Raw genomic sequence first — 50,175 nt, forward strand, 5'->3', positions numbered from 1 at the left:
AGCCCGATGCCGCAGCGCTGAGCTTGGCACTCCACTTTGTAGGGTGGGTCTAGACCCACCACTCAAAGCCCGATGCCACAGCGCTGAGCTTGGCGCGCCACTTTGTAGGGTGGGTCTAGACCCACCACTCAAAGCCCGATGCCACAGCGCTCAGCTTGGCACGCCACTTTGAAGGGTGGGTCTAGACCCACCCTATGCCACGCGCGCGGAGTGTGGTTTTCTGCGTGCTTTAAAGCTCACCGTCTGCCGGCAGCCAACTGACAAAGCGGCTGATAAAGCGCCGGCTGAAGCCCGCATCCGGATCGTTGCTCCAGGTCCTGGTTTGGCCTTTATCATCCGTCGCAGTCCAGATCAGCGCGCTCTTGGCGCTGATGTTGCCGTCGGCATCGGGTTTCAAGGTGACGTGATAGCTGTACTGCGGTTCGGTGGCCTTGTCATACAGCGCCGCCACTTGCCCGGCCAGTTGCGGGCTGTTGATCAGCACGGCTTGTTCGGTATTCAGATTCACCGAGCGCGGGTCCAGATTGAAGGAACCGATCATCAAATACTTGCGATCGACCACATAAGCCTTGGTATGCAGGCTGGCGCGTGACGAGCCTTTGCTGAAACCGGCACCAGCGGGTTCGCCACCCACCGGTTTGAACTCATGGATCTCCACGCCGCTGGCCAGCAAGGCGTTGCGGTAGTGGCGATAGCCCGCGTGCACCGCCGCCACATCGGTGGAGGCCAGAGAATTAGTCAGCACTTTGACTTTGACGCCTTGCTGCGACATCTGGTTGAGCTTGGCCGTGCCGCCATCCTGCGGCACAAAATAGGCCGAGATAATGATGAATTCTTTATGCGCCCGGTCCAGCATCGTCGCCAGGCCTTTACCCGGTTTGCTCGGTGTGTCGGGCTCATCCGGGTCGACTTTGCTTGGGTTATCTACCGCCAGCCACGCATGAGCCCAGATCAGCTGCTGGCTGGCGCGCGCCAACAGGGCATTTGAACTGGCGGCATCGGGGATGGGCAGCGCGCCTTTTTCTTCGGCCTTGTCTTGCTGTGGGTCTTCGGCGGCGTAAGTCGCTTGCGGATTGCTTTTCCATGCTTTGAGCACTTCAGGCGTAGGCGGGCGACTGCTGAGTGCGGCGACGGGGTAAGACTCTTTGCTGTTCCAGTAATGGTCAAAACTGCGCGAGGCGTGATCCGGTAATTCACCGGCAATCAGAATATCCAGATCGCGGAAATTGACGTCGGTGTTAACGCCAAAATACTGATCCGCCAGGTTGCGCCCGCCCAGGATGGCGAAGGCGTTATCGGCGATCAGCGATTTGTTATGCATGCGCCGTTCCAGATGATCGTAGTCGCTGAGCATGGCCGAAGCCCGTGCCAGCATCGAGCGCCCGCCGGTGGTCACCGGATTGAACACGCGCGCCTCAAAGTTCGGCTCGGTTGCAGCCAGGGCCACGACGTTGTCCGGATTCTTGATATTCATATCGTCCAACAGCAAACGCACTCGCACGCCGCGCCGGGCTGCTGCCACCAGTGCATCAAGAATCGCATGGCCGGTGCGGTCTTCCATTGCTGCGTAATACTGCAGATCCAGCGATTTCTGCGCCTGCTGGATCAGCGCCATACGCGCCTCGAACGCCTCTTTGCCTGACACCAGCAAATAGAAACCCGACTGGCCCGGATGCGCTGTTACTTGCGGCGCCACGCTTTGCGCCAGCGCGCTGGCAGCGGGCGTCGGCAGATAGGTGCTGGGCGGACGGGGGTATTGCGTAATGTCGGCGCGGGTGGCGCAGGCACTCAGCAGCACGCTGGTGAGCAGAATCACAACAGATGATTGCGCTGAAACGGAAATGCGGCGGCGAGGGGGCATAAGAATTCCGCTTTAAAAATATAGTTTTTGATGGCGAGAGTAGGGGCTCTGGCGGCTTCCATGACGCTATCGCGCAAGCTGCTCAAGGTCTGTCGGCGCGCCTGGCTGCGCGTTGTAAGACCCCTTCCGATAAAGGGTCTTGCCCGAGGCAGGAAGCTTTGGTTACATGACAAGGCCCCAGCCGATTCTTACCGGTAGCACTCCTGGTGTCAGGAATCAGACTCGGCTCGCATAATCCAGCACAGATGCACATTTCATTTTATTCAGCACCCCCGCCGCTGGAGTCACTTTAGTGAAGAAGCCCGTTGTTCGCCTTGCCTCGCTCGCCTTGTTCAGCGCCCTGTCGGCCCATAGTTTTGCCGAGGGCCAGGGCCATGTGCGTGTGGTTTGGGAAAAGCACGAAGTGGTCATTAATGCCGACCACACTTACACCGATACGGTCGACCTTAAATTTCAGGCTGTCGATCAAGGCGGTGCCTCGTCGTTGGGGCAGCAATACCTGAGCTACCAGCGCGGCCGCCAGGCGCTCGATATTCTGGCTGCCGAAACCGTGCATGCCGACGGCAGCGTGGTCGCTGTGCCAGAACAAGGTTTCAAGACGCAGGACGGCATGCTCGGTGGCGTATCGATGCCCGAGAACCAACTGATCCAGATTACTTTTCCGCGCGTCAGCCCCGGCGACGCGGTGCATTACCGCTATCGCTTCACCCGCAAAGAAACTGATCTGCCCAATGGCATGAGCATGCAACTGGGCTTTGACGACGCCGTGGTCCATGACGCCGTCAGCGTGCAGATTGATTACCCGGCCGAAATGGCGCTGCAGACCGATGTGGTGGCGATGCAGCCGCATACCGAATCGGCTGAGCCTGGCCGCAAGCGCGTCAGCTACACCTATGCCAACAAGAACACTGTGACCCGCGAAGGCGGCGAGGTGGATGGTTGGCAACAAACCCCGCACGTTTACCTGACGACCTTTGCGGACTGGAAAGCCGTCGCCGACGCCTATCAATCGCGCGCCGCCGCCAAAGCCGTGGTCACGCCCGAAGTGCAGAAACTGGCCGATGAAGTCACCAGCGGTATCAGCGGGCAGCGTCAACAAGCCAGCGCGCTATATGACTGGGTGCGCCGCAATATTCGCTATATCGCCGTGTATGTGGGCGCCGGTGGCATGGTGCCGCATGACACCGCCACCATCCTGGCCAACCATTACGGCGATTGCAAAGACCACGCCACCTTGCTGGAAGCGCTGTTGCGCGCCAAGGGCATCGAGTCGTCGCAAGTGCTGATCACGGCCGACACGCGCACCTACAAGTTGCCGTCGGTGCCGGTGGCGGGCTGGTTTAATCACGACATCAACTATGTGCCGTCGCTGGGCATGTTCCTGGATTCGACGGCCGATCTGGCGCCGTTTGGCGTGTTGCCGGAGACTGATTTGTCCAAGCCGGTGTTGATTACGCGCGATTTTAACGGCGTGCGTAATACCCCGGTCGGCTCGCCGCTGCGTGATCGCGTGGTGCGCCGGACCAGCATCAAGATTGCCGAAGACGGCTCGGCGACCCGTGCCACTGATATCGTCGGCTTTGGCATTGCCGGCATGACCAACCGGCAGTTTCTCGACAGCATCGGCGCCGACAAGATGCACGAATGGGCCAGCCGCAATCTGGCAGAGAGCGGCATGGAAGGCGATGCCAGCCTGGAATTGTTGCCGCAAACCCATGCGGACGAGAGCGGCTACCGCCTGACCCAACATATCGCCAACTACGTGGATCAGCCCGAAGCGGGCACGCTGGGTTTTGTCAGCGCGCGAGAAGGCCCGATTTCGCTGGGCAATATCCTGACGCGCTTTCAGTTGCCGCAGCGCACGCGCGACTTTGCCTGCTCCGGTTTTGGCGTGGATGACGAAGTGCAGATTGAATTGCCGGCCTCGATGCACGTGGTGTATTTGCCGCGTGATGTTGAAATCCAGCGTGATGCGGTGTCGATGAGCGCGCGTTATACCCAGAGCGGCAACACCGTCAAACTGGTGCGCCACTTTGCCCTCGATACCCAGGGCGCCTCGTGCTCGCCGGCCCAGTTTGCGGCGCTTAAGCCGGTGATGAAAGATGTGGAACGTGCCACCCACGGCCGCCTGGTGTATGTCAGCGGTGATGCCGCCGCAGCCGCCGCCATGCGCAGTGGCAAGGCAGCCGTTGCTACGCGCTGAAGTGGCGCGCTGTTCTGCATCCCCACGCGGGCGGACCTGGTTCCGCCCGTTTTTGTTACAGCCGTATTTATCGCGCGACAACGTCGCGGCAGCAAACGTATCGGCAGCGGCTTTGGGCTACGATAGAGCGAATTACTGTTCGGGACGCTCACGTGCATAGCATTCGGTCTCGTCTCAACCTGCTGGTGTTGGCCATCGTCACCACCGTGCTGAGTATTTCTGGCGTCGTGTCGTGGTTTCAGAGCCGCGATAACGCCGATCAGCAATTTGGCCTGATGGCGCAGTCGCTGCAAAGCCGGCTGCAAACCGTGCTGCCTGGCATCTTGTGGAATTTTGATGAAGCGCAATTGCAGCGCGTGCTGGATGCCGAAATGCAATCCACCGATCTGGCCTATGTGGGCGTCCAGACCGCCGAGGGCCTGCAAGCGGTACGCCGCCGCGATGGCAGCATGGTGGTTACCCACGGGCTGCCTGATGACAGCGACGGCATCACGCGCGACTTCAAACTCAACTATCACAGCAACGACGGCGATCATCCCATCGGCAATGTGCACGTAGTGCTGAGCCGACAACGCATTACCGAACGGCTGGACCGGCTGATCGTGACCAAGGTCATCGAAATTCTGGTGCTTGATACCATCATGGTGCTGGCGCTGATGACCAGTTACAGCCGCGTGTTGCTGCGACCCTTGTCGGCCCTGCGCAATGCGCTGGACCGCGCTGCCGATACCCCGACCTTCTCGCTCAATGATCTGCGCTTGCCCGGGCGGCGTGATGATGAAGTAGGCCAGGTGGCGGATGGGGTCGAGCGGATCGCGCGCCGTTTGCTGACCGAACTGGAAGAGCGCAAAGCGGCCGAAATTGCCATCCGCCAGGCCAAAGAGCGCACCGACGAAGCCTATCGCGTGCTCAAAGACACCCAGGCCAGCCTGGTGCAGGCCGAGAAAATGGCGTCGCTGGGCGGCCTGGTGGCGGGGGTAGCGCATGAAATCAATACGCCGGTGGGGGTGATTCTGACCAGCGCCTCGGTGCTGGCCGAAGAGACGCTGGCCTTTAATGCCAATGTAGACAGCGGTGGCGTGCGCAAATCTGACTTGCTGCGTTATACCGAGACGGCGGGACAATCAGCGCAACTGATTTTGTCCAACGCCAGCCGCGCGGCTGAACTGATCCACAGCTTTAAACAAGTGGCGGTGGACCAGACCTCGGAAGCCCGCCGGGCCTTTGGCCTGTGTGAATACCTGCACGAAGTCATCACCAGCCTCAGCCCCAAACTCAAACGCACCGCCATTGAAGTCAAACTGGAATGTCCCACGCATATCCGCATGGACGGTTATCCGGGGGCGTTGTCGCAGGTGTTTACCAACTTTGTCACCAACGCCTTGACCCACGCGTTTGATGAAGGCGCGGAAGGCCTGATCAGCATCGACGTCCATACCGATGGCCCGGACCATGCCTTGCTGCGCTTTAGCGATAACGGCAAGGGGATTGCGCCGGAACATCTGGGGCGTATCTTTGACCCGTTCTACACCACGCGGCGTGGCAGTGGCGGCAGCGGGCTGGGGCTGAATGTGGTGTACAACCTGGTCACGCAAACGCTGGGTGGTGTGATCGATGTGCAAAGCACGCTGGGGCAGGGCACCACATTTACACTGCGCTTGCCCCTCACCGTGGCATAAGCGCAAACAAGAATGAGCCATACGGTGGGTCCAGGCTCACCATCCAAAGCTGCGTAGAAGAGCGCAACCGGTCGCGTGCGGGTACAAAGCTTTGAATGGTGGGTCTGGACCCACCCTATGCAGTGCGTGCCATTACTCCACGCTTCAAAAAAAAAACCGCGCCGTTAAACGGGCGCGGTTTTTTTGCAAACATACAGTCGCTTATTTGACCCGCATGCCCGGCTTGGCACCCAGATCCGGCGTCAGCACATACAAACCGCCATCGCCACCCGCCGCCAGCACCATGCCTTCCGACATGCCGAACTTCATCTTGCGCGGCGCCAGATTGGCCACCATCACGGTGTGGCGGCCGATCAGATCTTCCGGCTTGTATGCGGATTTGATGCCGGCAAACACATTGCGCGTTTCGGTGCCGATATCCAGCGTCAGCTGCAATAGCTTTTCCGCGCCCTCCACATGCTTGGCATCGACGATCTTTGCCACGCGCAGATCAATCTTCATAAAGTCGTCGATGCTGATGGTCGGCTCGATTTCGGGGATCTCGTAATCCGGCTTGGCGACTTCGGCCACCGGGGCCAGGCTTTGTTTGTTTTCTTCGATCATGGCTTCGATATTCTTACCGTCTACCCGCGTCATCAGATGCTGATAGGTGTTGATGGAATGGTTGGTCAGCAGCGTGCTGGCGTCTTGCCAGGTCAGCGGGCCCACGTTGAGGAAGGCCTCGACATCGGCCGCCAGCTTGGGCAGCACCGGCTTCAGATAAATCGTCAGGATGCGGAAGGCGTTAATCAACACCGAGCACACGCGTTGCAGTTCTGCGTCCTGGCCTTCCTGCTTGGCGATTTCCCACGGCTTGTGCGCGTCGACGTACTGGTTGACCAGATCAGTCAACGCCATGATGTCGCGCACCGCCCGGCTGTATTCGCGGTTTTCCCACTGCGCGGCGATGCCTTCAGCCGCGTTCTGCAGTTCGGCCAGCGGGCCAGCATCACCCAGATCGGCCGCCAGCGTGTTATTGAAACGCTTGCTGATAAAACCGGCTGCGCGGCTGGCGATATTGATGTATTTGCCGATCAGATCGCTATTTACCCGCGCGACAAAGTCATCCAGATTCAGATCCAGATCTTCGATGGCGCTATTGAGCTTGGCGGCAAAGTAATAACGCAGCCATTCCGGGTTCAGATGGCGCAGATAAGATTCAGCCGTAATAAAAGTACCGCGGCTCTTGGACATCTTCTGGCCATCCACCGTCAAGAAACCGTGCGCATTGATACCGGTCGGGGTGCGATAACCGGCATATTCCAGCATTGCCGGCCAGAACAGCGCGTGGAAATACAGAATATCTTTGCCGATATGGTGGTACAGCTCGGCGTCGCTATCCTTGTTCCAGTAGCTGTCAAAATCCAGGCCCAGGCGTTGGCATAATTGCTTGTGGCTGGCCATATAGCCCACCGGCGCATCCAGCCAGACATAGAAATACTTGCCCGGTGCATCGGGAATTTCAAAACCGAAATAGGGCGCGTCGCGGCTGATATCCCAGTCGTTCAGGCCTGCTTCAAACCATTCGTTCAGTTTGTTGGCCGCCCCTTCTTGCAGGCGCGGACGGTCCGCGCCATTGACCGGGGCAGTGCCGGTGGTCCAGCCGCGCAAAAATGCTTCGCAATCGCCCAGCTTGAAAAAATAATGCTCGGAATCACGCAATTCCGGCGTCGCGCCAGAAACCGCCGAATACGGATTGATCAGATCGGTGGGCGAATAAGTGGTGCCACAGACTTCACAGTTATCACCGTACTGGTCTTTGGAATGGCACTTGGGGCATTCGCCTTTGACAAAACGATCCGGCAAAAACATGTTTTTTTGCGGATCATATAACTGGCTGATGGTGCGATTGGCGATCTTGCCATTGGCCTTCAGCGCGTTATAGATGCGATAAGAGAACTCGCGATTCTCTTCCGAATGCGTGCTGCCGTAATTGTCGTAATTGACGTAAAAGCCTTCAAAATCGCGCTGGTGTTCTTTGGCCACGCCCGCAATCAATTGCTCCGGCGTAATGCCTTCTTTCTCAGCGCGCAGCATGATGGGCGTGCCATGGGTATCATCCGCACACACGCTATGGCATTCATGGCCCCGCATCTTTTGAAAGCGCACCCAGATGTCGGTCTGGATATGCTCCACCATATGCCCAAGGTGGATGGCACCGTTGGCATAGGGCAGGGCGGAGGTTACGAGTATCTTGCGCTTCATGGGGGCGGGGATCCGTAGGGTGATCAGAACTGCGGATTATACCGCACATGCCCAGTCCCGCGTTTTACGCCCCCAATCTATCCCTTAAGACCCGCCAGCCCGGCTTTGCGCCGGTTCTGGCCTATATAAAACAAGATGAATACGCTGCTGCACTTTGAATGGATCTACAACATCGGCACGGTGGCCTTTACGGTCGCGGGCTATCTGGTGGGCGTGCGCAAGCGGCTCGATCTGCTCGGCATTGTGATCGTGGCGCTGCTCACCGCCATCGGCGGCGGCATCATCCGCGATGTGCTGCTCAGCCGCACGCCGCGCGTGTTTATCGACGCCACGCCAATCTTTTTGATCATTGCCGCGCTGCTGGCCTCGCTGCTGCTCAAATTGCATACCCGCAATACCGGCATGCTTAACCGCTTGTTTATCGTGGCCGATTCCATCGGGCTGGTTGCGTTCAGCCTGGCGGGGGCGCAAGTCGGCATAGACGCTCATCTCAACCTGTTTGGCGTGGCGTTTCTGGGCTTTGTGACGGCGGTGGGCGGTGGCCTGGTACGCGACATGATGGTCAACGAAGTGCCGTTTATCCTGCATGAAGATTTCTACGGCACGGTGGCGCTGATAGTCGCCGTGGCGCTGTATGGTGCGCGCACCGCTGGCGTGGTGGGCGAAGGCGTGGGCTGGGCTTTGCTGGTGGTCGGCCTGTTATTAAGATTGATCGCGCATACGCGCGAATTCCGTTTACCCCGAGTCAAAGAATGAATCCGCGTCCGCCCGTGCAATGGCCCGCTATGGGCGATATCAACGCCTGGCATGCCTGGCTGCAACAGCGGCTGGCCCAGGCACAACAACAAGCGGCGGGCGATATGTCTGACCACCATGGTCAACGCCCAGCCGCAGTCTTGATTGCGCTGGTGCCATATCCCGACGGCACCCGCATCATCCTGACCGAGCGCTCGCACGCGCTATCCAACCACGCCGGGCAGATCAGTTTTCCCGGCGGCCGCATTGATCCGGAAGACGCCGATGCCGCTGCCGCTGCCATCCGCGAAGCCTGGGAAGAAATTGCACTGCCGCCCGCCAGCGTGCAGGTGGTGGGCCAGCTCGGCCGGTATCACACGATTACCGGCTTTGTGATCACCCCCATCGTGGCCGTGGTCACGCCCGGCGCCGCCCTTGCCGCCGCGCCCTCCGAAGTTGCCGCCATCTTTGAACTGCCGGTACAAACCCTGCTCGACCCGACGCGGTTTCAGCGCCGCTGGATAGAACGCCGCGGCGTGCGCGGCCGCACCTTGTTTATCGAGAGCGAAGGCGTAGTGGTGTGGGGCGCCACCGCCGGCATGCTGATGCTGCTGGCGCGCGCGCTGGGCGTGGGCGGCGAGCCGCAGGATCAGACCGCCAGCTAGCCGGCCTTGCGCAGGACCCGGACGCAACAACGCCCCGGCGGGCGGGGCGTTTGCATCAGGACTGCGCGGGCAGTTTCAGTGCGTGTTGGTGGCGGGGCCGTTCAGATTTACCGCGATCAGCAGCGAGGGATCGGCCGAGTGCTGGCTGCTGGTTGAGCTATCCAGAATCAGCAGCAAACCTTCTGCGGAAATTGCCAGCTTGCCGGCGATAGGCAGGGTCCACACCGTTTGCATCGTGGTCCGATCAATAAAGTAAGTACGTTGCCACGTACTGACGATGATCAGGTTGGCGGTCAGGACCGGGTAACTCTGGAATCGCGAGGTATCCGAAGACGGCAGTAGCCACTGTGACAGCAGATTGCCCGTCGCGATGTCTCTCACTTCCACGCGACGTACCGGCGTATTGCCGTAATCAATATTGGCCGACACCACAACACCGTCACCCACGGCCGAGCCACTGATATAGCCGCTGGTGTGCCAACGTATGGCACCGGTCTGCGGATTCATCGCGTACAAGCCCAGATCCACGGTGTCGTTACTGGATGCTGAGTTCAGCAGCAGCGTGTGGTCATCCAGCGGAATCAGCGGCGGCAATTCGTAGTCCGGAAACAAGCTGTTGGGCGAGATATCCAGCGGCAAAACCACGGCAACGGCTCCCGTGTTGCGATCCAGACTCAGCAATTCAGTTTTTTCGCCAGTGACCGGATGCCAAAGATAGGCATATTGGCTATCCACCGTGGGTATCCAGTTTGAGTACAAACCGGTTAGCGGCGTCTGAAACTGCAGCGCGCCCGAGCTTGCGTCATACCCTTGCATGCCGCTGTATCTTTCTTCGATGACCTGACCGCGATCATAAACGGGTGCATTCAGCAGTTGCGGTCCGCCGCTTGCATATTCGGTGCGAAAACGCACGGCTCCGGTTGCTGCATCCAGCCCGTAGAAAAAAGTATTGGCCGGATTGCTCTCATTTGAATAAGACGTGTAGATGGTGCCCTGACCCAACGCAGGCGGCTGCGCGCCAATAAAGGGTTGGCTCCACACGGTATGACCATCGTCCTGGGACAGCGCGAGAAAATGGTATGTGCCATTGGTATATACCAGCCCGCCGTGAGTCACCACGCTGGTCACACTGCTGTAGCGCTGTCCGACTTCGGTAGTCCAGCGCACGCTGAAACGATCCGCAGAAAACGCATGGGGTACATACGCCGAGTGAGCCGCGTTGCCGGCATAAGTGGCCCAGTCAGGCATGTCACTGAGCAGTCCCACCTGATTTGCAGGGTCGCGCGGCAAGACCTTGCGATTGACAATGATGTAAACAGGTAGCGCCACCGGATCGCTGCACGAGGCTGCCGGGCAGGCCAGCACGCGGAACACGTTGCGGTAAACCCCGGGTGCAGCGTTGTCCCAGATGCCGTCTATCGTGATTGATTTACCATCAGGTGCCAGCTCAACCACAGGCGCGGCGGCGAGGGCGAAGTCTTCGTCGTAGACCCAGATGCCTTTGTATTGGTTGAGAGGCAGCAGCAAATCGACCTTGAGATCAAGCGGCTGCATCGCGCCGACGGCGTAGGTCAGATTGAGGGTGCTGATCTGCGGCCGCACGATTGCGCTTTGGGTCGGTGCGCCGACAGTGATCATGTAATGCGCTTCAACATTCGATTGCGCGTAATCGTTGCTGCAGAGTGCGCTGCTGCACAAATGCAGCGCGATGGTGCCTTGGTAACGTCCTGCTGCCAGTGTATTTGAGGTGTTGATGGCGATCACCGCACTTGAACCATCAGCGCTAGCCGTGATTGTGCCGGTCGAGGCAAATCGGTCCTGGCTGTTATCGACTTTGACATAGGTGCCGGCAGCCAGCTTTGCGGTCAACGTGACTGTGGCGGTGGCAGATAATGTATCGCCCAGGCCGCCATTTGCGCCGAGTGTTTGCCCGGCGAAATCGATTTGTGCCGATTTGTCCTGCACTGGCACGGCAACACCAGACGAGGCATCACCGCCCCCTCCGCCCCCACCACCGCCGCATCCCGCCAGAATGGCCAGCAGCCCCAAGCTGCATAGCGCGCGCATCCATTGTTTGTCCATTTGTTATCGCCCCGGAACTCATGATTGTTTTATTTGCGTCGCAGATGCTAAACCGGGGTGTCAGGGCTTTGTTGCGGCGTTGTGTCGTAAGTTGTCGGTAAATATCAAAGTATCTGAATGCATTACTAAAAGACATGTTGTGGATGAGCGACAAGTCGGAAAAATCAGGCGGCGGCGCGGCTGCCCATAAAAAATGCCCCGGCACACGGGGCATCAACGGTACTGGCACGGCCTGGGGCCGATGGCTGATCACTCAGAGCGCGCATGGCGCCAGGCGCGGCGGCGTTTGCCGCGCGCTCGTCGGGATGGAGAGCCTTGAGCCGAGGTACGGTTTAAAGAAAGGCGGTGCCGATCAGGCCGCCTGGGCCGGCAATCCCCCCAGCAACTTGTCCAGCGTCAACGGGTAATCCCGCACCCGCACGCCGGTCGCGTTATAGATGGCATTGGCCACCGCCGCGCCGGCGCCGCAGATGCCGAGCTCGCCCACGCCCTTGATCTTGAGCGGATTGGCCTTGTCGTCTACCTCGGGCAAGAACACCACCTCCAGCGCCGGGACATCGGCGTTGGTGGCGACGTGGTATTCGGCCAGGTCATGGTTGGCGAACAGGCCGAGGTGATCATCCACCACCAGTTCTTCGGTCAAGGCGGCGCCGATGCCAAAAGTCATGCCGCCCAAAGCCTGCGAGCGCGCCGTCTTTTCGTTCAGGATGCGGCCCGCGGCAAATACGCCCAGCATGCGGCGGACGCGCACTTCGCCGGTATCCATATCCACGCCCACCTCAACAAAGTGCGCGCCGTAGGCTTGCTGCGAGAATTGCTTGAGCGTGCTGCCGGGTTTGATTTCGCCAGTGGCTTCGATGCCGTTGCCGACCAGTTCGGCCAGCGCTTTGCTGTGGCCGCCGTCGCTGATCTGGCCGTTGGCAAAGATGGCGCTGTCGGCACTGAACCCGGCCGCTGCGGCCAGTTTGCCGCGCAAGGCCATACAGGCGTCGTACAAGCCAGAGCCCGCGCTGGCTGCGCCAAACGAGCCGCCCGAGCCCGCGGCTGGCGGAAACTCGGTATCGCCCAGCAGCATGCGCACGCGTTGCGGCGGCAGGCCGAGCATCTCGGCGGCGATCTGGGTAAAGATGGTGTAGCTGCCGGTGCCGATATCGGTCATGCCCATGCGGATGGTCAGGATGCCGTCACCGTCCAGCCGCGCTGCGGCATGCGAGGGGCGCAAGAAATTACCACGGCTGGCGGCGGCCATACCGTGGCCGATCAGCCAGCGGCCGTCGCGGAGCTGGCCCGGTTTCGGATTGCGCTTGTCCCAACCAAAGCGGCGCGCGCCTTCTTCCATGCAAGGCACCAGTTGGCGCGTGGAATAGGGCACGTGTTTGGTCGGATCTTGCGAAGGCTCGTTACGTTTGCGTAATTCGATCGGGTCGAGATTGAGTTTCTCGGCCAGTTCATCCATCGCACACTCAATCACCAGCATGCCCACTGCCTCGCCCGGCGCGCGCATGGACGACGCCACCGGCAAATCCAGCGTGCTCAAGCGATGCGCGATTTTGCGATTGGCCCCGGCATACAAGGACCGCGTCTGATCGGCGGCCGATTCATAAAAGTCCTCGCCTGCGGTATTGCCGGACCAGCTTTCATGCGCGATGGCCTGGATATGGCCGTCTTTGTCGGTGCCAAGGCGGATGCGTTGCTCGGTGGCGGTACGGTGCGTGGTGACATGAAAAACCTGCGGCCGCGTCAACGCCAGCTTGACCGGACGCCCCAGTTTTTTAGCGGCTGCGGCGGCAAGAATGGCGTCGGCCTGGATGGCCAGTTTGGCGCCAAAGCCACCGCCGACATAACGGCTGATCACCCGCACTTGCGTCGGCTGCAGCTGCAAGGTTTTGGCGACCGCACCTTGTGCCTGCGCCAGCATCTGGTTGGAGGTATACAGCGTCAGATGGTCGCCGTTCCAGACCGCCAGCGTGGCATGGGGCTCCATCATGGCGTGCGATTGGTGCGGAGTGGTGTAGGTGACGTCCAGTTGCACCGGCGCGGCGACGAAGGCGGCTTCAAATTCGCCTTCGCTGGCGTCGGGCGGTTGCTGGTTGGGCGGCGGTACGCGCGCGTGGACTTTGGCCTTGCTCAGATCAAACTCGCCGTCATCCTTTTGATAACGGACGTTGACCAATGCCGCGCCAGCACGCGCCTGTTCAAAGCTGGCGGCCACCACCAACGCCACCGGTTGGCCAAAATGGGTGATCTTTTCGTCGTGTAATTGCGGGCTCGATTCCTTGGTCTTGGGGCCCTGCGCAATCATGTTTTTGTAGGTCAGCACCAGCTGTACGCCCGGCGCGCGCTCGGCGGCCGCGCTGTCGATGCTGATGATCGAGCCTTTGGCGATGGTGCTTTGCACGATGTAGGCATAGCTGGCCTGGCCGCCTTCGCGGTACTCATAGGCGTAGGTGGCGCGGCCGGTGACCTTGAGGCGGCCATCAACCCGATCCAGCGGTTTGCCGATCAGACCCTGACGGTTGTCGTCGAGCACATTGTGTTCGGCCGGTTTAGACATTTCCATAACGCGGCCTCCTCAGGCAGTGGGCGTCAGCACGGCGTTCAGCGTGCGGCGGGCCAAGGTAATCTTGAAATCATTGTGGCCATAGCCCACCGCGCCTTGCAGTACGGCATCGGCGGCATGGTTGTAGCTGGCGGGGCGGTCGGCGGCGTTGCGTAATGCTTGTTCAGCGGCATTCACGCGCCATGGCTTGTGCGCCACGCCGCCGAAGGCCAGCCGCGCGTTATGGATCTGGCCACCGCTGCGTTCAACAATTGCCGCCACCGAAACCAGCGCAAACGCATATGAAGCGCGATCACGGACTTTGCGATAGATATGTACGCCGGGCACAGGCGGCGGCAAGGTCACGGCGGTAATCAATTCGCCCGCTTGCAGGGTGTTGTCTTGCTGCGGGGCGTTACCGGGCAAGCGATGGAAATCGGCAATCGGAATAATGCGACGCTGTCCCTGACCATTGATGGTCTCGACATTGGCATCCAGCACCCGCATGGCCACGGCCATATCGGACGGATGTGTGGCTATACAGGAGGGGCTGGCTCCGACGATGGCATGCATGCGATTAAAGCCCTGCAAGGCAGAACAGCCGCTGCCCGGCTCGCGTTTATTACAGGGCAGGCCGGGCGTATAGAAGTAATAGCAGCGCGTACGTTGCAGCAGATTGCCGCCGGTGGTGGCCATATTGCGCAATTGCGCCGACGCCCCGGCCAGCAAGGCACGGCTGAGTACGGCGTAGTCTTTGCGGATGCGCGGGTCGGCCGCCAGATCGGCGTTGCGCACCATGGCGCCGATGCGCAAGCCGCCATCGGGCGTGGCGTCGATGCGGTTGAGCGGCAGATGGGTGATGTCGATCAGATGCTGCGGTTTCTCGATTTGCAGCTTCATCAAATCCAGCAGATTGGTGCCACCGGCAATAAATTTGCTGTTGGGGGTATTGGTCGCGGCGCGCGCGGCCGCCGCTTCATCGCTGGCGCGTTCATAGGTAAACGGAATCATGAGCGTTGCCCCGCAGCCTGCTGGATCGCCTGCACGATATTGGGATAGGCCGAGCAGCGACAGATATTGCCGGCCATGCGTTCGCGGATTTCCATCTCGCTGAGCAAAGGTCGGGCTTGCAGATCAGCCGTCACGTGGCTGGGCATGCCCTGGCGCACTTCGGCCAACATGCCGACGGCCGAGCAGATCTGGCCCGAAGTGCAATAACCGCACTGAAACCCGTCATGTTCCAGAAACGCCTGTTGCATCGGATGCAATTGGTCGTCGTGCGCCAAGCCTTCGATGGTGGTGATCTGCGCGCCTTCGTGCATCACCGCCAGAGTCAGGCAGCTGTTGATGCGGCGGCCGTCGACCAGCACGGTACAGGCCCCGCACTGGCCATGGTCACAGCCTTTTTTGGTGCCGGTTAAATGCGCATGTTCGCGCAGTGCATCCAGCAAGGTGGTGCGCGGGTCCAGCGTGGTGTCAAAGCGATGGCCGTTGATATTCAGCTGGGTGGGCACGCCTGGCAGGGCGGGGCTGGGAGCGGTATCGGCGGCGGCTTGCGCGCTGGCGCTGGATACCGTCAGTGCGGCCGGTACGCCGCCCGCCACCAATGCAGCGCTGGCTTTGAGCATGGCGCGACGGCTGATGCCGTGCGGTTCGTGTTCCAGTTGCGGGTCTTGATCGGTGGTCGAACTCATCGCGCATATCCTCCGCTGTGCAGACGCGGGTTGCGGTCGGGCTTCCACACGCCGCGACGCATCAGCGCGCCGCTGGCATCGTGGCGCGCCAGATCGTCCAGTGTGTCGATATCAATCAGCACGCCGGGGTCACGCACCGGCACCAACTGTGCGGCGGAGGCATCCCGTTCGATGATGGCGCGGGCACCTGCGTCGCCGCTGAGCTCGGCCAACTGGTTGTAATAATGGCTGGCAAAGCCGACCGGATGGCCGCGGCGGCCGTCATACGTCGGCACCGCCAGCGCACTACCGCCGGCCAGTCGGCGCATCACTTGCTTGATGGTGTTTGGCTGAATAAACGGCATGTCCGCCAGCGCCACCACCCAACCCGCCGCGTGCGGCGTATGGCGGATGGCGTAGGCCAGGCTTTCCCCCATGCCCAGTTCGGCAGCGGCGCAGGTCAGCACCTGCAGGCCCGCAGCCTCCAGCAAGGATTTGAGCAGCGGCCGTTGCGGCGACACCACGGCCACCGCCCACGGCAAAGCCTCAATCAGATTAAGCGCGCTTTTGACCCCCAGCCGGGTGCCGTCATCCAGCGGGTGCAATAGTTTGGGCGTGCCAAAGCGGCTGGAAGAACCCGCCGCCAATAACACGCCCACGATGCCTTGCCGGTTGGCAGGCTGGTTTAACAGGATATTGCTCATACGGTTTCTCCCGCGGCGGGCGCTTGATGAATAGACCCGCTGCGTTGACTTAACTTGCCAGCGGGGTGGCCGCTGGTAGTTGCCTTGATTTCCGCCAGGATGGCGAGGGCGACTTCTTCGGGTGCGTCGGCACCCAGATCGAGCCCGATCGGGTAATGCAGAATGCCCGCCTGCTGTAATGCGGCGGCTTTTTCCCGCGCGCCGATCTCGCCGAGCATGCGTTCGGTGCGGCTACGCGGGCCCAACTGGCCGATGTAGCGCGGTTTGAATTCGAGTAATTGCGCCAGGATGCGCTGGTCTTGTTCGTAGCTGTGCGTCATTACCACCGCCACGCTGTCATGGCCCAGGCCGGTGGCGGGCAGGGCGTCGGCCAGATCCAGCACGCACACCTGGTCGGCCATGGCAAAGCGATCACGCCGGGCAAAGTGGGCGCGGCCATCGGCGACGGTCACGCGCCAGCCCAGCGCTTTGGCCATTTGCGCCAGCGGGACCGCGTCGTGGCCGGCGCCAAAGATCACCAGATCTGTGGGCGGCTTCAGCACTTCCAGAAACACTTCGACCTCGCCGTTGCCAACGGGGTAGCGGTGCAACTGCGAGCTGCCGTGTTGCAACGTCGCGCCCAGATCGCGGCGAACGGCCTGGCTGAGCGACGGCTCGGCCAGTTCGCCATGCACGCTGCCATCCGGGTCGATAAACACGCGTTGCCCGACGTCGATATTGCCGACCCCGGTGCGGCCGATCACCACCGCGCAGGCCCCGGCACGACGCTGCTGCGCGATGCGTTCCAGCCATTGCAGCAGCGGTGCGCCGTGACGGATGTGTTCCAGCAGAATGTGCACGGCGCCGTTGCAGCCCAGGCCAAACGTCCACTCGGCATCCTCGCCTGCACCGGTGTCATAGCGGCACACCACCGGCGCGCCGCCGGAAGTCAGCCACCATGCTTTACGCACAATTTCGCCTTCCAGACAGCCCCCGCTGACCGTGCCGCTGTGCTGGCCATCGGCGCACACCAGCATGCGTGCGCCCGGGCGGCGATAGGCCGAGTCTTCTACTTTGACCACCGTAGCCAACACCGCGTCGGCGTGGTCGGCCAGGGTGGCGTGCAAGGATTGCACCAGAGTATTCACCGTATTCACAAACGCCCCCCAGGCTTGGCAACAACAGAAGTCTGGTCGAGCGCAGGCAACATCGCTGCAAGCGGGCATCGTCTCTTGCTGTAGGAATCGTCCCCCGCCCACGGCGCCTGCTGACGGCGGCTTAACCCACGCCGGAATTGCGGCAGTCCTACGCCAGGCTTTCAAGTTCAGGCCATATGTGTCTGCTTTGTTTCAATTGGTAAGCCCAGGCCAGGGCGGCCGGTTTTGACATGGTTCGCTACACATGCGCCCTGGCGCGCTTCAACACTTCTTGCATAATCCAGCGCGGATGGCAGCCCGACGGACGCCGACGCCAAAGCGATAACAAGGGCGTCAATTCAAAGCGCCGCGGGTGACGCAACAGGGGCTTTTATGCGATTAAGACATTCATCCGCGTGCATGCTGCGTGCACTGCTGCGCCGCAGTCTGATCCTGGCCTGCGGTGCCTTGGGCGGCGGCATGCTGGCGTGCTGGGCGGGCATGAGCGATCTGCGCAGCGACACGGCCGATTTTCGCTACGAGCAGATGGCCGAGCGCGTGGGTTTGCTGGTGCGCATACTCAACGCCACCCCGGCCCCCGAGCGCGGCGCACTGGCCAATGCCGCCAGTGGCGGCGGGCTGGAAGTGGCGCTGGACGAAGCCGGCCCCCGTGAAGTCAGCCCCGACGCCACGCTGGCGCTGGAGGTGGCAGTGCGGGTGGCCAGTGGCAATCGCGTCAAGGGCGCGGGGGTCAGCAACAGTTGCCAGATCGACGCCGTCATCCCCGAACTTAATCCCTGGCGCGCGCATGAACCCACTTGCGCGGCGGTGGACGTGGTTTTGACCGATGGCACGCCCTTACGGGTGGCCTTTGCGGAAAACCTGGCCATGGCGCGACCGGGCGCGTTTGCGCTGGCGCGCCATCAAGCCGCTGTGGCTGCTGCGGCTTTGGCCGGCGCGTTTTTTTTGTTGCTGACGGCATGGATGTGGCGCGGCGCAGAACGCCGCCTGGCGCGTATGGCTCGGCGCAACCGACCCCGGCGTAACCCGACCGTGGCGGCCGTGGTGGCCAAGTAAGCGCTGGCAAGCGGCCATGCGGCCAGCACATCCAGCAAGAATTCATTTTTATAAAGAGTGCAATTGTGGCAGTAGCAAGAGTAGCGGCAGCGGCAACCCTGCTGGCGTTGGCAGCGCCGGGCTGGGGTAGCGAAACCTGGCCGATCAACGCGGGGGCGATCGACTTTATCTGGATCGGTTTATTGATGCTGGCGTGCCTGATGGGGGCGGGGGGCATCCTGCTGCTGCCGCGCCGCCAGGTGGCCAGCGCAGGCCTGATGCGCCATAGCCCGGCACCGCTGCCGCCATTGCAACCGCCACCGCGCCCGTTGCAAGACGGCATTGCCGATCTGGTGCATGAAATTCGCGCGCCCTTAAGCGTGATCAGCGGCGAGATCGAAGCCGCGCAATGCGGCATCCGCACCATGGACGCCGCCACGCTGGATGCGCTGGCCGAAGAGTCCTCGCGCCTGGCGCGCTTGTTGCGCGATCTGGAAAGCCTGACCGTCAGCACCAGCGACCCCATCGCCAGCCTGACCGCGCCGCCAACCCTCTATCAATTTGCCCCCTTGCTGCTGGATAGCTGGCTGCAGCGCGTACTGCGGCATCGCGATACCCGCCTGGCGCAGGCCGGGATTGCCTTGCAAATCCAGATCGAAACTCAAGAACCTTTGTTGATCCAGGCGGATGAACAGCGCCTGACCCAGTTGCTGGACAACCTGCTGCAAAACACGCTGCGTTATACCGATGCCCCCGGCGTGCTGCGGGTGCGCCTGTTCCGTTCGGCGCAAGGCTGGCCCTGCCTGCTGTGGGAAGACTCGGCGCCTGGCGTGCCATCGCATCAGCTGAGTGAACTGCGGCAACGGCACTGGCGTGGCCCCAGCCATGTGGTGGGCAGCGGGCTGGGCCTGGATATTGCCAGCCGTATCGCCGCCGCGCACCGGGCCCGTTTTGAGCCTATGCCCAGCACCCTGGGTGGCCTGTGCTGGATGCTGGAATTTGCCCAACCCGCCGGAGCGCTCGGATGAAGCCGCACGTATTGCTGGTTGAAGACGAGGCCGGCCTGGCGCATGTGCTGGGGGATTATCTGCAGGCGGACGGTTTTGAAGTCACCTGGCGCGAACGCGGCGCCGATGCCTTGCAATGGCTGTCCGGCAATGTGGCCGATCTGATGTTGCTGGACCTGGGGCTGCCCGATCTGCCGGGCATGGAAATCTGCCGCCGTGTGCGCGCGCGTTCTGCCTTGCCCATCATCATGTTGAGTGGTCGCAGTAGCGAGATTGATCGCGTGCTGGGGCTGGAAACCGGCGCCGATGATTTTGTCGGCAAGCCATATAGCCTGCGCGAAGTGGCCGCACGCGTGCGCACCGTGCTGCGGCGGCAGCGGACTTTTGCCCCGGTGGAAGCGCGGACGCCGGAAATTTCCTTTGACGACAACGCCTGTCGCGTCTGGATAGATGGCGTTGATGCGGCGCTGACGCTGATCGAATATCAATTGCTGCGGCAAATGGCACAGCGGCCCGGGTTTTTGATGTCGCGCGCGCAGTTGATGGATGGCATGTACAACGACGGCCGCATCGTGACTGAGCGCACGATTGATAGCCATATCAAGAAAATCCGGCAGAAGCTGGCGCTGGCTGCCCCGACCATGCGCTATGTGCATTCGGTGTATGGCGGCGGCTACCGCTATGAGGCGATGCCAGGCTGAACCCGCAGGGTTGCGGCTGATTGTCCGGTTTGTCCGGCCGTTATGGCTGCCAGAACGCCCCGCGCTGCCGGGGCGTTCTGCTTTTGTTACAGCGGGCGGGCGCGTCGTGTCGCGCTGGCAGATATGACATCCAGATTGCTCCTATGTGTGACGGGCGGGCCGCAATGCGACGCTTCGGCGCTTCCTGCCGGGCAACAAGCCGCGTTGCGCCGCCCGCACACTCCCTGGAGCGCTACCTATGCCGAGATTTCAGCCGCGATATGTTTCCATCACCCTCGCCGCAGCTTGTACCACGCTGGCGTCGCACGCGACGCTGGCTTTGTCTTGCGCATTAAGTGGCGGCGGCGAAGAGCTGAAGGAGCCGCTGGATAAGGTGATCGTGGTGGACCGGTCGCCCGCGGGCAGCGAGATCTGGCGCTCGCCGGTCAAGCATGCGGCGGTGCGCTGCGATTTTGACCAGGCCAGAGCCGGCTGGTCGGAGCGCATTTATTTCTATCCCAACCCGCGCAATGCCACGCCGGTGCCTAACGTCGAATTCGGGGTGCTGTATAAAAACGTGGCGTACTGGTCCAACGCCCGGATCGACACCGGCTACAAGACCATGCCCGACTCACGCGCACCGAACGGATTCGGCGTCAGCTTCAACCTGGATTTTCAGGTGATCATGCGCAAAAAGTCCGCTGGCGCCATCGGCCAGGCCACCATGTCCAGCTTTGACGTGTGGCAGATGGATGGCGAAGGCGGCCTGAATGACCGGCGCTATGCACTGAATTATCAGGTCACCGGTCTCAGCAACGTCACTCGCACCAGTTGCGCGGCGACGGTCAAAGCGTCGCCGGGCACCCTGTATTTCGAAACCCTGTCCAAGCGCGATATGGAACGGGGCAAAACCGCAGTGGCGCCGTTTTCGCTGGATTTTGCCGGCTCTGCCTGCAACACGCCGCTTTCAGTGGACGTGGTGTTCTCGTCGCCACTCAGCGACGCCACCCATACCTATATAGTGCCGCCCGATAACAGGTCGGTCGGCATCGCCATCCGTAAACCGGGGCAGAATTTTCTGGCGATCGATGCCCCGGTGCCGATGCTGAGCAACTGGACCGGCGGGGCCACCAGCCAGCGGCTGGAAGCGGTACTGGACAATGTGCTGAATACCGTGGCTTTGGGGGCGTTCTCGGCGACCGCCACCATCATGCTGCAATTTCGCTAAGCGCTGCCGCCGCGCCTGGGGTCATGAAAATGGCTCACGCGCGGCAGCAAGAACTTTGCCGCAAACAACCACCCCGACCGTGTTAAAATCGCCGACTTCCCCGACCTTCAGGACACGCCGCACATGTTCTCCCGCTCCCGGACCATTGCCCAATACGATCCCGACCTCGCCGCAGCCATTCAAGGCGAAGTCGTGCGCCAGCACGAACACATCGAGCTGATCGCCAGCGAAAACTACGCCAGCCCGGCCGTGATGGAAGCGCAGGGCTCGCAGCTGACCAACAAGTACGCTGAAGGTTATCCGGGTAAACGTTTTTACGGCGGTTGCGAGCATGTTGATGTGCTGGAACAACTGGCCATCGACCGCGTGAAGCAACTGTTTGGCGCCGAATATGCCAACGTGCAACCGCACTCCGGCTCGCAAGCCAACCAGGCCGTGTACTTTGCCGTGCTGAAGCCGGGCGATACCGTGATGGGTATGAACCTGGGCCATGGCGGTCACCTGACGCATGGCTCGCCCGCCAACCTGAGCGGCAAGTTGTTCAATATCGTGCCCTACGGCCTGAACGACAAAGAAGAAATCGATTACGACGAGATGGAACGCATTGCCCTCGAAGCCAAACCCAAGCTGATTATCGGCGGCGCTTCGGCTTATGCATTGCGTTTTGACTTTGAGCGCATGGCGGCCATCGCCAAAAAAGTGGGCGCGTACTTTATGGTCGACATGGCGCATTACGCCGGTCTGATCGCAGCGGGCCTGTATCCGAACCCGGTGCCGCACGCTGACTTCGTTACCTCGACCACGCACAAAACGCTGCGCGGCCCGCGCGGTGGTCTGATCCTGGCCAAGGCCGAGTTTGAGAAAGCGCTGAATTCCAGCGTATTCCCGGCGCTGCAAGGTGGCCCGCTGATGCACGTGATTGCCGCCAAGGCCGTTGCGTTCAAAGAAGCAGCGCAACCCGAGTTCAAGACCTACCAGCAACAAGTCATCAAAAACGCGCAAGTCATGGCGGCAACGCTGATCGAACGCGGTCTGCGCATTATCTCGGGCCACACCGAATCGCATCTGTTCCTGGTCGATCTGCGCCCCAAAGGCCTGACCGGCAAAGCCGCCGATGCCGCGTTGGGCAAGGCGCACATCACGGTAAACAAGAATTCGATCCCGAACGATCCGGAAAGCCCGTTTGTAACGTCCGGCATCCGCATCGGCAGCCCGGCCATCACCACGCGTGGCTTTAAAGAAGCCGAAGCGGCGCAAGTGGCTAATCTGATCGCCGATGTGCTGGATAACCCGGATGACGAAGCCAATCTGGCCGCAGTGGCGGAAAAGGTCAAAGCACTGACCGCCCGCTTCCCGGTTTACGGCGAATAACGCATAGGGTGGGTCTAGACCCACCCCACAAAGCCATTGAGAAATGCATGAAGGCTCATATTCCTCTTCGTTGTGACGGCTTTGAATGGTGGGTCATGACCCACCCTATGGATGGTGCAGTTTGTAGTTGATGTGCTAGCTTGACGCTCTTTGATTGGCCCGCCGCCGCTCCATGCGCCGGCGGGCTGTTTTGCCTGTACAGGCTTGCTCTTTGAACCCCGGAGGCTTCGCATGAAGTGTCCATTCTGCGGCTCACCCGATACTCAAGTGGTGGATAGCCGCGTCTCTGACGAAGGCGATACCGTACGCCGGCGTCGTCGTTGCAATGTGTGCGACAAACGCTTTACCACCTTCGAAACCGCCGAAGTGCGGCTGCCGCAAGTGGTCAAGGCCAACGGCCAGCGCGCCGAGTTTGATCGCGACCGTATCCGCACCAGCTTCCAGCGCGCGTTGCACAAGCGCCCCGTGCCCACCCAACTGGTGGACGAAGCCATTTCGCGCATCATCCAGCGTGTGCTTACCGTCGGCGAGCGCGAAATCATGTCGCGCCAGATCGGCGAGATGGTGATGTCCGAACTGGCCAAGCTGGACAAGGTGGCTTATATCCGCTTTGCCTCGGTGTATCGCTCGTTCTCTGACGTCGATGATTTCCGCGACGTGATCCGTGAAGTGACCAAACAATAAATGACCGAAGTGGCCCGATACAGCGCTGCCGACTACGCCCATATGCAGCACGCCCTGGCGTTGGCGGCACGCGGCCGTTACATCACGCCGCCTAATCCCAGCGTTGGTTGTGTGCTGCTGCGCGATGGGGTCGTCGTGGGCGAAGGCCATAGCCAGCCCACCGGCCAGGCGCATGCCGAAGTGATGGCGCTGCGCATGGCGGGTGAGCAAGCGCGCGGTGCCACGGCTTATGTGACGCTGGAGCCCTGTAGCCACCATGGCCGCACTCCGCCCTGCGCCGATAGCTTGATCGCCGCCGGGGTCAGCCGCGTGGTGGTCGCCTTGCGTGACCCCAATCCGCTGGTGGCAGGGCAGGGCCTGGCGCGCTTGCGCGCCGCGGGTATCGCAGTCAGCCACGGTTTGCTGGCCAATGAGGCTGCCGAACATCATCGTGGCTTTCTCAGCCGCATGATCCGCCAGCGGCCATGGTTGCGCGTCAAGATCGCCACATCGCTGGATGGCCGCACCGCGCTGGCCAATGGCGAATCGCAATGGATTACCGGCCCGGCCGCACGCGCCGATGTACAAGCGCTGCGGGCGCGTTCCAGCGCCATGATCACCGGCATCGGCACCGTGCTGGCCGACGACGCGGCATTAACCGTGCGCGACCCGGCCTTTGCCGAAATCGGCCGCCAGCCTTTGCGCGTGGTGCTTGATGGCCGCCTGCGCACCCCGCCGTCGGCCCGCATACTGCAAACGCCGGGCGTATTGATCGTGTGTGATGTGCTGGATGGTGCGCGCGAAGCTGCGTTGCGTGCTGCCGGGGCCGAAGTGATCAGCCTGGCCGATGCCGCAGGGCGTATCGATCTGCCGGCCTTGATGGCCGAACTGGCGCTGCGTGGCTGCAATGAAGTAACCGTGGAAGCCGGCGCCATCCTTAATGGCGCGTTTTTGCGCAGTGGGCTGGTCGATGAAATCATCTGGTATCAGGCACCGGTCATTATCGGTGAGCCGGGCCGTGGCGCCGCCGAGCTGGATCTGACGCAACTGGCGTCGCGCCTGAAGCCGCAAGTGCGGGCGCGGCGCATGGTGGGCGATGATCAAAGGCTGGACTTGCGATTTACTGATCCGGCTCTATTTGTGACGCAGGAGTAACGCGATGACTTCCGCCCCCATCCTCGCCTGCCCCGATTGTGGCCAACCGGTCGAAGTACTGGTGGCCTGCGGCGCGCGCAGCTATTTCTGCAATGCCTGCAACGAGCTCAAATCCTCGCAGCGCATACGGCTCGCCAATCCAGACCAATTTGCTGATCAAGACAAGGAAACCCCCTGAAATGTTTACCGGTATCGTGCAAGGACTCGGCACTATCGAAAAAGTGGAGCCGTTTGAAGGTGGCGTCAGCCTGACCGTACATGCGCCTGAGCTGGATCTTTCGGACGTGGCATTGGGCGACAGCATTTCGCATAACGGCGCCTGCATGACCGTGGTCGATATGCAGCCAGACGCGCGCTACCGCATTGATGTGTCGGAAGAATCGCTGCGCGTGACCGTGGGCCTGCAGCATCAGGGTGGCAAGGTCAACCTGGAAAAAGCCATGCGTTTGTCTGATCGGCTGGGTGGCCATCTGGTGTCGGGCCATGTGGATGGCGTGGGCGAAGTCATCAGCTTTGAACCGGTGGGCGACAACCGCGAGCTGATCATCCGCGCGCCGCAATCGCTGAAAAAATATCTGGCGGTCAAAGGCTCGGTGGTGGTGAACGGCGTGTCGCTGACCACCAACTGGGTGCGCGATGCTGCCGACGGCGTGGAGTTCTCCATCAACCTGATTCCGCACACGCTCACCGTGACCACGCTGGGCGAACTGCACGCCGGCGCCCGGGTAAACCTGGAAGTCGATCTGATCGCACGCTACGTTGAGCGCATGCTGGCGGCGGGAGCACTCTGATGGCCAGCATCGCACCAATCAAAGACATCATCGCCGACATTCGCGCCGGCAAGATGGTGATCCTGGTGGACGAAGAAGATCGCGAAAACGAAGGCGATCTGGTGTTGGCGGCCGATTACGTAACGCCCGAAATCATCAACTTTATGGCGAAGTACGGCCGCGGCCTGATCTGCCTGACGCTGAGCGCGGACCGCTGCAAACAGCTGAATCTGCCGCTGATGGTCAACAACAATGGCTCCAGCCACGGCACCAACTTCACCGTATCGATTGAAGCCGCCGAAGGCGTCAGCACCGGTATCTCGGCCGCCGACCGTGCGCTGACCATCCGCCGCGCCGTGGCATTTGATGCCAAGCCGGGCGATCTGGTGTCGCCGGGCCACGTATTCCCGCTGCTGGCACAGCCCGGTGGCGTGCTGGTGCGCGCGGGCCATACCGAAGCCGGTTCTGATCTGGCCATGCTGGCCGGTTTGTCGCCCGCATCGGTCATCTGCGAAATCATGAACGATGACGGCAGCATGGCGCGTCTGCCCGAACTGCTGGAATTTGCCGAGCAACATCAGATCAAGATCGGCACCATCGCTGACCTGATCCACTATCGCAGCCAGACCGAGTCGCTGGTCGAGACCAAAGGCGTGCGCAGCGTTGAGACCTTTGCCGGTGAGTTCAAACTGCATGTGTTCCGCGACACGCTAACCAGCACCACGCATCTGGCGCTGGTGCATGGCGAGCCCACCCCCGGCGAAGAAACGCTGGTGCGCGTGCACGAGCCGCTGAGCGTGATGGACTGGCTGGACCTGGCGCACAGCGGTCATTCGTGGAATGTGCGCGAATCGCTCGAAGCCATTGCACGCGCCGAGCGCGGCGTAGTCATCCTGCTGCATCGCACCGAAAACGGCGACGATCTGCTGGCGCGAGCGCTGCCGGAACTGAAGCTGGAACAGCCGCGCAAATGGGATATGCGTACCTATGGCATCGGTGCACAAATGCTCAAATCGCTGGGCGTGGGCAAGATGCGACTGCTGTCGCCCGAACGCAAAATGCCCAGCATGACCGGGTTCGGACTCGAAGTAACCGGCTTTGAATTACCGCGCTGCGCGGACAAGCAATAAGTAATTGACCAGGAAAATCAATCATGACATTGAGCAAGAACATTCAATTTATCGCCCCCGACATGAACGGTGCCGGCCTGCGCATTGCGCTGGTATACAGCCGGTTTAATACGCCGGTGTGCGAAGGCCTGCGCGATGCCGCGCTGGACGAACTGAACAAGCTGGGCGTGAAAGAATCCGACCTGCTGGTGACTAGCGTGCCGGGCGCGCTCGAAATTCCGCTGGTGCTGCAAACGCTGGCCAAAAGCCGGCGCTTTGATGCGCTGATCGGTCTGGGCGCGGTCATTCGCGGCGAGACTTATCACTTTGAACTGGTTTCCAACGAATCGGGCGCCGGGGTTACGCAAGTAACGCTGGACCACGGTGTACCGATCGCCAACGCTATCCTGACCACTGAAACCGACGAACAAGCCGAAGTGCGCGTCGACGAAAAAGGTCGGGATGCCGCCAAAGTGGCCGTAGAAATGGCCAATCTGCAAAAGGTATTGAAAGCATGAGTGACACGAACCCCACGGGCGCAGCCGCGCCGGGTGCTGACGCACCCAAAAAAGCCCCACCCAAGTCGGCCCGTCGCCGCGCCCGCGAGTTCGCGATGCAAGGTATTTATCAATGGCAGCTGACCAATGAGTCGGTCACCGCCATCGAAAAGTTTTTGCGCGAAAGCAGCACCTCGTTTGTGAAGGCCGATGAAGCCTTGTTCCGTAATCTGCTGGTAGGCGCGTTGGGCGGCCAGGCGCATCTGACCGAGGCATTGCGCCCGCACGTCGACCGCGATCTGGCCGAAGTCAGCCCGGTTGAGCGCGCCATTCTGCTGGTGGGCGCGCAGGAAATCATCAACATGCCGGAAACGCCGTACCCCGTGATCATCAACGAAGCCATCGAGCTGGCCAAAACCTTTGGCGGTGCGGATGGCCACAAATTTGTGAACGGTGTGCTCGACCAACTGGCGGCTGAAGTGCGTCCGGCGGAAGTCGAAGCCATCCGTGCCAAACGTCAACGTTAAGCTGGCCGCGCATTGAACGAATTCGATCTGATCGCCCGCTATTTCCATCGACCGGGCACGGTGGCTGACCTCGGCGTCGGTGACGACGCCGCTTTGTTGACCCCGGCTGCGGGCCAGCAACTGGCTATTTCGGTGGATATGCTGGTGGCCGGTCGCCACTTCTTTGAAGATGTCGACCCGTTTACCCTGGGCCATAAAAGCCTGGCGGTGAATCTGTCCGACCTCGCCGCCATGGGGGCCACACCGCGCTGGTTTACCTTGGCGCTGGCCTTGCCGCATGCCGATGCGGCGTGGCTGGAGGCGTTTAGCCGTGGCATGTTTGCCCTGGCCGAAGCGCATGGCATCGAGCTGGTCGGCGGCGATACCACGCGGGGTCCGTTGACCATCAGCATCCAGATTGCAGGCGACGTGCCCAAAGGCATGGCGCTGCTGCGGGGCGGGGCCCGGGCCGATGACGACATCTGGGTATCGGGTCAGCTTGGCGCTGCGGCGGCAGCGGTGGCGCAACGGCTGGAAGGCTTGCCCTTGTCGGCGGGCGCGCTGGCGCAATGCTTGCCGCGGCTGCAACAGCCCACACCGCGCGTGGCGCTGGGGCAGGGCTTGCGCGGATTGGCGCATGCCTGTCTGGATATCTCGGATGGCTTGCTGGGTGATCTGGCGCATATCTGTCAGCGTTCGGGCTTGAGCGCGCGACTGCGCGCGGCGGCCATTCCGCTGGCGGATGCGCTGGCTGAACTGGACCACGCCACCGCCTTGCAACTGGCGCTGGCGGGTGGTGACGATTACGAATTGTGTTTCTGCGCCCCCGCTGCGGCGCGCCAGGCCGTGGTTGATCTGGCGGCGCATTGCGATGTGGCGGTGACGCGAGTCGGGCGCATGGCGGCCGGCGATCCGGTGGTGGTGGTGCTGGACGCACAAGGCTTGCCGCTGCCTATGGCACGCAAAGCCTATGATCATTTCCGCAATCCTTGAGAAATCTGGCCCGCTAATCCTATGTCTGCATCCAAACGTGGGCTGATCCAGCCCGATCTGCGTTTTCTGTTGAGCAAGCCCGCGCATTTCATTGCGCTCGGTTTTGGCAGCGGCTTGCCGCATAAGGCGCCTGGCACCTTTGGCACGCTGGCGGCACTGCCGCTGTTTGCGCTGATGGTATGGCTGGGCCTGGGGGTCTACGCCATCCTTGGCGTGTGCGTGCTGGCCTTCCTGGTCGGTTGGTGGGCGGCGCATGTCACCGGCCACGACCTGGGGGTGCATGATCACGGCGGCATTGTGATCGATGAAATTGTGGCGATGTGGCTGGTACTGTTGCTGATTCCGCTGCCGGGTGCCACGCAGATGCCGCCGGCGGAACTCGCATTGTGGTGGGGCGTGGCGTTTGCCGCCTTCCGTTTGTTTGATATCTGGAAGCCGTGGCCCATCCGCATTTTTGATGCACGCGTGCCGGGTGGGTTTGGCGTCATGCTGGATGACTTGCTGGCCGCGGTTTATGCGGGCTTGTTGCTGTGGCTGCTGCAAGCGGCAGCGCGGCTGGTCTAAAGCGTCCAGCCAGCAGCCATAAAAAAAACGGACCTGATCAGGTCCGTTTTTATTTGCCCAGCCAGCGCAATTACTTGAGCTGTTGTTGCAGCGTGCTGAGGATGGGGTAGGCCGTCTTGCTGTCGACTGCGGCACCGTTCTTGTCGGTAACCACCAGCTTGACGCCATTGACTGCCTGCTGCAGTTGCACGTGGTATTCGACTTGCTCGGCCGGTTTGTCGCTCGGCTTGGATTTCCAGAACGCCAGCTTGCTGAACACGCTGTCCGACTTCTCGCCGGTGATGTCGTTGGCGGCCTGGTGGACAAAGTAAATGCCCTTGCTGCGGTCGCGGTCGAATACCTGATAGCCGCTGCGATCCAGCGCCAGACCAACACGGCGCCATGCGCGGTCGAAGCTGTCGTTGATGGCCAGCGCCTGGTTGTTGTCGGTGAGCGTTGCGCCATCCGGCAGTTTGACCGGCGTGTTGACGGTGGCTTGAGCCTGTTCCGGCGTCATGCCAAAGCGGTTCAGCATCATTGCCAGCATCTGGGCTTCCAGTTCCGGATCTTCCGGGCGCGGGGTCCAGATGGTCTGCGTGCCCTGGTTGCCGGTGGCGCTGCTACCAATGCGTTGATCGGCGCTGCCGTTGTCTTTGTAGACTTCCTGCATGCCTTGATGCGACAGATAGATTTCGGTGGTGCCCGGTGCCGCGCCACGTTCTACGCGAGTGCGGAATTTGTCGAGCAGGCCGGTCGAAATTGCGCCATCGGCAATTTTGCGCAGCAGCTTGGTTACGATGTCTTGCGGCAGATTGGCGCGGTTTTCTTGCCAATCGGTTTCCATAATGCCGATCTGCGGATTGTCGGTAGTCAGCAGAAAGCCGTTATCCAGCCAGAACTGACGGATATCCGGCCACAGTTTTTCCGGGTCACCCTTGATCACCAGCCAGCGTTGCGCACCGGCTTGCACCAGTTGCGCGCGCTGTTCCGGCGCCAGCGCCGGGGTGGCGGTCTGCACCGGCGTCGCCACGGCGGCGGCACTGGCGTTGGCGGCAGCCGGGGCCGAAGCGCCAGCGGCCAATACTGATTTGCCCGGCACGATATAACCGTTGTTCACGGTGGGGGCGGTCAGATCAGGCGGAATCTCGAGCGTGTTGCGCGACAGGTTATCGCTGCCGGAGCGGTAATCGACCTTGCTCTGGAACGGCATCTGGTCAACAGAAGTACAACCAGCGGCCACCAGCACGGCAGCAACAGGCATCAGGCGGAACAGGTTTTTCATGTTTGTTTTCTGCATCAGGGCTAGTTTGTACAGCGGATTACAGCAGGCCGGCGGCTTGCAGCGCGCGACGTACCACGGGTTGAGCGCCCTCGGACAGGGCAGTCAGCGGCAAGCGGATGCCGGTGCCGATGTGCCCCATCGCGTGCAGGGCCCATTTGACAGGGATCGGGTTGGCTTCGACGAACAGGTTTTTGTGCAGGTCTTGCAGCTTGTCATTGATTTGCCGTGCGGCCGGGATATGCCCCGCCGCGGCTTCGCGACACAGCTGGCTCATGGCGTGCGGGGCCACGTTGGCGGTCACCGAAATCACGCCATGGCCACCCAGCAGCAGGAAGGCCAGTGACGAGGCATCGTCGCCGCTATACAGGCCAAAGTCAGCCGGCACACGTTTGATCAGATCCGCTGCGCGTTCCAGATTGCCGGTCGCATCCTTCAAGCCGACGATGCCCGGCAGTTCAGCCAGGCGCAATACGGTGTCGTTGGCCAGATCGGCGACGGTGCGGCCCGGAACGTTATACAGAATGGTGGGCAGACCACTGCTCTCGGCAATGGTCTTGAAATGCAGGTACAGGCCTTCTTGCGTGGGGCGGTTGTAATAGGGCACAACCGACAGGCCATAGGCGGCGCCGACTTCTTTGGCACGGCGCGACAGATGCACGGCTTCGCGGGTGGAATTGGCACCGGTGCCGGCAATGACCGGGACCCGGCCCGCAGCGTGTTCGACGCAGAAACGGATCAGCTCAATGTGTTCTTCAACATCTACTGTTGGCGACTCACCCGTGGTGCCCACGGCAACGATGCCGTCAGTGCCTTGCTCGATATGCCAGTCAATCAGTTTTTTCAAGCGTTCGAAATCAAGGGCGCCGTCATCCTTCATCGGCGTGACGATCGCAACCAGACTACCTGTCAGCATGGAGCTATACCTTGTTCAGACTATCAAATCGGGCCGCGTGTAAAGCGAGGCCGCAGACGCATAAACCGGCATTCTAACCGAACCAGGCAAGCCGCGGAAACCGGATAAGTTGCCGGGCGTATCCGAAGGTAGAAAGCCGTGTGTGCGGTGTGTAAGGACGAAGGCAGCAGACCGGCGGGCTTGTGTCGCAGTCATGCGCAAAAATCCATGCCAGGAAAGTGCTGATGTTTGCGCTACGCAAGCAAGCCGGGCGGCATCAACGTTTAACGCGCGGGTGTATAACCCGAAACCATACACGCGGGCCAGCAGCGAAATCACGTATACCACCGCGTTACGCAAAGGCATTGAATGCCGCACTTTGGTGCTTAATCCGCTGCACATGCCGATACGGATTTGCAAGGATTGAAGGGCGGATGGAATAATCGGCCCCAGGTTTACAGTGCCACGGTCACAGATTACAACTTTGAGTGCGAGCTATCGCACATAAAGTCAGGCCGAGTTGGATGTGCAGTTGATAGTAAACAGGAGGCCGTCAGCCCCAAGCATGAATAATGCGACACGGGCGCGGCAGTCTTGCCAGACCGGTATCCCGAATTTTTTTCCGGGTTGCCGGCGCGGCCATTTGAGGAAGGGCGGAGACTAAACATGCTTGGATATTTACAAAAAATCGGCCGCGCGCTGATGTTGCCAGTGGCGACATTGCCTGCAGCGGCCATTCTGATGGGTGTGGGTTATTGGCTGGACCCCAACGGCTGGGGTTCCAACAGCGCCCTCGCTGCGTTCCTGATCAAATCGGGCGCGGCCATTATCGACAACATGTCTATCCTGTTTGCCGTCGGCGTAGCCTACGGGATGTCTGAAGACCGCGATGGCGCTGCCGCACTGGCTGGCCTGGTCGGCTTCTATGTACTGACCACGCTGTGCTCGCCCGCTGCCGTTGCGCAGATTCAGGGTATCGATCCCAAGCTGGTTCCCGCTGCATTCGGCAAGATCAATAACCAGTTCGTCGGTATTCTGACGGGCGTTATTTCGGCCGAACTGTATAACCGCTTCCACCGCGTCGAACTGCACAAAGCCTTCTCGTTCTTTAGCGGTCGCCGTCTGGTGCCGATCCTGACCTCGTTCGTGATGATCTTTGTGGCCTTCATCATGATGTGGGTCTGGCCGATCATTTTTGGTGGTTTGGTGCACTTTGGCGAAAGCGTCAAGGATATGGGCGCAGTCGGCGCCGGTATCTATGCCTTCTTCAACCGTCTGCTGATTCCGGTGGGTCTGCATCACGCGCTGAACTCGGTGTTCTGGTTTGACGTTGCCGGCATCAATGACATCCCCAACTTCCTCGGTGGCGCCAAGTCGCTGGCTGAAGGCAAGGCGGTGGTGGGCGTAACCGGTATGTACCAGGCCGGTTTCTTCCCGGTGATGATGTTCGGTCTGCCCGGCGCTGCGCTGGCGATCTATCAAACCGCCAAACCGGCCAACAAGACCCGCGTTGCATCGATCATGATCGCTGCTGCTTTCGCGTCGTTCTTTACCGGTATTACCGAGCCGCTCGAATTCTCCTTCATGTTTGTGGCACCGCCGCTGTATCTGCTGCACGCCTTCCTGACTGGCGTATCGGTGTTTATCGCCGCCAAGATGCAGTGGATTGCCGGTTTTGGCTTCTCGGCTGGTCTGGTCGATATGGTGCTGTCCACCAAGAACCCGCTGGCTAAAGACTGGTTCATGCTGCTGGTACAGGGCGTGGTGTTCTTCTTTATCTACTATCTGGCCTTCCGTGGCGCGATTGCCGCTTTCAATCTGAAGACCCCGGGTCGTGAAGATGATGACGTCAACGCTGCTCCGGCTGCGGGTGCCAATATCGATGCGTCTTCGGACATCAACACGCTGGCTGCGGGTTATGTGAACGTGATCGGTGGCGCCGCTAACGTGGTCGGTATCGATGCGTGTATCACTCGCCTGCGTCTGACTCTGAATGATTCGGCCACGGTGGACGAAGCTGCGGCCAAGCGTCTGGGTGCTTCCGGCCTGATCCGTCTGAACAAGCAAAACGTACAGATCATTGTTGGGCCGCGTGCCGAACTGATCGCCGATGGCATGCGTGCAGTGCTGGGTCGTCCGGCTGCGCCGGTGGCTCCGGTGGCTGCTGCTGCGCCGGCCGTCAAGCCTGTGGCCGCGCCTGCTCCGGTGGCTGCTCCTGCGGTCGCGCCGGCTGCTGTGGCTCCGGCCGCGGCAACGGTGGTGCCGACTTCGCCTAAAGGCCTGGTGCTGGTTGCGCCGATGACGGGCAATATTGTGCCGCTGGATCAAGTGCCGGATGCGGCATTCGCCAGCAAGGCCGTGGGTGACGGTATTGCGATTCAGCCGACCGGCAAGTTTGTAGTAGCACCGGCCAGCGGCACCATCGCCAAGATCTTCAACAGCAACCATGCATTTGCACTGGTGGCTGACAATGGCGCGGAAATCATCGTTCACATCGGTATCGAAACCGTCAAGCTGGGCGGCCAGGGCTTTACCCGTCTGGCCACGCAAGGCGCGCATGTGAATGCGGGCGACCCGGTGCTGGAACTGGATCTGGAATACCTGGGCCAGCACGCACAATCGCTGATCAGCCCGGTGGTGATCAGCAACTCCGACCAGTACGCTGGCCTGGCCGATGCGGCCACCGGCACGGTCGAAGCGGGCAAGACGCCGCTGTATGTGCTGCTGAACAAGTAATTGCTTTGCTGCCAGGGCTTCGGCTCTGGCAATTAAAAAACGGAAGGCTGCGGCCTTCCGTTTTTTTTGTGCCCAATCATCGGTGGGGCACGTCGCATAGGGTGGGTCTGGACCCACCATTCAAAGCCATACGCCAGATCAACAGCGTTTTGCGTCTAACTTGCCCTGTGTTCTGCAATGCTGCTGCCAAACCCGTCACCGGACGAGTATGCCAGCCGCGGTGCATGTAGCTTGCGGCTTTGAGTGGTGGGTCTAGACCCACCCTATGCAAGGCGTAAAAAAAAGCGGACCTTGCGGTCCGCTTTTTTCATTGCAACTGCCAGCATCGATCAGCCCAGCAGGTGCTTCACCGCGTCGCGTTCTTCCGACAGCTCGCGTGCCGAGGCGTCGATGCGGCCGCGGCTGAATTCGCTGACGTCCAGACCTTCGATGATGGTGTATTTGCCATCTTTGCAGGTGACCGGGTAGCCAAAGATCAGATCGCTGATGCCGTATTCGCCATTGGCCGGCACGCCCATGGTCACCCAGTCGCCTTCCGGCGTACCCAGCACCCAGTTACGGATATGGTCGATGGCGGCGTTGGCGGCCGATGCGGCCGACGACAGGCCACGCGCCTTGATAATGGCGGCGCCGCGCTGTTGTACGGTCGGGATGAATTCGGTTTCGAGCCACTTCTGGTCATTGACCAGCTGGGCAGCGTTCTGGCCCTTGATCTCGGCGTGGAAGATGTCCGGGTACTGCGTGCTGGAGTGGTTGCCCCAGATGATCATCTTCTTGACGTCGGTGACCACGTTGCCGGTTTTCTGTGCCAGCTGGGTCAGCGCGCGGTTGTGATCCAGACGCATCATGGCGGTGAAGTTAGCCGGGTTCAGATCCGGCGCGTTCTTCATGGCGATGTAGGCGTTGGTATTGGCCGGGTTGCCGACCACCAGCACCTTGACGTCGCGGCTGGCCACTTCGTTCAGGGCACGGCCTTGTGCCGTGAAGATGGCGCCGTTGGCTTCGAGCAGGTCTTTACGTTCCATGCCCGGGCCACGCGGACGGGCGCCAACCAGCAGCGCGATGTCGGCGTCTTTGAAGGCTACTTTGGGGTCATCAGTCTGCACCACGCCAGCCAGCAGCGGGAAGGCGCAATCGTCGAGTTCCATCACTACGCCGTTCAGGGCTGGCAGCGACGGCGTGATATCCAGCAATTGCAGAATCACCGGCTGATCGGGGCCGAGCATGGCGCCAGAAGCGATACGGAACAACAGGCTGTAGCCAATCTGGCCAGCAGCGCCAGTTACGGCAACGCGTACGGGGGTTTTCATTTGGTAAAGACTCCGCAAGGGTGAGCGGCGGCAGGCCGCCATCGACGACTGTGGCCTTGGTGGCGCCATGGGCGCCGGGCCTTTCGAAACTACGAAACCGTTTATGCACTGCGCCCGCACAAAACATGTTGTAAGCAAGCAGGCCGCTACGTGATTTTTCGCCAGCGGGTCATGCACTACACCAGTGCGTGCGCAGTGGGATGCTGCACAGTGGCAAAAGTCTAACACGCGTGCTTGAGGCTTTGCCACGCTTTGTCGCGTAATGCCTGCCACTGGTGAGAAACGTCTTATGTCTTATATAAGACTGTAGTAGACGCTAGACCGACAACATGATAAAAAGCGCACAACCATGAAAAAGCTCTCTGCAGTTTCGCTTTATCAGCAGGTTCAGCGCGAAGTTCTTACCGATATTGAAGCGGGTGTGTGGCAGTCAGATGAAGCCCTGCCTAGCGAACAAGAACTGGCTGGCCGCTTTGGCGTGAGCCAGGGCACGGTCAGAAAAGCACTGGACGGGCTGGTCACCGACGGCGTGTTATATCGCCGCCAGGGCGTAGGCACGTTTGTGCAGGCGGCCAGTGATGATCTCGGCGAGTTGCGTTTTTCACCACCAAACAGCTTTGCTAGTGAAATCCCCAGGGTTGAATTATTAAGTTGCACGCGTATCCATGCGGCGGAGCAACTGGCCGATATTTTTGGCATGCGGCGCGGCGCGGCAATGTGGCAGGTGCGGCGTTTGTTGCGCGTGCAGGGCGATGTGATCGGGGTGGAAGAATCATTGCTGCCCGAGGCGGTGTTTCCCGATCTGGATGTGCGACGCCTGCGTGAAGCGCGTGGCAATTTGCGCACCGTGTGCTGGCTGGATTACGGCGTGCGGCTCAAGACCACCGAGGCGCGCTTTCGCGCGGTACCGGCAGGGCAGGTCGAAGCGCGGCAGTTGCAGATTGATGTTAACGAACCGGTGCTGCAGCTCACCCGCCTGGCGCGTGACTTTGAAGCTAAACCGCAAGTGTGGAGCGTGGCGTGGTTTCGCTCCGAGCAATACGCCATGCAAGCGCCGGTGTTTTAACCGATTGATTCAGGGCCAGCCCCGCAGGCTGGTCTTTTGTGTATTTGAAAGTCACCACAAGGAAGAGTGCGTATGAGTGCAACGCGGCCCAAACATCTGGCGATATGGCAAATCAGGATGCCATTGCCGGCGATTGTCTCCATCCTGCATCGCGCCAGCGGCGCACTGCTGTTTGCTGCGGTGCCGTTCATGCTGTACGCGCTGCAAGGCACGCTGTCTTCGGCCGAACGCTTTGAAGCCTTCCGCGCCTGTGTGGCGCATCCGCTGGTCAAACTGGCCCTGCTGGCCGTGCTGTGGGCGTTTCTGCATCACGCCTGTGCCGGCATCCGCTTTCTGCTGATGGATATCCACAAGGGCGTAGAACTGCCTAAAGCCCGTGCCAGCGCCTATGCCGTGCTCGGCGTCAGCATTGTGCTCACCATCGTGATCGGGGGTTTGACATGGTAATCAAGCGCCCTGTGATTGGTGCCCATTACGGTCTGAAAGACTGGCTGGTACAGCGTCTGACCGCCGTGGTCATGCTGGCTTATGTAGTTGGCGTGATCGTGTTTTTGCTGGCATCACGTGGCGGTAGCTACGAAGCCTGGCAGCATCTGTTTGCCTGTAGCTGGGTGCGCGTGCTGACGCAAGTGACCGTGCTGGCGTTGCTGTGGCATGCCTGGGTGGGCGTGCGCGATATCTGGATGGATTACATCCAGCACACCGGCCTGAAGCTGGCGGCGCATACGCTGACTATTTTGTGGCTGGTCGCCAGCCTTGTTTATTCCGTTAAAGTTGTGTGGGGTGCTTGATGTCTGTTCCTGTTCGCAAATTCGATGCAGTAATCGTAGGGGCGGGTGGTGCAGGCTTGCGTGCGGCCCTGCAACTGTCTGAAGCCGGCCTCAAGACCGCCGTGCTGTCCAAGGTTTTTCCGACGCGTTCGCACACCGTTGCCGCGCAAGGCGGTATTTCCGCTTCGCTGGGCAATGTGCAAGAGGACAAATGGGAATGGCATATGTACGACACCGTCAAAGGGTCGGACTGGCTGGGTGACCAGGATGCCATCGAGTTCATGTGTCGGCAGGCCCCCGAGGTGGTGGTTGAGCTGGAACACTTCGGCATGCCGTTTGACCGTCTGGAAAACGGCAAGATTTATCAGCGCCCGTTTGGCGGCCATATGGCTGAGTTCGGCAAGACACCGGTGCAACGCGCCTGTGCCGCCGCCGACCGTACCGGCCACGCCATGCTGCACACGCTGTACCAACGCAATGTGCGCGCCAATACCCAGTTCTTTGTGGAATGGATGGCGCTCGATCTGATCCGTGATGCCGATGGCGACGTAGTTGGTGTTACCGCGCTGGAAATGGAAACGGGCGAGACCTTTATCCTGCACGCCAAAGCGGTGTTGTTTGCCACCGGCGGCGCGGGCCGTATCTATTCGGCGTCCACCAATGCATTTATCAATACCGGCGACGGCCTGGGCATGACCGTGCGCGCCGGTATCCCGCTGGAAGACATGGAATTCTGGCAATTCCATCCGACCGGTGTAGCAGGCGCGGGTGTGTTGATTACCGAAGGCGTGCGCGGCGAGGGCGGCATTCTGCTCAACGCCAATGGCGAGCGCTTTATGGAACGCTACGCGCCCAATGCCAAAGATCTGGCCTCGCGTGACGTGGTGTCGCGCGCCATGGCGCTGGAGATTCTGGAAGGCCGTGGTTGTGGCAAAGAAAAAGACCACGTGCTGCTCAAGCTCGACCATCTCGGCCCCGAGATCATCAACCATCGTCTGCCCGGCATTCGCGAAATCGCCATCAAGTTTGCTGGCGTCGATCCGATCAAAGACCCGATCCCGGTGGTGCCGACCACGCACTACATGATGGGCGGCATTCCGGCCAACTATAAGGGCGAAGTGGTGGCGCCGCAGGGTGACAACCCGGAAGTGCGCGTCAACGGCTTCTATGCCGCAGGCGAATGCGCCTGCGCCTCGGTGCACGGCGCCAACCGCCTCGGCACCAACTCGCTGCTGGATCTGGTGGTGTTCGGCAAGTCGGCCGGTAACTCGATGATTGAATACATCAAGACCGAACGCCAGGACTGGAAACCGCTGCCGGCTAACGCCGCGGATGTATCGCTGGCGCGGCTGGCGCGGCTGGAAAATCAAACCGGCGGCGAAGAAGTGGCCGACGTGCGCAATGCCATGCAGAAATGCGTGCAGCTGCGCGCCGGTGTGTTCCGCAATGACGAGAACCTGGCCAAGGGCGTGGCAGAGATCAAAGAGATCGCCGAACGCGCCAAACGCACACAGATCAAAGACAAATCAAAGGTCTGGAACACGGCACGCACTGAAGCGCTCGAACTCGACAACCTGATCGAAGTGGCCGTGGCCACGCTGATTTCGGCCGAGGCGCGCAAGGAATCGCGCGGCGCGCATGCGCAAGATGACTACCCGGATCGCCACGATGATGAATGGATGAAGCACACGCTGTACGACGGCGCCACCCGCAGCCTGAGCTACAAACCCGTGCATACCCAACCGTTGTCGGTGGAATACATCGCACCGCAAAAGCGCGTGTACTAAGCGAGATCGCCCTTATGAAAATGCATTTTCAGTTGTATCGGTTCAATCCGGACGTGGACAAAAAGCCCTATATGCAGGACTACCACGTCGAGCTTGAAGACTCCGACAAAAAGCTGCTGGACGCGCTGGTGCGCCTGAAAGCAGTGGACGACACGCTGAGCTTTCGCCGCTCCTGCCGCGAAGGCGTGTGCGGTAGCGACGCGATGAATATCAACGGTAAAAACGGCCTGGCCTGTATTACCGATCTGCGTGAGCTGAAGCAACCGGTGCAGATTCGTCCGCTGCCGGGCTTGCCGGTGATCCGCGATCTGATCGTCGATATGACGCAGTTCTTCAAGCAATATCACTCGATCAAGCCGTATGTGATCAATGACGACCCACCGCCTGAGCGTGAGCGTTTGCAATCGCCCAAAGATCGCGAAGAGCTGGATGGCCTGTACGAATGTATTCTGTGCGCGTGCTGTTCCACCTCGTGCCCGTCGTTCTGGTGGAACCCGGACAAGTTTGTCGGCCCCGCCGGCCTGCTGGCTGCGTACCGCTTTATTGCTGATACGCGTGACACGCAAGTCAATGAGCGCCTGGATAACCTGGAAGACCCGTACCGTTTGTTCCGTTGCCACACCATCATGAATTGCGTGGACGTGTGCCCGAAGCATTTGAATCCGACCAAGGCCATCGGCAAGATCAAAGACCTGATGGTCAAGCGAGTTGTGTAAGCGGCTACTGCGCGGCGGCATCTTGATGCCCGGCGGTGCTCGAAATCCTCACGTACAAAACGTACGCTCCGGTTTCTGCGCTCCGGCGGTCATCAACCTGCCACCGCTCGCTACGCCCGACACATTGCGACGGCATGTTTTGAGCGGGCACTGGAACGTATAACCGGCGGGCAGCATGAACGAAATTGAAAAGAAGAAGGTCATCTGGCGCAGTCGGCGTGGATTGCTGGAGGTTGATCTGCAACTGGAGCGTTTTGTGCGCGACGTGTTGCCCGGCCTGGCTGACGCCGAGTGGCAACGTTATGCCGATATGCTGCTGCTTTCCGACAATGATTTGATGGATTACCTGAATGGCAAGGCGCAGTGTCCGGACCCGTACCTGGCGCCGATGATAGACCGGATTCGCGCTCATCAACACACAGACCTGGCATGAAGCCAGCGATGAAAACCCTGGAGCTTTGAAGCATGGAAAACAAAGTCACTCTGACTTATAGCGGCGGCACCATTGATCTGCCGGTGACGGCAGGTACGCTGGGCCCTGATGTTGTGGATATCCGCCAGTTCTCCAAGACCGGCATGTTCACGTTTGATCCAGGCTTTCTGGCCACCGCCGCGTGTGAATCGAAAATCACCTTTATCGATGGCGACCAGGGCCAGTTGTACTACCGCGGTTATCCGATCGAGCAACTGGCTGAGCATTCCGATTACATGGAAACCTGCTACCTGCTCATCAACGGCGAACTGCCGAGCGAAGCGCAAAAGAAAGAATTCACCCGCATCGTGATGCGCCACACCATGGTGCATGACCAGATGACGCGTTTCTTCCAGGGCTTCCGCCGTGATGCGCACCCGATGGCGATGATGGTGGGCGTGACTGGCGCGCTGTCGGCGTTCTATCAGGACAGCCTGGATATCACCAACCCGCGCCACCGCGAAGTGACGATGTACCGGTTGATCTCCAAGATCCCGACCATTGCCGCCATGTGCTATCGCTACAGCAAGGGTCTGCCGTTCAACTACCCCAAGAACGACCTGAGCTACACCGCCAACTTCATGCACATGATGTTTGCTACGCCGTGCGAAGAGTACAAGCCCAACCCGGTGCTGGTGAAGGCGCTGGACCGCATCTTTATGCTGCACGCCGATCACGAACAAAACGCCTCCACCTCGACGGTGCGTCTGGCCGGTTCGTCGGGTGCCAACCCGTTTGCGTGTATCGCCGCCGGTATCGCGTGTCTGTGGGGCCCCAGCCACGGTGGCGCCAACGAAGCCGTGCTGAAGATGCTGGACGAAATCGGCAGCGTCGAAAACGTGCCGGCATTTATGGAAGGCGTGAAGAACAAAACCCACAAGCTGATGGGCTTTGGTCACCGCGTTTACAAGAACATGGACCCGCGCGCCAACATCATGCGCCAGACCTGCTACGAAGTACTGAAAGAGCTCGGCCTGGAAAACGATCCCAAGCTGAAGCTGGCCATGGCGCTGGAAAAAATCGCGCTGGAAGACCCGTACTTTATCGAACGCAAGCTCTACCCCAACGTCGACTTCTACTCCGGCATCGTGCTGACCGCGCTCAATATCCCGGTGTCGATGTTTACCGTGGTGTTTGCGCTGGCGCGTACCGTGGGCTGGATCAGCCACTGGAACGAAATGATCTCCGATCCGGGCATGAAGATTGGCCGTCCGCGCCAGCTGTACACCGGCGCGCCGCGTCGCGATTACGTGCCGGTGGATCAGCGTCCGGGCTCGGCCACCGACCCGAAAGACATCTGATCGATAGCAGGCAACACACAGCCGGGGCGCGGTGGGCAAGCGCCGCACCCGCTGTGATAAACCAAAAACATAAGCAATACCCGTGGCTGACGGGCGTCAGCCACGATCGAGGCCCCGCACCAGGCAGAGCGGGGGAGTAGACAGGACACACTGGCCATGAAACGCGAGCTGGAACAGCTAGAACTCAATTCCCACCTGTTCGGTGGCAATGCTCCCTTTGTGGAGGACTTGTACGAGCAGTATCTGGAAGACCCCAACCAGGTGGATGCCGGGTGGCGGGCGTACTTCGACAAGCTGCAACAGCAGCCGGGTAACAGCGGTCGCGATATCCCGCGCGCACCGATCGAAGAATCGTTCCGGCAACTGGCACGCCAGCCCCGAACCATGGCCGTACACGCGGCAGTGGCCGACGACTCGGTGTCGCGCAAACAGGTGGAAGTGCTGCGCATGATGCAGGCCTACCGTTTGCTGGGCAGCCGCAATGCCACCCTCGACCCGCTGTGCCGCATGGACACCGCCTACGTCGAAGAGCTCGATCCCAAGTTTTATGGCTTTACCGAAACCGATATGGCGCTGCAATTCGGCACCAATATCAAATCGATGGAGCGCGCTTCGCTGGCCGAAGTGATGGCGTTTGCCAAGCAGACCTACTGCGGCAATATCGGCCTGGAATTCATGCACATCACCAATTCCGAAACCCGTAAATGGGTGCTGGAATGGTTTGAAGAACGTCGCTCCACGCCGTCGTTCAACGCCGAGCAAAAGCTGCGCATCTTCAAGCAAGTGACCGCAGCCGAAACGCTGGAACAATACCTGCACAAAAAATACGTTGGGCAAAAGCGCTTCTCGCTGGAAGGCGGCGATTCGCTGATCCCGGCCATGGATTACCTGGTGCAGATGGCCGGTGAGCAAGGCGTGCAGGAGATGGTGATCGGCATGGCCCACCGCGGTCGCCTTAATGTGCTGGTTAACATCCTTGGCAAGCAGCCGCGCGATCTGTTCAGCGAATTTGAAGGCCGCCCGACCACCGAACTGCCGTCCGGCGACGTCAAATATCACAACGGTTTCTCGGCCGATATCCCGACCGCTGGCGGCCCGGTGCATTTGAGTCTGGCGTTCAACCCGTCGCACCTCGAAATCGTCAACCCGGTGGTGGAAGGCTCGGTGCGCGCGCGCCAACAGCGTCGCGGCGACCGTGCGGGCGAACAAGTGCTGCCGGTACTGATCCACGGCGACTCGGCCTTCATCGGCCTGGGCACCAACCAGGGCACGTTCAACCTGTCGTCCACGCGCGGTTACGGCACGGGCGGCACGGTGCATCTGGTGGTCAACAACCAGATCGGCTTTACCACCTCCGACACCCGCGATACCCGTTCCACGCTGTATTGCACCGACATCGCCAAGATGGTCGAAGCACCGATTTTCCACGTGAATGGCGATGATCCCGAAGCCGTGTGCTTTGTCATCCACGCCGCCATGGAATACCGCAAGACCTTCAAGAAAGACGTGGTGGTCGACATCGTGTGTTTCCGCAAGCACGGCCACAACGAAGCCGATGATCCGTATCTGACCCAGCCGATGATGTACAAGCGCATCGCGCAACATCCGGGCGTGCGCAAAAAATATGCCGACAAGCTGATTGCCGAAGGCGTGATCCAGGCCGACCAGGCCGATGCGTTGATCCAGGCCTACCGCGCTGCGCTGGACAAAGGCGAGCACGTCGAAAGCACCACGCTGACCGACTACAAGCGCTCGTACGCCATCGACTTTAGCCGCTATATCGGCGCGCACTGGCGTCACCCGGTGACCACGGCCGTGCCGCAAGCCGATCTGGCGCGGCTGACCGAAAAATTCACCACCGTGCCGGAAGGCTTCAAGCTGCACCGCACCGTCGAGAAAGTGGTGCATGACCGCCGCGAAATGGTGGCCGGCAATCTGAATATCGACTTTGGTATGGCCGAACATTTGGCCTATGCCACGCTGCTGACCGAAGGCTATCCGATCCGTATTTCGGGTGAGGATTCCGGTCGCGGCACGTTTAACCATCGTCACGCCGTGTTCCATGATCAGGGTCGTGAGCGTTGGGATCAGGGCGCGTTTGTGCCGCTGCAATACCTCAGCGACAACCAGGCGCACTTTACCGTTATCGATTCGATCCTGAACGAAGAAGCGGTGCTGGCGTTTGAATACGGCTACGCCTCGTCGGCGCCGGATGAGCTGGTGATCTGGGAAGCGCAGTTTGGCGATTTTGGTAACGGCGCGCAGGTGGTGATCGATCAGTTCATCACTTCGGGCGAAACCAAATGGGGCCGTCTGTGCGGCCTGACCATGTTCCTGCCGCACGGCTACGACGGCGCTGGCCCGGAACACTCGTCGGCGCGCGTCGAGCGTTATCTGCAGCTGTGTGCCGAGCACAATATCCAGGTGGTGCAGCCGACTGAAGCCAGCCAGGTGTTCCACATGCTGCGCCGCCAGATGATCCGCCCGGTGCGCAAGCCGCTGATCGTGATCATGAGCAAGCGTCTGCTCAAGGCCAAGATGTCGGCCAGCCCGATCGACCAGTTCACCAGCGGCGAATTCCGCAACGTGATTGGCGACAGCGCCGCGCTGGAAGCCAAAAAGGTGAAGCGTGTGGTGGCGTGCGCGGGTCAGGTGTACTACGACCTCGAAGCCGCGCGCAAAGAGCGTGACATCAAGGACATCGCCATTGTGCGGGTGGAACAGCTGTATCCGTTCCCGACTGAAGAATTGCGCGCCGAAATGGAGAAATACCCCAATGCGCGTGAACTGATGTGGGTGCAGGAAGAGCCGCGCAACCAGGGCGCCTGGCATGCCATCCGCCATCGTCTGGAAGGCGTGATGCTGCCCAAGCAGACCTTGCTGTACGCGGGCCGCAGCTCGTCGGCCTCGCCAGCCGTGGGTTATATGAGCAAGCACACCGCGCAGCTGAAAGCCTTCCTTGACGAAGCCATGACGCTGTAACAACGCCGCCGTCCCCCAACGCTGTACCCGCTGCGCCAACGTAACGCGCGGCGGGGCCGAATACCCAATTGGAGAAACCCTGCATGATCATCGAAATCAAGGTGCCGCAACTGCCCGAATCCGTTGAAGAAGCCACGCTGCTGCAATGGAAGAAAAAAGAAGGCGACGCTGTGGCGCGTGACGAAAGCATTATCGATATCGAGACCGACAAGGTCGTGCTCGAAATCCCGGCGCCGCAAGCCGGTGTACTGGTGTCCATCGCCCGCAAAGAAGGCGATTCGGTCACCAGCAATGATGTGATCGCAACAATCGATACCGATGCCGTCGCCGCAGGCGCGCCCGCTCCGGCCGCCGCAGCACCGGCGCCGCATGTGGTGGAAGAAAAGAAGCGCGTAGAAGCCGCTGCCGAAGCGCACGGCGTGGAAGCCTCGGCCGTGGGCTTTGGCACCGCCGTGATGCCCGCCGCCAAAAAGCTGGCTGCCGATGCCAATGTAGATACCGCTGGCGTTGCTGGCACGGGCCGTGGTGGTCGCGTGCTGAAAGAAGACGTGCAAGCCGCGATTGCTGGCGGTGGCAACAAGCCGACCCCGGCCGCACCGTCGCCGGCCAAAGCACCCACCCCGGTGCTGCTGCCCGCCGGTGATCGCCAGGAACAACGCGTGCCGATGAGCCGTTTGCGCCAACGCGTGGCCGAGCGCCTGCTGCAATCGCAAGCCACCAACGCCATCCTGACCACTTTTAACGAAGTGAACATGAAGCCGCTGATGGACCTGCGTAACAAGTACAAAGACCGCTTTGAAAAAGACCACGGCGTGAAGCTGGGCTTTATGGGCTTCTTTGTGAAAGCCGCAGTGCACGCGCTGAAAAAATACCCGATCGTCAACGCCTCGGTCGATGGCAGCGAAATCGTGTACCACGGCTATTACGACGTCGGCGTGGCCGTGGGCAGCCCGCGTGGCCTGGTGGTGCCGATCATCCGTAACGCCGACCAGCTGAGCCTGGCCGATATCGAGAAGACCATCGCCGACTTCGGCAAGCGTGCGCAAGAAGGCAAGCTGACCGTGGAAGAACTCACCGGCGGCACCTACACCATCAGCAATGGCGGCACCTTTGGTTCGATGATGTCCACCCCGATCATCAACCCGCCGCAATCGGCCATCCTGGGCATGCACGCCACCAAAGACCGCGCTGTGGTCGAGAACGGCGAGATCGTGGTGCGCCCGATGATGTACCTGGCGCAATCGTACGATCACCGCATTATCGACGGCCGCGAAGCCGTGCTGAGCCTGGTCGCCATCAAAGAAGCGATTGAAGATCCGGCGCGTCTGCTGCTGGATATCTAACCCTGCGATGGCGCGCCGTTCTGATCGGATGGCGCGCCCGACTCGATGCCCAAACAAGGTAAAAGAACATGTCGCAACAATTTGATGTACTGGTGATCGGCGGCGGCCCTGGCGGTTATGTAGCTGCCATCCGCGCCGCGCAGCTGGGCTTTAAAACCGCCTGCGTCGATGAATTCAAGAACGCCGAAGGCAAAGCCAGCCTGGGCGGCACCTGCCTGAACGTGGGCTGCATTCCGTCCAAGGCCTTGCTGGAATCGTCCGAGAACTGGGAACGCATCGAACACAAATTTGCCGCGCACGGCATTACTGTGGAAGGCGCAAAGTTTGATGTAAGCAAGATGCTGGAGCGCAAGCAAAGCATCGTCAACAAGCTGACCACGGGCGTGGCCTTCTTGCTGAAAAAGAACAAGATTGCCAGCCTGTTTGGCCACGGCAAATTGCTGGGCCGCGAAGGCGAGCAGTGGCAAGTCGAAGTCAGTCTGGATGGCCAGACCGAAGTGGTCAGCGCCACCCACGTGATCATCGCCACCGGTTCGGTGCCGCGCCAACTGCCCGATCTGCCGTTTGATAACAAAGTGGTGCTGGATAACGTTGGCGCGCTGTCGATTCCCGCCGTGCCGGGCAAGCTGGGTGTGATTGGCGCGGGCGTGATTGGTCTGGAAATGGGCTCGGTGTGGAAGCGTCTGGGTTCCGACGTCACCATCCTTGAAGCCGCGCCGGGCTTTTTGCTGGCCGCCGATGAGGCCGTTGCCAAAGAAGCGCAAAAATCGTTTATCCGCGATCTGGGCCTGAAGATCAGCACCAGCATCAAGATCACCAGCGCCAAAGCCAGCGCCGACCATGTGGCGGTGGAATGGACCGATAGCGAAGGCAAGCCGCAGTCCGAAACCTTCGACAAGCTGATTGTGTCGATCGGCCGCGTGCCCAATACGTGGAACCTGGCCGCCGACAGCGTGGGCCTGAAGCTGGATCAGCGCGGCTTTATCGAAGTGGACGAAGACTGCCGCACCGCGCTGCCCAATCTGTGGGCGGTGGGCGATGTGGTGCGCGGCCCGATGCTGGCGCACAAAGCGTCGGAAGAAGGCGTGGCGGTGGCTGAACGCATTGCGGGGCAAAAGCCGCATATCGATTTCAACACCGTGCCGTGGGTGATTTACACCAGCCCCGAACTGGCATGGGTGGGCAAGACCGAACAGCAACTGAAAGCCGAAGGCGTCGAATATCGCAAAGGCCAGTTTCCGTTTAGCCCCAATGGCCGCGCGCTGGGCCTGGGCGAAACCACCGGCTTTGTAAAAATGTTGGCGGATGCCAAAACCGACCGCATCCTGGGCGTGCATATCGTGGGCCCGTTTGCCTCCGAGCTGATTACCGAAGCTGTGGTGGCGATGGAATTTGGCGCCTCCAGCGAAGACATCGCCCGCATCGTGCACGCGCATCCGTCGTTGTCGGAAGCCATGCACGAAGCCGCGCTGGGCGTGGACAAACGCGGTCTGCATTCCTGATTACCGCACGCTGAACTGATTAACACGGGAGGTGCGCGCTCCGGCCGCACCGCTTGTATCTCCAAAAGGAAATCTCATGAACCTGCACGAATATCAGGCCAAGGAACTGCTGGCCAAATACGGTCTGCCCGTCCAGCGCGGCATTCTGGCCCACAGCGGCGAAGAAGCCGCTGCAGCCTATGACAAGCTTGGCGGCAAGTTTGCCGTGGTCAAGGCGCAAGTGCATGCGGGCGGCCGTGGTAAAGCCGGTGGCGTGAAAGTGGTGAAGAGCCGCGAAGAAGCCGCCGCCGAAGCCACGCGTTTGATCGGTACCAATCTGGTTACCTATCAAACCGACGCCGCTGGCCAACCGGTGCACAGCGTGCTGGTGTGTGAAGACATGTACCCGGTGCAGCGCGAACTGTACCTGGGCGCGGTGGTGGATCGCGGCTCGCAGCGCGTGGTGTTTATGGTGTCGACCGAAGGTGGCGTCGAGATCGAGAAGGTCGCCGAAGAAACCCCGGAAAAAATCATCAAGATTGAAGTGAACCCGCTGGTGGGCATGCAACCGTTCCAGGCGCGTGATGCCGCGTTTGCGCTGGGCCTGTCGGGCGCGCAGATCGGTGCGTTTGCCAAGCTGATGCTGGGTGCATACAACGCGTTTGTCGAAAACGACTTCGCGCTGTTTGAAGTCAACCCGCTGGCGCTGCGCGAAAACGGCGAGCTGGCCTGCGTGGACGGCAAGATCAATCTGGACAGCAACGCGCTGTTCCGCCACCCGGACCTGCTGGCGCAACGCGACAAATCGCAAGAAAACGAACGCGAAGTGAAGGCGTCCGAGTTCGAACTGAACTACGTGGCGCTGGAAGGCAATATCGGTTGTATGGTCAACGGCGCAGGCCTGGCCATGGCCACCATGGACATCATCAAGTTGAAGGGCGGCCAACCGGCCAACTTCCTTGACGTGGGCGGCGGCGCCACCAAAGAACGCGTGATTGAAGCCTTCAAGCTGATCCTGGCCGATGACTCGGTCAAGGGCGTGCTGATCAACATCTTCGGCGGCATCGTGCGTTGCGACATGATCGCCGAAGCCATTATCGCGGCCGTAAAAGAAGTGAACGTGACCGTGCCGGTGGTGGTGCGTCTGGAAGGCAACAATGCAGAGCTGGGCGCGAAGATTCTCGATGAATCCGGCCTCAAGCTGACTTCGGCCCAGGGCCTGAACGACGCAGCCGAGAAGATCGTCGCTGCCGTGGCCGCGCTGGCCTGATCACCGCACAAAGGATTCCGAAATGAGCGTTCTGGTTAATAAAGATACGAAAGTGCTGGTGCAAGGTTTCACCGGCAAGAATGGCACCTTCCACGCTGAACAAGCGCTGAAGGTGGGCACCAAGGTGGTCGGCGGCGTCACCCCGGGTAAGGGCGGCAGCGAGCATCTGGGCCTGCCGGTGTTCAACACCATGAAAGACGCGGTGCGCCAGACCCAGGCTGATGCCTCGGTCATCTATGTGCCCGCAGCGTTTGCCAAGGATTCGATCCTGGAAGCGATTGATTCGGGCGTGCAGCTGATCGTCTGCATTACCGAAGGCGTGCCGACGCTGGACATGCTGTATGTAAAGAAAGCCGTGGACGAAGCCGGCATCCGCCTGATCGGCCCGAACTGCCCCGGCGTGATTACCCCGGGTGAATGCAAGATCGGCATCATGCCGTGGCACATCCACAATCCGGGCCGCATCGGCATTGTCAGCCGCTCCGGCACGCTGACCTACGAAGCCGTGGCGCAAACCACCGCGCTGGGCCTGGGCCAGTCCACGTGTATCGGTATCGGCGGCGACCCGATCCCCGGCACCAGCCATATCGATGCACTGAAGCTGTTCCAGGATGATCCGGACACCGACGCCATCATCATGATCGGCGAAATCGGCGGCAGCGCCGAAGAAGAAGCCGCTGAATTTGCGCGCCAGTACGTGACCAAGCCGGTGGTGGGCTACATCGCTGGCGTTACCGCACCGAAGGGCAAGCGCATGGGCCATGCGGGCGCCATCATCTCGGGCGGCAAGGGCACGGCGGAAGAGAAGTTCAAGGCCTTCGAACAAGCCGGCATCGCCTACACGCGCAGCCCGGCTGAAATCGGCAAGACCATGTTTGAACTGCTCAAATCCAAGGGCATGATTTAAGCGCGGTCTGGCTTAAGGACTGCAAGAACGGCTCGCACCTGGCGGGCCGTTTTTTTATTTGTGGCGGTGGCACGCGCCGGGTATGGTGGGGCGACCAAAAAACAAGGAATGACGATGCGGATGGCGCGATATCTGGTGGCGGCGTGGGTGATGGTCACCGTTTCTTCGGCATGGGCGGCGGGCACGCTGGTGGTGCCCAAGCAGATTGAATTTGACGGCAAGACGTATACGGTTGACTACGAAAAAGCCATGCCGCAACAGGCCATCCATATGTACGCCAGCGACGGCGAGAAGGCCTCGAGCTGGACATGGACGCGCTTGTTGACGATCAATCAGCTGGATGTGGGGCGCGGGACGCTGGCGCAATGGGCCAAGGTAACGCAGATCAATTTTGAGCGCCAGAAGCCGACGCCGTTTGTGCTGTTTGAGGTGAAGGGCGATGAAGCGTGGGCGCGGATTGTGTTTCCACCAGAGGCATCGCACCCCACGTATGAGGCGCAAGCGTGGCATGCGCGCCTGGTGGAGGGATGCGGGATGGCGGTGGTGCAGTTTGCCCGGCAGATTGCGGCACCGGATGGCAAGGCGGATGCGGCTTTGTTTGAGCAGGCGAAGGCGGGGACGGCGCGGGATTTGGGGTTTTTGAAGGAGCTGGGGTGGGGGGGGAGGTGTCAGTGATGGGCGGGGGTGGTTTTTGGTACTCGCGTGGTGACTGGCGGCCTGTTTTAACTGCTTGTGCCTGCGGCGCATGTTTTGATGTTCAGCTTGCGCTGAACAAACCTTTT

General features: G+C 60.6%; 43 protein-coding genes. 32 read left to right on the forward strand and 11 right to left on the reverse strand.

All coding sequences use genetic code 11. The annotated features are described in order from the left end of the window. Positions 1-229: 229 nt before the first annotated feature. Positions 230-1,816 carry a phospholipase D family protein gene (locus ACYQ1A_RS18705; protein ID WP_499364449.1) on the reverse strand — a complete coding sequence of 529 codons (1,587 nt, stop codon included), beginning with the start codon at positions 1,814-1,816 and terminating at the stop codon, positions 230-232. A gap of 337 nt (positions 1,817-2,153) precedes the next feature. On the opposite strand from ACYQ1A_RS18705, the gene ACYQ1A_RS18710 reads away from it, so the two are divergent. Both ACYQ1A_RS18710 and ACYQ1A_RS18715 read left to right on the forward strand, forming a co-directional pair. Next, positions 2,154-4,064, forward strand: a complete 1,911-nt coding sequence (locus tag ACYQ1A_RS18710; protein ID WP_499364454.1) for a DUF3857 domain-containing transglutaminase family protein — start codon at positions 2,154-2,156, stop codon at positions 4,062-4,064. Between the two features lie 152 nt (positions 4,065-4,216). Next, positions 4,217-5,743, forward strand: coding sequence for a sensor histidine kinase (locus ACYQ1A_RS18715; RefSeq protein ID WP_499364456.1), 1,527 nt, complete (start codon positions 4,217-4,219; stop codon positions 5,741-5,743). Between the two features lie 201 nt (positions 5,744-5,944). On the opposite strand, the gene metG is transcribed toward ACYQ1A_RS18715, so the two are convergent. Beyond that, on the reverse strand, positions 5,945-7,987 hold the full coding sequence (gene metG, locus ACYQ1A_RS18720; protein ID WP_499364458.1) for a methionine--tRNA ligase: 2,043 nt from the start codon (positions 7,985-7,987) through the stop codon (positions 5,945-5,947). 135 nt (positions 7,988-8,122) lie between these two features. Here metG and ACYQ1A_RS18725 point away from each other — a divergent pair, with 135 nt between their 5' ends. Together ACYQ1A_RS18725 and ACYQ1A_RS18730 are read left to right on the forward strand one after the other, a co-directional pair. Further along, entirely contained in the window at positions 8,123-8,743 is a 621-nt protein-coding gene (locus ACYQ1A_RS18725) for a trimeric intracellular cation channel family protein (RefSeq protein WP_499364460.1), read from the forward strand. Beyond that, the gene (locus ACYQ1A_RS18730) at positions 8,740-9,387 is read left to right on the forward strand and encodes a CoA pyrophosphatase (protein ID WP_062223863.1); all 648 of its coding nucleotides are present in this window, start codon (positions 8,740-8,742) and stop codon (positions 9,385-9,387) included. Before ACYQ1A_RS18725 ends, ACYQ1A_RS18730 begins: the two co-directional genes overlap by 4 nt. Before the next feature lie 75 nt (positions 9,388-9,462). Here the strand turns inward: ACYQ1A_RS18730 and ACYQ1A_RS18735 are convergent, their stop codons facing one another. From ACYQ1A_RS18735 to ACYQ1A_RS18760, 6 genes are all read right to left on the reverse strand, one after another. Beyond that, positions 9,463-11,469, reverse strand: coding sequence for an outer membrane protein assembly factor BamB family protein (locus ACYQ1A_RS18735; RefSeq protein ID WP_499364466.1), 2,007 nt, complete (start codon positions 11,467-11,469; stop codon positions 9,463-9,465). A 352-nt stretch (positions 11,470-11,821) separates the two neighbouring features. Further along, a complete protein-coding gene (locus tag ACYQ1A_RS18740) occupies positions 11,822-14,029 on the reverse strand; it encodes a molybdopterin cofactor-binding domain-containing protein (RefSeq protein WP_499364469.1) in 2,208 nt (735 codons plus the stop codon). 12 nt (positions 14,030-14,041) lie between these two features. Continuing rightward, entirely contained in the window at positions 14,042-15,019 is a 978-nt protein-coding gene (locus tag ACYQ1A_RS18745) for an FAD binding domain-containing protein (protein ID WP_499364472.1), read from the reverse strand. After that, positions 15,016-15,702 carry an aldehyde dehydrogenase iron-sulfur subunit PaoA gene (gene paoA, locus ACYQ1A_RS18750; protein WP_499364476.1) on the reverse strand — a complete coding sequence of 229 codons (687 nt, stop codon included), beginning with the start codon at positions 15,700-15,702 and terminating at the stop codon, positions 15,016-15,018. The genes ACYQ1A_RS18745 and paoA overlap by 4 nt, the downstream gene beginning before the upstream one ends. Then, complete coding sequence (locus tag ACYQ1A_RS18755) at positions 15,699-16,385, reverse strand: nucleotidyltransferase family protein (protein WP_499364479.1); 687 nt, start codon at positions 16,383-16,385, stop codon at positions 15,699-15,701. Before ACYQ1A_RS18755 ends, paoA begins: the two co-directional genes overlap by 4 nt. Further along, positions 16,382-17,521, reverse strand: coding sequence for an XdhC family protein (locus ACYQ1A_RS18760; protein WP_499364482.1), 1,140 nt, complete (start codon positions 17,519-17,521; stop codon positions 16,382-16,384). The genes ACYQ1A_RS18755 and ACYQ1A_RS18760 overlap by 4 nt, the downstream gene beginning before the upstream one ends. Before the next feature lie 399 nt (positions 17,522-17,920). Between ACYQ1A_RS18760 and ACYQ1A_RS18765 the strand changes: the two genes are divergently transcribed. From ACYQ1A_RS18765 to ACYQ1A_RS18830, 14 genes are all read left to right on the forward strand, one after another. Then, positions 17,921-18,577 (forward strand): hypothetical protein, encoded by a 657-nt coding sequence (locus ACYQ1A_RS18765; protein WP_499364484.1) that lies wholly within the window; start codon positions 17,921-17,923, stop codon positions 18,575-18,577. A 65-nt stretch (positions 18,578-18,642) separates the two neighbouring features. After that, the gene (locus ACYQ1A_RS18770) at positions 18,643-19,584 is read left to right on the forward strand and encodes an ATP-binding protein (RefSeq protein WP_499364486.1); all 942 of its coding nucleotides are present in this window, start codon (positions 18,643-18,645) and stop codon (positions 19,582-19,584) included. Continuing rightward, positions 19,581-20,264: a response regulator gene (locus ACYQ1A_RS18775; RefSeq protein WP_499364488.1), complete on the forward strand. Its 684-nt coding sequence runs from the start codon at positions 19,581-19,583 to the stop codon at positions 20,262-20,264. The genes ACYQ1A_RS18770 and ACYQ1A_RS18775 overlap by 4 nt, the downstream gene beginning before the upstream one ends. A 238-nt stretch (positions 20,265-20,502) precedes the next feature. Continuing rightward, positions 20,503-21,471: a fimbrial protein gene (locus tag ACYQ1A_RS18780; protein WP_499364491.1), complete on the forward strand. Its 969-nt coding sequence runs from the start codon at positions 20,503-20,505 to the stop codon at positions 21,469-21,471. Between the two features lie 123 nt (positions 21,472-21,594). Next, entirely contained in the window at positions 21,595-22,842 is a 1,248-nt protein-coding gene (gene glyA / locus ACYQ1A_RS18785) for a serine hydroxymethyltransferase (RefSeq protein WP_499364494.1), read from the forward strand. A 231-nt stretch (positions 22,843-23,073) separates the two neighbouring features. After that, entirely contained in the window at positions 23,074-23,526 is a 453-nt protein-coding gene (gene nrdR / locus ACYQ1A_RS18790; protein ID WP_053937726.1) for a transcriptional regulator NrdR, read from the forward strand. Beyond that, entirely contained in the window at positions 23,527-24,660 is a 1,134-nt protein-coding gene (gene ribD / locus ACYQ1A_RS18795) for a bifunctional diaminohydroxyphosphoribosylaminopyrimidine deaminase/5-amino-6-(5-phosphoribosylamino)uracil reductase RibD (protein WP_499364499.1), read from the forward strand. It begins immediately after the preceding gene. Positions 24,661-24,664: 4 nt separating this feature from the next. Beyond that, on the forward strand, positions 24,665-24,838 hold the full coding sequence (locus tag ACYQ1A_RS18800) for a YfgJ family double zinc ribbon protein (protein WP_499364502.1): 174 nt from the start codon (positions 24,665-24,667) through the stop codon (positions 24,836-24,838). Between the two features lies 1 nt (position 24,839). Then, on the forward strand, positions 24,840-25,451 hold the full coding sequence (locus ACYQ1A_RS18805) for a riboflavin synthase (protein WP_499364505.1): 612 nt from the start codon (positions 24,840-24,842) through the stop codon (positions 25,449-25,451). Beyond that, the gene (gene ribBA / locus ACYQ1A_RS18810) at positions 25,451-26,560 is read left to right on the forward strand and encodes a bifunctional 3,4-dihydroxy-2-butanone-4-phosphate synthase/GTP cyclohydrolase II (protein ID WP_499364507.1); all 1,110 of its coding nucleotides are present in this window, start codon (positions 25,451-25,453) and stop codon (positions 26,558-26,560) included. Before ACYQ1A_RS18805 ends, ribBA begins: the two co-directional genes overlap by 1 nt. Positions 26,561-26,583: 23 nt before the next feature. Beyond that, on the forward strand, positions 26,584-27,057 hold the full coding sequence (gene ribH / locus ACYQ1A_RS18815; protein WP_053937730.1) for a 6,7-dimethyl-8-ribityllumazine synthase: 474 nt from the start codon (positions 26,584-26,586) through the stop codon (positions 27,055-27,057). Further along, positions 27,054-27,563: a transcription antitermination factor NusB gene (gene nusB / locus ACYQ1A_RS18820; RefSeq protein WP_499364510.1), complete on the forward strand. Its 510-nt coding sequence runs from the start codon at positions 27,054-27,056 to the stop codon at positions 27,561-27,563. Before ribH ends, nusB begins: the two co-directional genes overlap by 4 nt. A 12-nt stretch (positions 27,564-27,575) precedes the next feature. Beyond that, positions 27,576-28,535 (forward strand): thiamine-phosphate kinase, encoded by a 960-nt coding sequence (thiL, locus tag ACYQ1A_RS18825; RefSeq protein ID WP_499364513.1) that lies wholly within the window; start codon positions 27,576-27,578, stop codon positions 28,533-28,535. Between the two features lie 21 nt (positions 28,536-28,556). Then, the gene (locus ACYQ1A_RS18830; protein WP_499364516.1) at positions 28,557-29,099 is read left to right on the forward strand and encodes a phosphatidylglycerophosphatase A family protein; all 543 of its coding nucleotides are present in this window, start codon (positions 28,557-28,559) and stop codon (positions 29,097-29,099) included. Between the two features lie 70 nt (positions 29,100-29,169). On the opposite strand, the gene bamC is transcribed toward ACYQ1A_RS18830, so the two are convergent. After that, positions 29,170-30,360 carry an NlpB/DapX family lipoprotein gene (bamC, locus tag ACYQ1A_RS18835; RefSeq protein WP_499364517.1) on the reverse strand — a complete coding sequence of 397 codons (1,191 nt, stop codon included), beginning with the start codon at positions 30,358-30,360 and terminating at the stop codon, positions 29,170-29,172. A 37-nt stretch (positions 30,361-30,397) separates the two neighbouring features. Next, a complete protein-coding gene (gene dapA, locus ACYQ1A_RS18840) occupies positions 30,398-31,273 on the reverse strand; it encodes a 4-hydroxy-tetrahydrodipicolinate synthase (protein ID WP_499364518.1) in 876 nt (291 codons plus the stop codon). A gap of 645 nt (positions 31,274-31,918) precedes the next feature. On the opposite strand from dapA, the gene nagE reads away from it, so the two are divergent. Further along, a complete protein-coding gene (gene nagE / locus ACYQ1A_RS18845; RefSeq protein WP_499364524.1) occupies positions 31,919-33,988 on the forward strand; it encodes an N-acetylglucosamine-specific PTS transporter subunit IIBC in 2,070 nt (689 codons plus the stop codon). A 329-nt stretch (positions 33,989-34,317) separates the two neighbouring features. Here the strand turns inward: nagE and ACYQ1A_RS18850 are convergent, their stop codons facing one another. After that, the gene (locus tag ACYQ1A_RS18850; protein ID WP_499364528.1) at positions 34,318-35,298 is read right to left on the reverse strand and encodes a malate dehydrogenase; all 981 of its coding nucleotides are present in this window, start codon (positions 35,296-35,298) and stop codon (positions 34,318-34,320) included. Between the two features lie 349 nt (positions 35,299-35,647). Here ACYQ1A_RS18850 and ACYQ1A_RS18855 point away from each other — a divergent pair, with 349 nt between their 5' ends. The 13 genes from ACYQ1A_RS18855 (at position 35,648) to ACYQ1A_RS18915 (ending at position 50,068) form a co-directional block, all read left to right on the forward strand. Further along, a complete protein-coding gene (locus ACYQ1A_RS18855) occupies positions 35,648-36,364 on the forward strand; it encodes a GntR family transcriptional regulator (protein ID WP_499364532.1) in 717 nt (238 codons plus the stop codon). Positions 36,365-36,436: 72 nt separating this feature from the next. Beyond that, positions 36,437-36,811 carry a succinate dehydrogenase, cytochrome b556 subunit gene (gene sdhC, locus ACYQ1A_RS18860; protein ID WP_062223917.1) on the forward strand — a complete coding sequence of 125 codons (375 nt, stop codon included), beginning with the start codon at positions 36,437-36,439 and terminating at the stop codon, positions 36,809-36,811. After that, positions 36,805-37,155 (forward strand): succinate dehydrogenase, hydrophobic membrane anchor protein, encoded by a 351-nt coding sequence (sdhD, locus tag ACYQ1A_RS18865; protein ID WP_053937741.1) that lies wholly within the window; start codon positions 36,805-36,807, stop codon positions 37,153-37,155. The genes sdhC and sdhD overlap by 7 nt, the downstream gene beginning before the upstream one ends. Further along, a complete protein-coding gene (sdhA, locus tag ACYQ1A_RS18870) occupies positions 37,155-38,921 on the forward strand; it encodes a succinate dehydrogenase flavoprotein subunit (protein WP_499364536.1) in 1,767 nt (588 codons plus the stop codon). The genes sdhD and sdhA overlap by 1 nt, the downstream gene beginning before the upstream one ends. Before the next feature lie 14 nt (positions 38,922-38,935). Continuing rightward, positions 38,936-39,637, forward strand: coding sequence for a succinate dehydrogenase iron-sulfur subunit (locus ACYQ1A_RS18875; RefSeq protein ID WP_499364538.1), 702 nt, complete (start codon positions 38,936-38,938; stop codon positions 39,635-39,637). 175 nt (positions 39,638-39,812) lie between these two features. After that, complete coding sequence (locus ACYQ1A_RS18880) at positions 39,813-40,070, forward strand: FAD assembly factor SdhE (protein ID WP_053937744.1); 258 nt, start codon at positions 39,813-39,815, stop codon at positions 40,068-40,070. A 32-nt stretch (positions 40,071-40,102) separates the two neighbouring features. Next, entirely contained in the window at positions 40,103-41,410 is a 1,308-nt protein-coding gene (gltA, locus tag ACYQ1A_RS18885) for a citrate synthase (RefSeq protein ID WP_499364540.1), read from the forward strand. 156 nt (positions 41,411-41,566) lie between these two features. Continuing rightward, positions 41,567-44,392 carry a 2-oxoglutarate dehydrogenase E1 component gene (locus tag ACYQ1A_RS18890; RefSeq protein WP_499364542.1) on the forward strand — a complete coding sequence of 942 codons (2,826 nt, stop codon included), beginning with the start codon at positions 41,567-41,569 and terminating at the stop codon, positions 44,390-44,392. 83 nt (positions 44,393-44,475) lie between these two features. Continuing rightward, complete coding sequence (gene odhB, locus ACYQ1A_RS18895) at positions 44,476-45,735, forward strand: 2-oxoglutarate dehydrogenase complex dihydrolipoyllysine-residue succinyltransferase (protein WP_499364545.1); 1,260 nt, start codon at positions 44,476-44,478, stop codon at positions 45,733-45,735. 68 nt (positions 45,736-45,803) lie between these two features. Further along, positions 45,804-47,237 (forward strand): dihydrolipoyl dehydrogenase, encoded by a 1,434-nt coding sequence (gene lpdA / locus ACYQ1A_RS18900; RefSeq protein WP_499364550.1) that lies wholly within the window; start codon positions 45,804-45,806, stop codon positions 47,235-47,237. A 76-nt stretch (positions 47,238-47,313) separates the two neighbouring features. Next, positions 47,314-48,486, forward strand: a complete 1,173-nt coding sequence (gene sucC / locus ACYQ1A_RS18905) for an ADP-forming succinate--CoA ligase subunit beta (protein ID WP_499364554.1) — start codon at positions 47,314-47,316, stop codon at positions 48,484-48,486. A 22-nt stretch (positions 48,487-48,508) separates the two neighbouring features. Next, positions 48,509-49,393, forward strand: coding sequence for a succinate--CoA ligase subunit alpha (gene sucD, locus ACYQ1A_RS18910; protein WP_499364556.1), 885 nt, complete (start codon positions 48,509-48,511; stop codon positions 49,391-49,393). Positions 49,394-49,513: 120 nt separating this feature from the next. Continuing rightward, positions 49,514-50,068 carry an HI_0983 family protein gene (locus ACYQ1A_RS18915; RefSeq protein WP_499364559.1) on the forward strand — a complete coding sequence of 185 codons (555 nt, stop codon included), beginning with the start codon at positions 49,514-49,516 and terminating at the stop codon, positions 50,066-50,068. The last annotated feature ends 107 nt before the right edge of the window (positions 50,069-50,175 follow it).

Source organism: Silvimonas sp. JCM 19000 (genome assembly GCF_054652575.1).

Bases quoted from the DNA above. Each gene is read 5' to 3' on its own strand.
- metG (WP_499364458.1), bottom strand. From the start codon at position 7,987: ATGAAGCGCAAGATACTCGTAACCTCCGCCCTGCCCTATGCCAACGGT.
- ACYQ1A_RS18725 (WP_499364460.1), top strand. From the start codon at position 8,123: ATGAATACGCTGCTGCACTTTGAATGGATCTACAACATCGGCACGGTG.
- ACYQ1A_RS18730 (WP_062223863.1), top strand. From the start codon at position 8,740: ATGAATCCGCGTCCGCCCGTGCAATGGCCCGCTATGGGCGATATCAAC.
- ACYQ1A_RS18735 (WP_499364466.1), bottom strand. From the start codon at position 11,469: ATGGACAAACAATGGATGCGCGCGCTATGCAGCTTGGGGCTGCTGGCC.
- ACYQ1A_RS18740 (WP_499364469.1), bottom strand. From the start codon at position 14,029: ATGGAAATGTCTAAACCGGCCGAACACAATGTGCTCGACGACAACCGT.
- ACYQ1A_RS18745 (WP_499364472.1), bottom strand. From the start codon at position 15,019: ATGATTCCGTTTACCTATGAACGCGCCAGCGATGAAGCGGCGGCCGCG.
- paoA (WP_499364476.1), bottom strand. From the start codon at position 15,702: ATGAGTTCGACCACCGATCAAGACCCGCAACTGGAACACGAACCGCAC.
- ACYQ1A_RS18755 (WP_499364479.1), bottom strand. From the start codon at position 16,385: ATGAGCAATATCCTGTTAAACCAGCCTGCCAACCGGCAAGGCATCGTG.
- ACYQ1A_RS18765 (WP_499364484.1), top strand. From the start codon at position 17,921: ATGCTGCGTGCACTGCTGCGCCGCAGTCTGATCCTGGCCTGCGGTGCC.
- ACYQ1A_RS18775 (WP_499364488.1), top strand. From the start codon at position 19,581: ATGAAGCCGCACGTATTGCTGGTTGAAGACGAGGCCGGCCTGGCGCAT.
- ACYQ1A_RS18780 (WP_499364491.1), top strand. From the start codon at position 20,503: ATGCCGAGATTTCAGCCGCGATATGTTTCCATCACCCTCGCCGCAGCT.
- glyA (WP_499364494.1), top strand. From the start codon at position 21,595: ATGTTCTCCCGCTCCCGGACCATTGCCCAATACGATCCCGACCTCGCC.
- nrdR (WP_053937726.1), top strand. From the start codon at position 23,074: ATGAAGTGTCCATTCTGCGGCTCACCCGATACTCAAGTGGTGGATAGC.
- ribD (WP_499364499.1), top strand. From the start codon at position 23,527: ATGACCGAAGTGGCCCGATACAGCGCTGCCGACTACGCCCATATGCAG.
- ACYQ1A_RS18800 (WP_499364502.1), top strand. From the start codon at position 24,665: ATGACTTCCGCCCCCATCCTCGCCTGCCCCGATTGTGGCCAACCGGTC.
- ACYQ1A_RS18805 (WP_499364505.1), top strand. From the start codon at position 24,840: ATGTTTACCGGTATCGTGCAAGGACTCGGCACTATCGAAAAAGTGGAG.
- ribBA (WP_499364507.1), top strand. From the start codon at position 25,451: ATGGCCAGCATCGCACCAATCAAAGACATCATCGCCGACATTCGCGCC.
- ribH (WP_053937730.1), top strand. From the start codon at position 26,584: ATGACATTGAGCAAGAACATTCAATTTATCGCCCCCGACATGAACGGT.
- nusB (WP_499364510.1), top strand. From the start codon at position 27,054: ATGAGTGACACGAACCCCACGGGCGCAGCCGCGCCGGGTGCTGACGCA.
- ACYQ1A_RS18830 (WP_499364516.1), top strand. From the start codon at position 28,557: ATGTCTGCATCCAAACGTGGGCTGATCCAGCCCGATCTGCGTTTTCTG.
- bamC (WP_499364517.1), bottom strand. From the start codon at position 30,360: ATGAAAAACCTGTTCCGCCTGATGCCTGTTGCTGCCGTGCTGGTGGCC.
- dapA (WP_499364518.1), bottom strand. From the start codon at position 31,273: ATGCTGACAGGTAGTCTGGTTGCGATCGTCACGCCGATGAAGGATGAC.
- nagE (WP_499364524.1), top strand. From the start codon at position 31,919: ATGCTTGGATATTTACAAAAAATCGGCCGCGCGCTGATGTTGCCAGTG.
- ACYQ1A_RS18850 (WP_499364528.1), bottom strand. From the start codon at position 35,298: ATGAAAACCCCCGTACGCGTTGCCGTAACTGGCGCTGCTGGCCAGATT.
- ACYQ1A_RS18855 (WP_499364532.1), top strand. From the start codon at position 35,648: ATGAAAAAGCTCTCTGCAGTTTCGCTTTATCAGCAGGTTCAGCGCGAA.
- sdhC (WP_062223917.1), top strand. From the start codon at position 36,437: ATGAGTGCAACGCGGCCCAAACATCTGGCGATATGGCAAATCAGGATG.
- sdhD (WP_053937741.1), top strand. From the start codon at position 36,805: ATGGTAATCAAGCGCCCTGTGATTGGTGCCCATTACGGTCTGAAAGAC.
- sdhA (WP_499364536.1), top strand. From the start codon at position 37,155: ATGTCTGTTCCTGTTCGCAAATTCGATGCAGTAATCGTAGGGGCGGGT.
- ACYQ1A_RS18875 (WP_499364538.1), top strand. From the start codon at position 38,936: ATGAAAATGCATTTTCAGTTGTATCGGTTCAATCCGGACGTGGACAAA.
- ACYQ1A_RS18880 (WP_053937744.1), top strand. From the start codon at position 39,813: ATGAACGAAATTGAAAAGAAGAAGGTCATCTGGCGCAGTCGGCGTGGA.
- gltA (WP_499364540.1), top strand. From the start codon at position 40,103: ATGGAAAACAAAGTCACTCTGACTTATAGCGGCGGCACCATTGATCTG.
- ACYQ1A_RS18890 (WP_499364542.1), top strand. From the start codon at position 41,567: ATGAAACGCGAGCTGGAACAGCTAGAACTCAATTCCCACCTGTTCGGT.
- odhB (WP_499364545.1), top strand. From the start codon at position 44,476: ATGATCATCGAAATCAAGGTGCCGCAACTGCCCGAATCCGTTGAAGAA.
- lpdA (WP_499364550.1), top strand. From the start codon at position 45,804: ATGTCGCAACAATTTGATGTACTGGTGATCGGCGGCGGCCCTGGCGGT.
- sucC (WP_499364554.1), top strand. From the start codon at position 47,314: ATGAACCTGCACGAATATCAGGCCAAGGAACTGCTGGCCAAATACGGT.
- sucD (WP_499364556.1), top strand. From the start codon at position 48,509: ATGAGCGTTCTGGTTAATAAAGATACGAAAGTGCTGGTGCAAGGTTTC.
- ACYQ1A_RS18915 (WP_499364559.1), top strand. From the start codon at position 49,514: ATGGCGCGATATCTGGTGGCGGCGTGGGTGATGGTCACCGTTTCTTCG.